Source organism: Novosphingobium sp. AAP93, from assembly GCF_001296055.1.
GTDB lineage: Bacteria > Pseudomonadota > Alphaproteobacteria > Sphingomonadales > Sphingomonadaceae > Novosphingobium.
The window spans coordinates 1-57,671 of record NZ_LJHZ01000039.1; the positions used below are offsets into that span (position 1 = coordinate 1).

The 57,671-nt window shown below is 66.3% G+C and carries 48 protein-coding genes and 1 pseudogene (1 of these 49 running past the window's edge); 35 read left to right on the top strand and 14 right to left on the bottom strand.

Annotation, left to right across the window (positions count from 1 at the left end; all coding sequences use genetic code 11):
* Nucleotides 1-358: pseudogene (locus IP83_RS20605) on the top strand (kinase); the annotation flags it as partial.
* On the opposite strand, the gene IP83_RS07980 reads toward IP83_RS20605, so the two are convergent.
* Entirely contained in the window at nt 343-2,520 is a 2,178-nt protein-coding gene (locus IP83_RS07980; RefSeq protein WP_054121687.1) for a primosomal protein N', read from the bottom strand. The pseudogene IP83_RS20605 and the gene IP83_RS07980 sit on opposite strands and share 16 nt — an antisense overlap.
* A gap of 127 nt (nt 2,521-2,647) precedes the next feature.
* On the opposite strand from IP83_RS07980, the gene fsa reads away from it, so the two are divergent.
* From fsa to cysS, 9 genes are all read left to right on the top strand, one after another.
* Nucleotides 2,648-3,301 carry a fructose-6-phosphate aldolase gene (gene fsa, locus IP83_RS07985; RefSeq protein WP_054121688.1) on the top strand — a complete coding sequence of 218 codons (654 nt, stop codon included), beginning with the start codon at nt 2,648-2,650 and terminating at the stop codon, nt 3,299-3,301.
* 27 nt (nt 3,302-3,328) lie between these two features.
* Complete coding sequence (gene cobT / locus IP83_RS07990; RefSeq protein WP_054121689.1) at nt 3,329-5,146, top strand: cobaltochelatase subunit CobT; 1,818 nt, start codon at nt 3,329-3,331, stop codon at nt 5,144-5,146.
* Nucleotides 5,147-5,245: 99 nt separating this feature from the next.
* A complete protein-coding gene (locus tag IP83_RS07995; protein WP_054121690.1) occupies nt 5,246-6,055 on the top strand; it encodes a hypothetical protein in 810 nt (269 codons plus the stop codon).
* Nucleotides 6,052-7,257 carry a M48 family metallopeptidase gene (locus IP83_RS08000; protein ID WP_054121691.1) on the top strand — a complete coding sequence of 402 codons (1,206 nt, stop codon included), beginning with the start codon at nt 6,052-6,054 and terminating at the stop codon, nt 7,255-7,257. Before IP83_RS07995 ends, IP83_RS08000 begins: the two co-directional genes overlap by 4 nt.
* A gap of 10 nt (nt 7,258-7,267) precedes the next feature.
* Nucleotides 7,268-7,858 (top strand): hypothetical protein, encoded by a 591-nt coding sequence (locus IP83_RS08005; RefSeq protein ID WP_231624962.1) that lies wholly within the window; start codon nt 7,268-7,270, stop codon nt 7,856-7,858.
* Nucleotides 7,859-7,912: 54 nt separating this feature from the next.
* Nucleotides 7,913-8,584 (top strand): nitroreductase, encoded by a 672-nt coding sequence (locus IP83_RS08010; RefSeq protein WP_369817008.1) that lies wholly within the window; start codon nt 7,913-7,915, stop codon nt 8,582-8,584.
* Between the two features lie 75 nt (nt 8,585-8,659).
* Nucleotides 8,660-10,693: an adenylate/guanylate cyclase domain-containing protein gene (locus IP83_RS08015; protein ID WP_054121692.1), complete on the top strand. Its 2,034-nt coding sequence runs from the start codon at nt 8,660-8,662 to the stop codon at nt 10,691-10,693.
* A complete protein-coding gene (locus IP83_RS08020) occupies nt 10,680-11,423 on the top strand; it encodes a hypothetical protein (RefSeq protein WP_054121693.1) in 744 nt (247 codons plus the stop codon). Before IP83_RS08015 ends, IP83_RS08020 begins: the two co-directional genes overlap by 14 nt.
* A gap of 74 nt (nt 11,424-11,497) precedes the next feature.
* The gene (cysS, locus tag IP83_RS08025; protein WP_054121694.1) at nt 11,498-13,009 is read left to right on the top strand and encodes a cysteine--tRNA ligase; all 1,512 of its coding nucleotides are present in this window, start codon (nt 11,498-11,500) and stop codon (nt 13,007-13,009) included.
* Nucleotide 13,010: 1 nt separating this feature from the next.
* On the opposite strand, the gene IP83_RS08030 is transcribed toward cysS, so the two are convergent.
* Nucleotides 13,011-13,721, bottom strand: coding sequence for a hypothetical protein (locus tag IP83_RS08030; protein WP_054121695.1), 711 nt, complete (start codon nt 13,719-13,721; stop codon nt 13,011-13,013).
* A 57-nt stretch (nt 13,722-13,778) separates the two neighbouring features.
* On the opposite strand from IP83_RS08030, the gene IP83_RS08035 reads away from it, so the two are divergent.
* The 7 genes from IP83_RS08035 to IP83_RS08065 all read left to right on the top strand — a co-directional run bounded on the left by IP83_RS08035 (nt 13,779) and on the right by IP83_RS08065 (nt 28,238).
* Nucleotides 13,779-14,717: a D-2-hydroxyacid dehydrogenase gene (locus IP83_RS08035; protein WP_054121696.1), complete on the top strand. Its 939-nt coding sequence runs from the start codon at nt 13,779-13,781 to the stop codon at nt 14,715-14,717.
* Nucleotides 14,718-14,865: 148 nt separating this feature from the next.
* Entirely contained in the window at nt 14,866-16,527 is a 1,662-nt protein-coding gene (locus IP83_RS08040; protein WP_054121697.1) for an acetolactate synthase large subunit, read from the top strand.
* A 281-nt stretch (nt 16,528-16,808) separates the two neighbouring features.
* On the top strand, nt 16,809-18,245 hold the full coding sequence (locus IP83_RS08045; protein ID WP_054121698.1) for an aldehyde dehydrogenase family protein: 1,437 nt from the start codon (nt 16,809-16,811) through the stop codon (nt 18,243-18,245).
* Nucleotides 18,246-18,527: 282 nt separating this feature from the next.
* On the top strand, nt 18,528-19,874 hold the full coding sequence (locus IP83_RS08050; protein WP_054121699.1) for a multiheme c-type cytochrome: 1,347 nt from the start codon (nt 18,528-18,530) through the stop codon (nt 19,872-19,874).
* Between the two features lie 53 nt (nt 19,875-19,927).
* Nucleotides 19,928-21,754 (top strand): heme-binding protein, encoded by a 1,827-nt coding sequence (locus IP83_RS08055; RefSeq protein ID WP_231624967.1) that lies wholly within the window; start codon nt 19,928-19,930, stop codon nt 21,752-21,754.
* Between the two features lie 26 nt (nt 21,755-21,780).
* Nucleotides 21,781-23,691: a hypothetical protein gene (locus tag IP83_RS08060; protein ID WP_054121740.1), complete on the top strand. Its 1,911-nt coding sequence runs from the start codon at nt 21,781-21,783 to the stop codon at nt 23,689-23,691.
* Nucleotides 23,691-28,238 (top strand): hypothetical protein, encoded by a 4,548-nt coding sequence (locus tag IP83_RS08065; protein WP_082364588.1) that lies wholly within the window; start codon nt 23,691-23,693, stop codon nt 28,236-28,238. The genes IP83_RS08060 and IP83_RS08065 overlap by 1 nt, the downstream gene beginning before the upstream one ends.
* Nucleotides 28,239-28,372: 134 nt before the next feature.
* Here IP83_RS08065 and IP83_RS08070 read toward each other — a convergent pair whose 3' ends face one another.
* Nucleotides 28,373-28,765: a hypothetical protein gene (locus IP83_RS08070; protein WP_054121700.1), complete on the bottom strand. Its 393-nt coding sequence runs from the start codon at nt 28,763-28,765 to the stop codon at nt 28,373-28,375.
* Here IP83_RS08070 and IP83_RS21125 point away from each other — a divergent pair.
* From IP83_RS21125 to IP83_RS08085, 3 genes are all read left to right on the top strand, one after another.
* Nucleotides 28,764-29,093 (top strand): hypothetical protein, encoded by a 330-nt coding sequence (locus IP83_RS21125; protein ID WP_156309626.1) that lies wholly within the window; start codon nt 28,764-28,766, stop codon nt 29,091-29,093. The two genes, IP83_RS08070 and IP83_RS21125, sit on opposite strands and share 2 nt — an antisense overlap.
* A 22-nt stretch (nt 29,094-29,115) precedes the next feature.
* On the top strand, nt 29,116-29,781 hold the full coding sequence (locus IP83_RS08080; RefSeq protein WP_082364589.1) for a S24 family peptidase: 666 nt from the start codon (nt 29,116-29,118) through the stop codon (nt 29,779-29,781).
* A gap of 191 nt (nt 29,782-29,972) precedes the next feature.
* The gene (locus IP83_RS08085; RefSeq protein WP_054121703.1) at nt 29,973-30,644 is read left to right on the top strand and encodes an MBL fold metallo-hydrolase; all 672 of its coding nucleotides are present in this window, start codon (nt 29,973-29,975) and stop codon (nt 30,642-30,644) included.
* Between the two features lie 6 nt (nt 30,645-30,650).
* Here IP83_RS08085 and IP83_RS08090 read toward each other — a convergent pair whose 3' ends face one another.
* Nucleotides 30,651-31,049: an MAPEG family protein gene (locus IP83_RS08090; RefSeq protein WP_197274317.1), complete on the bottom strand. Its 399-nt coding sequence runs from the start codon at nt 31,047-31,049 to the stop codon at nt 30,651-30,653.
* Between the two features lie 242 nt (nt 31,050-31,291).
* Between IP83_RS08090 and rpmF the strand changes: the two genes are divergently transcribed.
* The 5 genes from rpmF (at nt 31,292) to IP83_RS08115 (ending at nt 34,436) form a co-directional block, all read left to right on the top strand.
* On the top strand, nt 31,292-31,471 hold the full coding sequence (gene rpmF, locus IP83_RS08095) for a 50S ribosomal protein L32 (RefSeq protein WP_054121704.1): 180 nt from the start codon (nt 31,292-31,294) through the stop codon (nt 31,469-31,471).
* 29 nt (nt 31,472-31,500) lie between these two features.
* Nucleotides 31,501-32,577 carry a phosphate acyltransferase PlsX gene (gene plsX, locus IP83_RS08100; protein ID WP_054121705.1) on the top strand — a complete coding sequence of 359 codons (1,077 nt, stop codon included), beginning with the start codon at nt 31,501-31,503 and terminating at the stop codon, nt 32,575-32,577.
* Complete coding sequence (locus tag IP83_RS08105; RefSeq protein WP_054121706.1) at nt 32,574-33,551, top strand: beta-ketoacyl-ACP synthase III; 978 nt, start codon at nt 32,574-32,576, stop codon at nt 33,549-33,551. Before plsX ends, IP83_RS08105 begins: the two co-directional genes overlap by 4 nt.
* 149 nt (nt 33,552-33,700) lie before the next feature.
* Complete coding sequence (locus IP83_RS08110; RefSeq protein WP_054121707.1) at nt 33,701-34,000, top strand: integration host factor subunit alpha; 300 nt, start codon at nt 33,701-33,703, stop codon at nt 33,998-34,000.
* Nucleotides 33,987-34,436 (top strand): MerR family transcriptional regulator, encoded by a 450-nt coding sequence (locus IP83_RS08115; protein ID WP_231624968.1) that lies wholly within the window; start codon nt 33,987-33,989, stop codon nt 34,434-34,436. Before IP83_RS08110 ends, IP83_RS08115 begins: the two co-directional genes overlap by 14 nt.
* Before the next feature lie 380 nt (nt 34,437-34,816).
* Here the strand turns inward: IP83_RS08115 and IP83_RS08120 are convergent, their stop codons facing one another.
* On the bottom strand, nt 34,817-35,362 hold the full coding sequence (locus IP83_RS08120; protein ID WP_054121708.1) for a histidine phosphatase family protein: 546 nt from the start codon (nt 35,360-35,362) through the stop codon (nt 34,817-34,819).
* Nucleotides 35,359-38,136 carry an ATP-dependent DNA helicase gene (locus IP83_RS08125; protein ID WP_054121709.1) on the bottom strand — a complete coding sequence of 926 codons (2,778 nt, stop codon included), beginning with the start codon at nt 38,134-38,136 and terminating at the stop codon, nt 35,359-35,361. The genes IP83_RS08120 and IP83_RS08125 overlap by 4 nt, the downstream gene beginning before the upstream one ends.
* Before the next feature lie 180 nt (nt 38,137-38,316).
* Here IP83_RS08125 and IP83_RS08130 point away from each other — a divergent pair, with 180 nt between their 5' ends.
* Nucleotides 38,317-39,198, top strand: a complete 882-nt coding sequence (locus IP83_RS08130; protein WP_054121744.1) for a flagellin — start codon at nt 38,317-38,319, stop codon at nt 39,196-39,198.
* 62 nt (nt 39,199-39,260) lie between these two features.
* Here IP83_RS08130 and IP83_RS08135 read toward each other — a convergent pair whose 3' ends face one another.
* Together IP83_RS08135 and IP83_RS08145 are read right to left on the bottom strand one after the other, a co-directional pair.
* Nucleotides 39,261-39,851 (bottom strand): hypothetical protein, encoded by a 591-nt coding sequence (locus tag IP83_RS08135; RefSeq protein WP_054121710.1) that lies wholly within the window; start codon nt 39,849-39,851, stop codon nt 39,261-39,263.
* A gap of 430 nt (nt 39,852-40,281) precedes the next feature.
* On the bottom strand, nt 40,282-40,974 hold the full coding sequence (locus IP83_RS08145; RefSeq protein ID WP_054121712.1) for a nitroreductase: 693 nt from the start codon (nt 40,972-40,974) through the stop codon (nt 40,282-40,284).
* A 101-nt stretch (nt 40,975-41,075) separates the two neighbouring features.
* Here IP83_RS08145 and IP83_RS08150 point away from each other — a divergent pair, with 101 nt between their 5' ends.
* Nucleotides 41,076-42,734 (top strand): lysine--tRNA ligase, encoded by a 1,659-nt coding sequence (locus IP83_RS08150; protein ID WP_054121713.1) that lies wholly within the window; start codon nt 41,076-41,078, stop codon nt 42,732-42,734.
* A 36-nt stretch (nt 42,735-42,770) separates the two neighbouring features.
* Here IP83_RS08150 and IP83_RS20150 read toward each other — a convergent pair whose 3' ends face one another.
* Together IP83_RS20150 and IP83_RS08155 are read right to left on the bottom strand one after the other, a co-directional pair.
* Entirely contained in the window at nt 42,771-42,962 is a 192-nt protein-coding gene (locus tag IP83_RS20150; protein ID WP_156309627.1) for a hypothetical protein, read from the bottom strand.
* A 104-nt stretch (nt 42,963-43,066) separates the two neighbouring features.
* Complete coding sequence (locus IP83_RS08155) at nt 43,067-43,744, bottom strand: 2OG-Fe(II) oxygenase (protein ID WP_054121745.1); 678 nt, start codon at nt 43,742-43,744, stop codon at nt 43,067-43,069.
* 294 nt (nt 43,745-44,038) lie between these two features.
* On the opposite strand from IP83_RS08155, the gene IP83_RS08160 reads away from it, so the two are divergent.
* Nucleotides 44,039-44,440: a winged helix DNA-binding protein gene (locus IP83_RS08160; RefSeq protein ID WP_231624963.1), complete on the top strand. Its 402-nt coding sequence runs from the start codon at nt 44,039-44,041 to the stop codon at nt 44,438-44,440.
* A gap of 24 nt (nt 44,441-44,464) precedes the next feature.
* Here IP83_RS08160 and IP83_RS08165 read toward each other — a convergent pair whose 3' ends face one another.
* Entirely contained in the window at nt 44,465-45,895 is a 1,431-nt protein-coding gene (locus IP83_RS08165; RefSeq protein WP_054121746.1) for a Mur ligase family protein, read from the bottom strand.
* 52 nt (nt 45,896-45,947) lie between these two features.
* On the opposite strand from IP83_RS08165, the gene IP83_RS08170 reads away from it, so the two are divergent.
* From IP83_RS08170 to IP83_RS08195, 6 genes are all read left to right on the top strand, one after another.
* Complete coding sequence (locus IP83_RS08170) at nt 45,948-46,772, top strand: LD-carboxypeptidase (protein WP_054121715.1); 825 nt, start codon at nt 45,948-45,950, stop codon at nt 46,770-46,772.
* Nucleotides 46,773-46,801: 29 nt separating this feature from the next.
* Nucleotides 46,802-47,737 (top strand): ACP S-malonyltransferase, encoded by a 936-nt coding sequence (gene fabD / locus IP83_RS08175; protein WP_054121716.1) that lies wholly within the window; start codon nt 46,802-46,804, stop codon nt 47,735-47,737.
* A 3-nt stretch (nt 47,738-47,740) separates the two neighbouring features.
* The gene (gene fabG, locus IP83_RS08180) at nt 47,741-48,505 is read left to right on the top strand and encodes a 3-oxoacyl-[acyl-carrier-protein] reductase (protein WP_054121717.1); all 765 of its coding nucleotides are present in this window, start codon (nt 47,741-47,743) and stop codon (nt 48,503-48,505) included.
* 20 nt (nt 48,506-48,525) lie between these two features.
* The gene (locus tag IP83_RS08185; protein ID WP_156309628.1) at nt 48,526-49,056 is read left to right on the top strand and encodes a hypothetical protein; all 531 of its coding nucleotides are present in this window, start codon (nt 48,526-48,528) and stop codon (nt 49,054-49,056) included.
* 214 nt (nt 49,057-49,270) lie between these two features.
* The gene (gene dnaN, locus IP83_RS08190) at nt 49,271-50,398 is read left to right on the top strand and encodes a DNA polymerase III subunit beta (protein WP_054121718.1); all 1,128 of its coding nucleotides are present in this window, start codon (nt 49,271-49,273) and stop codon (nt 50,396-50,398) included.
* A 237-nt stretch (nt 50,399-50,635) separates the two neighbouring features.
* Entirely contained in the window at nt 50,636-52,069 is a 1,434-nt protein-coding gene (locus IP83_RS08195) for a methyl-accepting chemotaxis protein (RefSeq protein ID WP_054121719.1), read from the top strand.
* A gap of 3 nt (nt 52,070-52,072) precedes the next feature.
* Here the strand turns inward: IP83_RS08195 and IP83_RS08200 are convergent, their stop codons facing one another.
* The 3 genes from IP83_RS08200 to IP83_RS08210 form a co-directional block, all read right to left on the bottom strand.
* Nucleotides 52,073-53,098 (bottom strand): NAD(P)-dependent alcohol dehydrogenase, encoded by a 1,026-nt coding sequence (locus IP83_RS08200; protein WP_369817009.1) that lies wholly within the window; start codon nt 53,096-53,098, stop codon nt 52,073-52,075.
* A complete protein-coding gene (locus IP83_RS08205; protein WP_054121720.1) occupies nt 53,095-54,843 on the bottom strand; it encodes an amidohydrolase family protein in 1,749 nt (582 codons plus the stop codon). Before IP83_RS08205 ends, IP83_RS08200 begins: the two co-directional genes overlap by 4 nt.
* 106 nt (nt 54,844-54,949) lie before the next feature.
* Nucleotides 54,950-55,762: an alpha/beta fold hydrolase gene (locus IP83_RS08210; RefSeq protein ID WP_231624964.1), complete on the bottom strand. Its 813-nt coding sequence runs from the start codon at nt 55,760-55,762 to the stop codon at nt 54,950-54,952.
* A 158-nt stretch (nt 55,763-55,920) separates the two neighbouring features.
* Between IP83_RS08210 and IP83_RS08215 the strand changes: the two genes are divergently transcribed.
* Nucleotides 55,921-57,671, top strand: partial view of an EAL domain-containing protein gene (locus tag IP83_RS08215; protein ID WP_054121721.1) — the 5' portion only. It continues 955 nt past the right edge of the window; the window shows 1,751 of its 2,706 coding nt (coding positions 1-1,751); its start codon is at nt 55,921-55,923; its stop codon lies off the right edge, out of view.

The window sequence follows — 57,671 nt, forward strand, 5'->3', positions numbered from 1 at the left end:
CCCGCCGATCAACTGGCTCGAAGCCGAGGAGGATACGGCGGGCATCTGGCGCCGCCATGTCAACACGGCGCTTGGCGGTCCATACCGGCCATTGCTGGATGGGACGGATCTGGTCATCATGCTGCAGGCGCCTGACTTCGGCGCCGTGCTCGGCTGGCGGCAAATGCAGGAGGCCAAGCTGCGCGCGCGCACCGGCAGCGGGATGTCGGATGCCGAAGTCGCCCGCTTTGTGCGGCATTATGAACGCCTGACGCGGCATCTGCTGGCAGACTTGCCATCGTGGGCCGATGTGGTGATCCCGCTTGACGCGGACCACGGCGTCGGCGCGGTCCGCTATGCGGTTCAGACGAACGAATAGGGGTCGATATCGACCGCCACCCGCACCCCCGGCGGGAAGCGCAGCGGGGCGAGCCAGCCCTTGATCAGCTTCTGCACTTCGGCCGAGCGGCGCGCCGCGATCAGCAGGCGGTAGCGGTGCCGGCCGCGCAGCAGAGAGAGGGGGGCCGGGGCCGGGCCGAGGATGAGGACGCCCGGCTCCCTGGGCTGGGCGCCGCCGATGGCGCGGGCGGCCTCGCGCGCTTCCGCCTCGTCCTCGCTCGAGACGATGATCGCCGCCCATCGGCCAAATGGCGGCGCGCCGGCCTCGCGCCGCGCTTCGGTCTCGGCGGCGTAGAACGCGTCGCGGTCGCCGCTCGCCAGCGCGGCGATCACGGCGGCCTTGGGGTGGCGCGTCTGGATCAGCACGTCGCCCGGCTTGGCCCCGCGACCGGCGCGGCCCGCGACCTGCGCGATCTGCTGGTAGGTCCGCTCGGCGGCCCGGAGGTCCCCGCCATCGAGCCCCATGTCCGCATCGACCACGCCGACCAAGGTCAGCTCGGGAAAGTGGAAGCCCTTGGTGACGAGCTGGGTGCCGACAATCACGTCGATCGCTTTCGCCTCGGCCTGCGCGACGAACTCCGCCGCCGCCGCTGGGCTGGCAAGCGTATCGGAGGTCACCACCGCCACGCGGGCACCGGGCATCAATTCGCCCACTTCGTCGGCAATGCGCTCCACCCCCGGCCCGCAGGCGACCAGGCAATCGGGCTCGCCGCATTCCGGGCAGACCGGCGGCGGCGGCACTTCGTGCCCGCAGTGATGGCAGGCAAGCCGCTGCGAGAGCCGGTGCTCGACCAGCCATGCCGAGCAGTTGGGGCACTTGAAGCGGAAGCCGCAGTGCCGGCACAGCGTCAGCGGTGCATAGCCTCGGCGGTTGAGGAACAGCAGGCTCTGCTCGCCCTTGTCCAGCCGGTCCGCCAGCGCCTCGACCAGCGGCGGCGCCAGCCAGCGCCCGCGCGGCGGCTGCATTTCGGTGAGGTTCACCACCGCGATCTTCGGCATCAGCGCTCCGCCGAAGCGGCTCGGCAGCACCAGCCGCTTGTAACGTCCCGCCTCGGCCATCTGCAGGCTTTCAAGCGCGGGGGTGGCGCTTGCCAGCACCACCGGCACCGCTTCGAAGTGCCCGCGCATCACCGCGACATCGCGGGCATTGTAGCGCACCCCGTCGTCCTGCTTGAACGCGATCTCATGCGCTTCGTCGACCACGATCAGCCCGAGATCGGCAAACGGCAGGAACAGCGCCGAGCGCGCGCCGACCACCACTTTCGCGCCCCCGAACGCCACCTGCCGCCACGCCCGCCGCCGCTCTGAGGCCTTGAGCGAGGAATGCCAGGTGACCGGCTGGGTCCCGAACCGCTTTTCAAACCGGCTGAGAAAGGCTGCCGTCAGCGCGATTTCGGGCAGCAGCACCAGCACTTGCCGCCCCGCCTCCAAGGCTGCCGCCACCGCTTCGAAATAGGTCTCGGTCTTGCCCGAACCGGTCACCCCGTCGAGCAGGAACGGCTGGAACCGGTGCGCCTTGACAGCCGCCACCATATCCGCCGCCGCAGCGGCCTGCTGCTCGGCGAGATCAGGCGCGGCGAACTGCGGATCGGGTGCGGGGTAGGGCCGGTCGCTGTCGACCAGTACCGGCTCCAGCAGGCCTTGTCCCAGCATCCCGCGCAGCACGGCTTCGGAGACCCCGGCGATTTCCGCCAGTTCGCGCATGGTCGCCTGCTCGCCCTGCAGCAGATCGAGCGCCTGCAGGCGCTGCGGCGTCATCCGCGCCGGTTCCTCGCCCGTCAGGCGGTATTCGGTGACGGTCCCGCTGCCCTTCAGCGCCGCGCTGCTCGAAAGCGCCATGCGCGCGACGGCAGACAGCGGCGCGAGGTAATAGTCCGCGCACCAGTTGATAAGCCGCCGCAGCGGTTGGGAGAGGGGCGGCACCGGCAGCACTTCCAGAACCGCGCGCAGCTTGTGTTCAGGCCAAGGCGCATTCGCTTCGTCTCCCGGCAACTCGCCTTCATCCCACACAAGCCCAAGGATCTGGCGCGGCCCCAGCGGCAGCACGACCACGCTTCCCGGCGGCGCGTCCATCCCGGTCGGCACCCGGTAGTCGAGCGCGCCGAGGGCGGCGTTGAAGACGATGCAGCGGACGCGGGTCATTGGCACCATCTAGGCATTCGCGCCCTTGGGGGCAAAGTCTCACCGACACCCGCTTGGGGAAGAATGACAGGTACAAAGCGCCGCCACCCGCGCTATAGGGTGCGGGAATCAGCCGAGGGACAAGCCGATGAAATTCTTTGTCGATACCGCCGATACCGCCGAGATTGCCGATCTTGCCTCGACGGGCCTGCTCGACGGCGTGACCACCAATCCCTCGCTGATCGCCAAGGCGGGGCGCGACTTCATCGAAGTCACCCGCGAGATCTGCGGTCTGACGTCGGGCCCGGTCTCGGCCGAAGTCGTCGCGCTCGATCATGCCGGCATGATGCGCGAGGCGGAAATCCTGCGGAAGATCGCCGACAACGTCTGCATCAAGGTGCCGCTCACCATCGATGGCCTCAAGACCTGCAAGGCGCTCACCGGCGACGGCACGATGGTCAATGTCACGCTGTGCTTCTCGGCCAACCAAGCGCTGCTCGCCGCCAAGGCCGGCGCGACGTTCATCTCGCCCTTCGTCGGCCGGCATGACGACAACGGCTTCGATGGCATGGACCTCATTCGCGACATCCGCCTGATCTATGACAACTATGCTTTCGGCACGGAAATCCTCGTCGCCTCGATTCGCCACGGGGTCCACGTGCTTGAGAGCGCCAAAATCGGTGCCGACGTGATCACCGCGCCGCCGGCGGTCATCAAGGGTCTGTTCAAGCATGTCCTAACCGACAAGGGCATCGAAGGCTTCCTTGCGGACTGGGCCAAGACGGGGCAGAGCATCGGCTGATCGATTTTCGACGGATGAAGACAGACCTTGGCTGACGAAAGCCCCCTCGACCAGTTCCGCTCCGTTCTCGCCGGCACCGCGCGCGCCGTGGCGGATGTGCCCGAGCTCGAAGTCGCCTGGACCGCCGATGCGCCGAGCCAGACGGGGACGAACCTGCGCCTGCCGATGCCGGGCCGTGCGCTACCTGCCGCGCAGGTGGCTGAAGCGCGCGGGTTTGCCGATGGCATGGCGCTCAAGCTGCGCCTGCACGACGAGGGCCTGCACGGCCGCGGCGCACCGGTCGAGCCGCTCGCCCGCGCGTGCTACGACGCGGTCGAGCAGGTCCGCTACGAAGCACTTGGGTCGGATGGATATGCGGGTATTCGCGGCAACCTCGATGCGGCGACGACCATGCGCCTCGCCTCCGATCCGATCACCCGCGCGATCCGCCCGGAAGATGTGCCGCTGCCCACCGCGCTCGCCATGCTGGTGCGCGAGAAGCTGACCGGCCAGCCGGTGCCGCAGGCCGCCGAAGTCGGCACCGCGATGGTGCGCAGCTGGATCGAAGCGCGCGCCGGGGCCGATATCGAGGGCCTTGCCGATCTGCTCGGCGACCAGAAGGCGTTCCAGAACCTCGCGCTCGAAATGCTCGGCCATCTCGATCTCACCAAGGCGACCGACGAGGCCGATGACGGCGGCGACGAGGACGAGGGCGAGCAGGCCGACGATCAGGCCGAGGACCAGCCCGACGCTTCGGACGACGGCGCCGAGCAGCAGCCCAGCGAAGTCGCGGGTGACACGACCGAAGGCGACGAGCAGGGCGAGGAGCAGGAGCAGACCGAGACTTCGGAAGACACCGCCGACGCCGACATGGCCGACGAAGGCGACGAGGGCATGCTGCCCACGCGTCCCAACCGGCCGTGGACCGACCTGCCGGAAAGCTGGGAATACAAGGCCTACACCACCCAGTTCGACGAGGTCGTCTCCGCCACCGAGCTGTGCGACGAGGAGGAACTCACCCGCCTGCGCGCCTATCTCGATGCGCAGCTCAAGGGCCTGCAGGGCATTGTCACCCGCCTTGCCAACCGCCTCCAGCGCCGCCTCATGGCGCAGCAGAACCGCTCGTGGGATTTCGATCAGGAGGAAGGGCTGCTTGACGCCGCGCGGCTGGCCCGCGTCGTCATCTCGCCCGGCCATTCGCTGTCCTACAAGATCGAGCGCGACGTCGAGTTCAAGGATACTGTCGTCACGCTGCTGATCGACAATTCGGGCTCGATGCGCGGGCGCCCCATCTCGATCGCGGCGATCAGCGCGGACATCATGGCGCGCACGCTCGAGCGCTGCGGGGTCAAGACCGAAGTGCTCGGCTTCACCACCCGCGCGTGGAAGGGCGGCCAATCGCGCGAGGCATGGCTTTCGGGCGGCAAGCCGGCGCATCCGGGGCGCCTGAATGACCTGCGCCACATCGTCTACAAGAAGGCCGACGAGCCGTGGCGCCGCGCGCGGAAAAACCTCGGCCTCATGATGCGCGAGGGTCTGCTCAAGGAAAACATCGACGGCGAGGCGCTGCTCTGGGCGCACACGCGCCTGCTCGCGCGGCCCGAGGATCGCCGCATCCTCATGGTCATTTCGGACGGCGCGCCGGTCGACGATTCGACGCTTTCGGTGAACTCGGCAGGCTATCTCGAACAGCACCTGCGCCGCGTGATCGACTGGATCGAGAAGCAGTCGCCGGTCCAGCTTGTCGCCATCGGCATCGGGCACGACGTGACGCGGTATTACCGCCGCGCGGTGACGATCATGGATGTCGAACAACTCGGCGGCACGATGGTCGAGCAGCTGGCGGGCCTGTTCGAAGACGATTGATTTCATTCTGGCTGCAAAAACCGTTGCAGCATGTGCGGTGCGCGGCTTGCAACCCGCTCTGGTCTAGGTTCTATCAACCGGACTTTGGAGGGGGATTTCATGAAGCTGGTTAGAAACCTGCTTTGGCTGGTGGCTTGTGTCATGCTTCTGGTCAGTGCGCCTGCAGCATTTGCGCAGGAGAAGACCGGCAGCAAGGCCGGGTTCACGCTGAAGCCGGGCACGGTGCGGATCGTGCTGATGCGGCCCACCATCCGAGTCGGATCGCAATCGGCGGGCGGGGTGATCACGCCCAACGCGGAATGGTCCGCGAATGCGCGCGAATACATCGCCAAGGCGCTCAAGGCGCAGCAGGACAAGCTGGGCAATGTCGTCGTCGATTACGACGAAGGCGTGACCAAGGACGGCGCCGTCGTCACCCAGTATTCCAACCTGTTCGGCGCGCTGGCCGATTCGGTGATCGAATACCAGTTCTTCCCGGGCAACCGTCTGCCGACCAAGAAGCGCAAGGGCTCGTTCGAATGGAGCCTCGGCAATGGCCTTGCCAACCTCGATTCGCTCAAAGGTGCCGACTACGCCTTGTTCATCAACACCTACGACGGGTACGGGTCCGCCGGTCGCAAGATGCTGCAGCTGTTTGCGGCGATGGGCGGGATTTCGGTGATTTCCGGGGTGCACTGGGGGCATGCCGGCCTTATTGATCTCAAGACCGGCGAGCTGGTGTGGCTGAATGCCGACCGTCAGATGGGCGGCGACTTGCGCACCGAGGATGGCGCGGTGAAGCGGGTCGAGCAGCTGCTCAAGGGTTTCCCGGGCCAGGCGGCGCCCGCCGCTCCTGCTGCGGCAAGCGTTCCTGCCGCTGCGCCCTCAGCTTCTGCTGCCGCACCAAGCGCTTCTGCAGCAAGCCAATGAGCTTCCACCGCCGCTTCACAGCCGTGCTCTCGGGCTGTGCGGCGCTGGCCGGGGCTGCGCATGCGGTTGAACCCGCTGCGCCGGTCTTGCCGACCTATACTGCCGCCTATCAGCCGCAGACCAAAGACGAACGCGGCATCTGGATGGAGGCGGACGAGGACGAGCGGGTCCTGCGCGATTCGGTCCTGCTCATGCGCGATGAGGGGCTCAACGCCTATGTCCGGCAGGTGCTGTGCCGCGAAGTCGGCGAGGATCGTTGCCGCAGCGTGCGGCTCTATATCGTCGAGGTTCCGCAGTTCAATGCAAGCATGGCGCCCAACGGCACGATGCGGGTGTGGACCGGACTGCTGCTGCGCGTGCAGAACGAGGCCGAACTCGCCTCCGTGCTCGGGCACGAATTTGCCCACTTCGAGCTTCGCCACTCGCTGGCGGGCATCAAGGCCCGGCGCGATGCGGCCAGCCTTGCTGCGTGGATCGGCGTGCTAAGCGCAGGCGCGGCCAATATCGGCACCGGCGGCGCAGGCAATGGCAGCACGCTGCAGCTTGCGGTGCTGGGCAACTATTTCAAGTTCAGCCGCGAACAGGAAACCGCGGCTGATCTTCTCGGCCTGCAATACATGGCGAAGTCGCCTTACGATCCGGCGGCGGCCTCGCAGATCTGGCAGTCGATCATGGCAGAAGCTGATGCCCGGTCGGTGGCGCGCGGATTGAAGCCGGGGCGGGAATACAAGGCCGCGTTTTTCGGCACGCACCCGCCTTCGCCGGAGCGCGCCGCCTACCTCAAGGCCGAAGCCGACAAGCTGGGCAAGCGCGGCGAACTGCGCGCGCAGCAATATCGCGAGGCGATCCGGCCCTTCCTGCCGCGCCTGCTCGCCGCACAGGTCCGCTCGAACGACTTCGGCGGAAGCGAGTACTTGCTGCAGACGCTTTCGGCGACCGAAGGCTGGACCGGCGATCTGCTGTTCGCGCGCGGCGAGCTTTTCCGCCAGCGCGGCAATCCGCGCGATCTCGTGACCGCCGCCGATCTGTTCCGCGATGCGATTGCCAAAGGCTATGCCAATCCCGAGGCGCATCGGGAACTGGGCCTTTCGCTGATGCGGGGCGGCCAGGAAGCGGACGGCAAGGCCGCGCTGCGCGAATACCTCAAGCTCAAGCCCGATGCGAATGATGGCAACGTCATCAAGATGCTGGTCGGCAGTTAGGGACATGGTGATGATGAAGAACGCTTTTGCTGCGGTGTGCGCGGTGTCGTTGCTCTCTGCCGGCGCTGCCAGTGCCAACTCGCTGGTGGCCCCGGGCGCGCATAGCGGGGTGGCCAAGTCCAGCATCGCAACAACGTCGACCGGCGAGTGGAACAAGCTCAGCCGCACCGAGGGGCCCGGCGTCGAAGTGTGGACCCGCGATGGCGACAGCCTCAACAAGGTCTCGTTCTTCGGCGGCATCGGCGGCGGTCTGCCGATCTACCGCGAGCGCAACAAGAAGGAAGCGCCGCTGCCCAAGGTGACCGCGAACATGCTGCTGCCGGACATTCCGGTCCTGCTCGAATCGACGTATCGCAGCCAGTATCAGGTCAACAAGTTCAGCCTCGAGAGCCAGGATATCGTCACCATCGAAGGCAAGCAGGCGATCCGGTTCACCTACAGCTTCGTGCGCAGCGACGACGAGGTCGAGCGCAAGGGCGAGGCGATCGGTTCGATCGTCAAGGGCAAGCTTTTCATGGTCACCTATGAAGCCCCGGCGATCTATTTCTTCGACAAGGACCTGCAGGATTTCCGCAAGATGGCGGAGACGCTGAAGTTCTGATGTCGCCGACCGATCCGGGTTGACGGTTCAGGTTTAACCGGGCAGTTAAATACCATGACCAACATGACCGTGGCAGATGCCGTCCTCACCCGCCGTTCCATTCGCGCCTTCCAGGACAAGCCCGTCCCGCTCGATGTGCTGCGCCGGGTGATGGACACCGCGCGCTGGGCGCCTTCAGGGTGCAATTTCCAGCCGTGGGAAGCGACCATCGTCACCGGCGCGCCGCTGAAGGAACTGCAGGCCAAGATGGCGGTGACACCGCCGCAGGACCCGCGCGAATACAGCTGGGACGATCCCGAAGTGATCCCCGAATGCAAGGCGCGGCTCCACGGTGTGGGCAAGGCCATGTATGCCGCGATGGGGATCGGCCGCGAAGACGTCGAAGCCCGCACCAAGTTCATGGGCGCCAATCTCGTCTCGTTCGGCGCGCCGGCCGTGCTGCTGTGCTATTTCGACCGCCGCATGGGGCCGCCGCAGTGGTCGGATGTCGGCATGTGGTTGCAGACGATCATGCTGCTGCTGCGCGGCGAGGGGCTGGACAGCTGCCCGCAGGAATTCCTCTCGGTCTATGCCAAGCTGATCAAGGACTTCCTCGGCGTTTCGGACGAGACGCACATCTTCTTCTGCGGCATCGCCATCGGCTACCGCGTCGAAGAGAACCCGGTGAACAATTTTCCGCGCGAGCGTGAGCCGATTGACGGCAACGTGAAGTTCCTCGGTTTTTGATGGGGTTCAGTGCGCTGCGGCATAGGCAGCAGCGCACCGGGCGGCTAATCCCATTCCCAGAGCAGGGGGTGGGCAATGCCTGATTCCAGAGGCAGATCGGTACAAGCGCTGCGGCAGGGACTGCGGCAGCTCGGCTGGCAGCGGCTGGCCGTGGCGGGTTTGCTCCTAGCACTGGCGCTTTTCACCGCGCTGCGCAGCTGGAACCTGCCGCTGCTCAGTGCGGCGGAGAACACGCTCTACGATGTCCGTGCCGCCGGTTTCGCGCCGCGCAGCGATACCGACAAGCGCATCGTCCTTGTCGTCTACACCGACGATACCAACCGCAAGACCGGGCAGATTTCCCCGGTCGACCGCACGGTCCTCGCGCAGGCGCTGGCGCAGATCGAGGCGATGGGCGCCAAGGGCATCGGCATCGACGTGCTGATGGACAGCGCGCAGGATGATGATCCCCTGCTGCAGGCCGTGCTGCGCGGAATGCGCACGCCGGTATTCCTCGCCTTCGCCAACAACCGCACCAATCCGGAGGCGATCACCTGGGAGCAGGAGCAGGACCTGAGGCGCTATCTGGCGGCTGTCACCACGGATACGACGAAGCCCGCCAGCATCCTTCTTGTGACCGACAGCGACGGCGCCGCGCGCCGCTGGCCGCGCCATTATCCGGGATTGCCGCCACTGCTTTCAGAGGCGCTGACGCAAGGCACAAGCGATGCCGCGCCGCAGTTCTCCGGCTTCACCGGCCCGATCCGCTACCGCCTGCCGACCGCGAAAGACCGCCCGGTCTTCGAGAAGATCCCCATCGATCTCCTCGCCGATCCCGCCACCGCGCCGCTCGTCGCCGATACGATCCGCGGCCGCTATGTGCTGATCGGCGGCGATTTTGCGGATTTCGACCAGTTCGACACCCCGTTCACCCGCACCGGCCTTTCGCCCGATCCGCGCGGGGGGCAGTCACGGATGATCGGGGTGGAAATCCACGCCTCGATGCTGGCGCAATTGCTCGACAAGGCGCTGCCGCGCAGCGTGCCGGGCTGGGCGCAGATATTGGGCGCGGTCGTGGCGGTCTTGCTCGGCATGGCGACGGCAGCAGCGCGCGCGCGGCCCTGGCAGCTGGCGCTGGGGGTTGCGGTGCAGTTGGCGGCGTTCGCGGTGTTTCCGTTCCTCGTGGCGCGGGCGGGGTTCGATACGCTGGGCTTCCCCGCAGTCGGCTGGCCCGCGGGCTGGCTGATCGCATACGTCGCGGTCAGCGCGGCGCTGCGGGCGATCAACGCGGCGCAGCGCGAGTTTGCGCAAGGGGCGCTGGGCAAATACCTGCCGCGCTCGGTCGCAGCCGAAATCCTGCGCAATCCGGAACGGCTGCGGCTGCACGGCGAAAAGCGGGAGATTTTCTGCCTGTTCAGTGATCTCGAGGGTTTCACCAAGCTGACTCATGCGGTCGAGCCGGAGATGATTGCGCGGCTGCTCAACGACTATCTCGACAAGCTTTCGGCGGTGGTGCTCGAACATGGCGGCACGCTCGACAAGTTCGTCGGCGATGCGGTCGTCGCGTTCTGGGGCGCGCCGATTGCCTATCCGGATGACGGCGAGCGCGCGGTGAAGGCGGCCATCGCGATGTACCATGCGGGTGAGGCGTTCCGCCGCAATGCGCCGCCGGGTGTCCCGCCAATCGGGCGGACGCGTGTCGGTGTCCATTTCGGCGAGGCGATTGTCGGCAACTTCGGCGGTGACGGACGAATCCAGTACACCGCGCTCGGCGATGCGATGAACACCGCGGCGCGGCTGGAGGCGGCCAACAAGCCGCTCGACACGACCATACTGGTCAGCCGCGAGGTGCTGGAGCGCTGCGGATTGGACGGTTTCCGGCCGATGGGCAAAGTGGGCCTGCGCGGACGGGCGACCCCGGTCGAAGTGTTCGAGCCGGTGCCGGAGGGCGCACCCGAGGCCCGGACGCTTGCGGAGGACCTCCTTGCCGCGCATGCTGCAGGAAACCGCTCCGGTGTGCAGGCGCTCACAGCGCGAATCGCGGCGGAGGGCCACAAGGATCCCGCGCTGGCCAATCTGGCGCGCCGCCTTGCGGAACTGGATGATGGAGAGAGCTATGTCCTTGGCTAGTCGCACTCTTGCTGCTGTTGCCCTTGTTGGCGCCAGCTTCGGCTGGAGCGTCGCCGCGCACGCGCAGGCGGTGGTGATCCGCTCGACCGGCCCTTCCGCCGCCGCTTATCCCGCAGGCCGCAAGCTGCCGGCGGGCGCTGCGGTGACGCTCAAGGCGGGCGATCAGGTGACCGTGATCGACCAGGCCGGCTCGCGCGTGCTTTCGGGGCCCGGCGCGTTCCGCATCGATAATGCTGTCAACCGCGATGCAGCGGGCGGCGCGAACACCGCGCTGGCAGCCCTCATCGCCCGGGGCGGCGCGCGCACCCGCACCGGGGCGGTGCGCGGCGATACCGAAGTTCCGACCGAAGCGGTGCGGCCCGACAACGTGTGGTACGTCGATGTCAGCCGCGGCGGCACTGTCTGCATCGCCGATCCGGCACAAGTCGTGCTGTGGCGCCCCAACCGCGCGGAGACCGGCAACGGCACGCTCTACGGCGCGGACAACACCCCCGCCGAAGTCACCTTCCGCGCCGGCAGCGCGATCAAGCTCTGGCCGGTGGCCAGCCTGCCGGTGGTCGATGGGCAGACCTACCGCTTCACCAGCCCGCTCGGCCAGACCGTGAAGATCACCACGCGGCTGCTGGTCGATGTGCCGGAAGACCCGGTGGCGGTCGCGGCGCTGCTTGCAGAAAAGGGCTGCTCGGCGCAGATCGACGTCCTCGCGAGCGCGCCGGCAGCCGCCGAATAAATAGGGACAGTCCCCTTTTTTCCTGACGCGCTCGCGCTTGACCGGCAGGCGCGCGGGCTGGCAGAGCGCGGGGCATGGAACTGACCCTGTTCAACAGCCTGACCCGCCGCGCCGAGCCCTTCCAGCCCGTCCATGAAGGCGAGGCGCGCGTCTATACTTGCGGGCCGACGGTCTACAACTACCCCCACATCGGCAACATGCGCGCCTATGTCTTTGCCGACGTGCTGGGCCGGACGTTGAGCTTCAAGGGCTACAAGCTCACCCACGTCATCAACATCACCGATGTCGGCCACCTCACCGACGACGCGGATGAGGGCGAGGACAAGATGGAGCGGATGGCGGCTGCGCAAAAGCAGTCCATCTGGGACATCGCCGAGCACTACAAGCAGGCCTATTGGGCCGATGTCCGCGCGCTCAACATCCGCCAGCCGGCGCAGTGGACGGTGGCGACCGACTACGTCGAGCAGATGATCGATTTCGCGAAGGGCATCGCGGAAAAGCACTGCTACGAACTCGACAGCGGCCTCTACTTCGACGTCTCGACCGTGGCCGACTATGGCCGCCTCGCCCGCGCGCAGACCGAGGACGGCGAGGGCCGGATCGAGGCGGTGGAAGGCAAGCGCAATGCCGCCGATTTCGCGATCTGGCGCAAGACCCCGCCGGGCGAGACACGCCAGATGGAATGGGATTCGCCCTGGGGCAAGGGCGCGCCGGGCTGGCACCTCGAATGCTCGGTGATGTCGGGCGCGGTGCTGGGCTTTCCCTTCGACATCCACACCGGCGGGATCGACCACCGCGAAATCCACCACCCCAACGAGATCGCCCAGAACCAGGCGCATTGCTGCACGAATGGCCTCGACGACGCGGCCAATTCGGGCGCCAAGGTGTGGATGCACAACAACTTCCTCGTCGAGCGCAGCGGCAAGATGTCGAAGTCGTCGGGCGAGTTCCTGCGGCTCCAACTCCTGATCGACAAGGGCTATCACCCGCTCGCCTACCGGCTGCTGTGCCTGCAGGCGCATTACCGCAGCGAGCTGGAGTTCAGCTGGGAAGGGCTGGGGGCGGCGCTCACGCGGCTGAAGCGGCTGGTGATGGCCATCACCAACCTCAAGCACCGTCATGCTGAACTTGTTTCAGCATCCATCTCTCCGCCCGAGCCGTGGGTTCGTGACGAGGGATGGACCCTGAAACAAGTTCAGGGTGACGGATTTGAGTCGTGGCGGGATTTCTTCGTAAACTTCGATGCCGCGATTTCGGAGGACCTCAACACCGCGATAGCGCTCACCGTATTGGAAGGCGTTCTCGCGCGGAAGAAGGTGCCGCCTGCGGAGACCTTGCAGATCGTCGCCGCCATGGACGCCGTCGTCGGCCTCGACCTGCTCAACCTCACCCGCGCCGACCTCCGCCTCCGCCCCAAGTCCGCCGAGATCACCGAAGCCGAAATCGAAGCCACCCTCGCCGCCCGCAAGGAAGCCCGCGCCGCCAAGGACTTCGCCCGCTCCGATGCGCTGCGCGATGAACTCGCCGCCAAGGGCGTCGAAGTGATGGACGGCGATCCGCTCGGCTGGGAGTGGAAGCTGGGGTGACCTAACGCTTGGGCACCACCACCAGCTTGTAGGGAATGTAGAGTAGCACCTCGGAGAGGCTCGCACGGGTCCATTCGACCGGACGGTTGAGGCCTTCGATTTCTACCCCGTAGTCCGGGCCGAGTTTGGCCGCCATTGTGCGCGCATCGGCGGCAATCGCATCCGCCACGGCGCCGCGGTACTGGTCCGGCGCCACGACCGAGAGCGTCAGGTCATCGGCGTTGCCGAATTCCGCGCGCCCCACCGGCTCCACTGCCTTGATGAATTCGGCAATTTTCTTCTCGGCGACCACTCCGGACATCGTCCCGCCCAGCGGCACCTTGATCAGGAACACGGCTCGTGAGGTATCGGGACGGCCCGCTCCTGACAACGCGAGGGTCTTGTAGTTCTGCAAGGTCAAGGGCTCGACCGTGCGCTGCCCATAGGCCAGCTGGACGCCATGCTTCGGCGCGAGGCGGATCGCATTTTCGATCATCTGATAGACCTCGGCGATACGCTTGCCCGCATCGCGCGTATCGCCGGTGATCGAGACTTCCTGCACTGCGAAATCAGCAATGCGCTTGAGCCCGACAGCTGGCACCCGTTCGTCGAAGCCATCGGAATCGCGGCGCGTCGCCGTCACGATGACTTCCGCCATGCCATCGTCCTCAGCCATCGCAGCTGCCGGCCACACCGCGCAGGCGAGGCAGACTGTCAAGAAAATCCGTTTCATTGGCATGCCTCTCTCCGCTATCCCGCTTGAACGAAACAGTGCGGGAGAGCCTTGTCAATGACGGTCCTTGTGATGAACGCGCTCGCCGCGCCGCTGGTGCAGCCGCACTTGCCGGACTGGGTGAGCCCGCGCTTCTTCCGCCACACCGCCGAATTGATGGAGATGGCGCCCGAGGCCGAGATCGGCTGGTTCGACCTCGAAGATACCGCGCCGATGGCCGAGGCGGTCAAGCTGGCCACCAAGCTCAAGTGGCTCACCAGCATCTATGCCGGGGTCGACGGCCTGCCGCTCTCGCTGATGGCCGAGCGCGGCGTCGTCATGACCAACGGGGCGGGGATCAATGCGATCACCATCGCCGAATATGTTGTGATGGGCATGCTCACCGTCGCCAAGGGCTACCGCGAGGTGGTGCGCGCGCAGGATCGGCACGAGTGGCTGACCGATTCGCCCGGCAAGCTCGAACTAGCTGACAGCAAGGCGCTGATCCTCGGCTATGGCGAAATCGGCCAGCGCGTCGACCGGGCGCTCACGGGCTTCGGCGTCGAGGTGACCAAAGTGCGCCGCTCGGCAGGGGAGGGCACGCTGCTCCCCGATCAGTGGCGCGCGCGGCTCGCTGAGTTCGACTGGGTGATCCTCGCGGTGCCGGGAACGGCAGAGACCGAAGGCATGATCGGCGAGAGCGAACTCGCGGCGATGAAACCTTCCGCCGTGCTGGTCAACGTCGCGCGCGGCAGCGTGGTCGATCAGGATGCGCTGGTCGCGGCGCTCACCGCGCAGAAGCTGGGCGGCGCGTTCCTTGACGTCACCACGCCCGAGCCGCTTCCCGCCGACCACCCGCTCTGGGCCATGCCCAATGTCCACATCACCATGCACCTCTCGGGCCGCGCGCAGGGCAAGATGTTCAAGCGCGCGGTGGAGCGCTTCCTCGGCAATCTCGAGCGCTTCCGGCGCGGCGAGCCGCTGACCCATCAAGTCGATCTCGCGCTCGGCTACTGACCCTTCGCGCGGGGCGTGACTCCCGCGCACGGCTTTGTTACCCCTAGGGGCAGGGCGGCAGCGCACAGGCTGTAACCGCCAGTTGGTCGCGACCGTATTGGGATGAGGGAGCAGCGAGGCGCGCGCTCCCCGTGGGGAGCGAACACACATGACCGAAGGTTCCGGTAAGAAAGCCTCTGACCTGTTCATCGAATGCCTTGAGGAGGAAGGCTGCGAATACATCTTCGGCGTGCCCGGGGAAGAGAATCTCGATTTCCTCGATTCGCTCTCGCGCTCGAAGAAGATCAAGCTGGTGCTCACCCGGCACGAGCAGGGCGCGGGCTTCATGGCCGCGACTTATGGCCGCCACACCGGCAAGACTGGTGTCTGCATCGCCACACTGGGGCCGGGCGCGACCAACTTCGTGACGGCAGCGGCCTATGCCACGCTTGGCGGCATGCCGATGCTGATGATCACCGGCCAGAAGCCGATCAAGAAATCGAAGCAGGGCCGCTTCCAGATTCTCGATGTCGTCTCGATGATGGGCCCGATCACCAAGTTCACCCACCAGATGGCCTCATCGGACAACATCCCGAGCCGCGTGCGCGAGGCCTATCGCCTTGCCGAGGAAGAGAAGCCGGGCGCGACCCACATCGAGCTGCCCGAAGACATCGCCGACGAGCACACCGATTCGCGCCCCCTCAAGCGCAGCCAGGTCCGCCGCCCCAGCGCCGATCCCAAGTCGGTGCGCCAGGCGGTCAACGCGCTTGAAAAGGCCAAGGCACCCGTTCTGGTGATCGGTGCCGGCGCCAACCGCACGATGACCGGGCGCATGCTGCTTCAGTTCGTCGAGAAGACGGGCATTCCCTTCCTCACCACCCAGCTCGGCAAGGGCGTGATCGACGAGCGGCACCCCAAGTTCCTCGGCTGCGCGGCGCTTTCGGCCGGAGACTTCGTCCACCGCGCGATCGAGGACTCCGACTGCATTGTCAACATCGGCCACGATGTGATTGAAAAACCGCCGTTCTTCATGCGCGATGGCGGGCCGACGGTGATCCACGTCTCGTCCAAGACCGCCGAAGTCGATCCGGTCTATTTCCCGCATATCGAAGTGATCGGCGATATCGCCAATGCGATCTGGCAGATGAAGGAGGACATCGTCCCCAACGGCAGCTGGACTTGCGGCAAGATGCTCGAATACCGCGCCGCCGAAGTCGCCCACACCGCGCCGCTCGCGGCCGACGCGCGCTTCCCGATCTTCCCGCCGCACCTCGTGCAGCAAATCCGCGATGCGATGCCGGACGACGGGATCATCTGCCTCGACAACGGCGTCTACAAGATCTGGTTCGCACGCGGCTACACCGCCTATCGGCCCAACACCGTGCTGCTTGACAATGCGCTCGCGACGATGGGAGCGGGGCTGCCTTCCGCGATGATGAGCGCGATGCTCTATCCCGAGCGGAAGGTCATGGCGATCTGCGGCGACGGCGGGTTCATGATGAACAGTCAGGAGATGGAAACCGCGGTGCGCCTCGGCCTCAATCTCACCGTGCTGATCCTCAACGACAGCAGCTACGGCATGATTCGCTGGAAGCAGGCCAACATGGGCTTTGCCGATTTCGGGCTGACCTATGGCAACCCGGACTTCGTGAAATACGCCGAAAGCTACGGCGCGCATGGCCACCGCGTCGAAAGTTCGGCGCACCTCAGGGAACTCCTCGCGCATTGCCGCGATACGCCGGGGGTGCACCTGATCGATTGCCCGGTCGATTATTCGGAGAACGACCAGATCCTGAACAAGGATATCAAGGACCTCTCGAAGGCGCTTTGAGGAGGGCTCATGCCAACCGTCGCGGACTTCCTTACCGAGCTGGATGCACAGCTGGGGCGTGCTTCGCGGTTAGGTGAGACCCACTTGAAGGTTAACGCAGGCGAACTTCATCGAGTTGTCGGTGGATATCCTCCTAAACGCGGTGAAAGTCATGCCATGCCTAACTGTTGTCAGGCGATGTGGAAGCGATTTGAATTTGGTTGGGACCGAGAGATTTCTGTTCCGCCAAGCAGGAAGGGGGCAACATTGACCCTGAGCTACAAATTACCCCGGAGCGCAGAATGACCAAACTCAAAGACGTCTACCCGCTCTATCTCAACAACAAGGCGGTGCAACCCAACACCGATCTCGTCGTGACCGACAAGTTCACCGGCGAAGTCGCGTTCCGCACCGCGCTGGCGACGCCGGACGTGATCGACGAAGCGATTGCCGGTGCCGTGCGCGCGGCCGAGCCGATGGCGCGGCTGGCGAGCTACGAGAAGCGCGATGTGCTCGCCCACTGCGTGCGCCGCTTCATCGAACGCTTCGACGAACTCGCCTATGCGCTCTGCGTCGAGGCGGGCAAGCCGATCGCCGACGCGGAGGGTGAAGTCACCCGCCTGATCGACACCTTCCGCATCGCCAGCGAAGAGGCGACGCGCAACTACGGTGAAGTCCAGCCGCTCGATATCTCGGCGCGGGCAAAGGGTTACATGGGGATGTGGAAGCGCGTTCCTATCGGGCCGTGCAGCTTCATCTCGCCGTTCAACTTCCCGCTCAATCTTGCCGCGCACAAGATCGCCCCGGCCATCGCGGTCGGCTGCCCGTTCGTGATGAAGCCCGCGAGCCTGACGCCATTGGGCGCGATCATCATGGGCGAAGTGCTGGCGGAATGCGATGTCCTCCCCGAGGGCGCCTTCTCGATCCTGCCAGCCAGCCGCGCCGGGGCCGATCTGTTCACCACCGACGAGCGGCTGAAGCTGCTGTCGTTCACCGGCTCGCCGGGCGTGGGCTGGGATCTCAAGGCCAAGGCGGGCAAGAAGAAGGTCGTGCTGGAGCTCGGCGGCAACGCGGCGGTGATCGTCGACGCCGATGCCGATCTCGACCACGCGCTCGCGCGCATCGTATTTGGCGGGTATTACCAGTCGGGCCAGTCGTGCATCCATGTGCAGCGCGTGATCATCCACGAAAGCATCTACGATACCTTCCGCAACATGCTGGCAGCCAAGGTGAAAACGCTGATCTCCGGCGATCCCAAGGCACGCGATACCTTCATCGGCCCGATGATCTCGGCCAAGGAAGCGCAGCGCCTCAAGGGCTGGATCGACGCGGCAGTGGCCGGCGGCGCCACCCTGCTCGCCGGCGGCGGCTGCGAGGGCGCGATGCTCGAGGCGACCCTGCTCGAAGGCTGCAGCCGCGACATGGACGTCTACACCGAGGAAGCGTTCGGTCCGGTCGTCATCCTCTCGAGGTTCAGCGATTGGAACGAGGCGCTCGAAGAGGTCAATGACAGCAAATTCGGCTTGCAGGCCGGTATCTTCACGCGTGATATTCACAAGGTGCTTGAAGCCTGGGATCACCTCGAGGTCGGCGGCGTGGTCGTCAACGACGTCTCCAGCTACCGGGTCGACAACATGCCCTATGGCGGGGTCAAGGACTCCGGCCTTGGCCGTGAAGGCGTGCGCTTCGCGATGGAGGACATGAGCGAGATCCGCAATCTCGTCATCCGGCGGGTTTGACGCACCGATCTGGATGGAACTCCGGGCTGCGGTGAAACGAGGAGCTTGATACGATTACGCGCTTGAACGGGGTGCGTCGTCTGGCGTAACCAATGCTTTAAGGGTCGCCCGGTTAGGTCTCGTCCTGCGCGCGGTGAGGGCCGCAATGGTTCCTCCGCAGTCTGCGCCGGACGTAGGGAACGAGGGGCAATGCGGGGCATATCGACACTGGCGCGGCCGCTCGTGGCTGCCCTTCGCAGTGGAGCAAGGACTCCGCGTCTGGCAGGCCTCGCGTGTCTGGCCATGGCGCTGCTCGCACTTGGCACAGCGCTGGCGCTGCACCCGGCGCCGCTTTCTGCCCAATCCGCCGATGCCAGCGAGGTTCGCCGCGCGCACATGGGGGTCGCCAGTTGCGCCGGTTCGACCTGCCACGGCCGCAGCGTCGCCAGCGGAACACCGATCCGGCAGGACGAACTGCTGCGCTGGCAGGAGGAAAGCTCCCCCACCGGCGCGCACAGCCGCGCCTGGCGCGTGATCGGCGAGCCGCGCGGCCAGGCCATTGCCCGCCGCCTCGGGCTCGATAGTGCGGGTGTCGTCCGCGAATGCGCCGGATGCCACGCCTCCAAGGGCGCCGAGAAGCTGGCGGACGGGGTCGATTGCGAGGCCTGCCACGGCAATTCGGGCGCCGGCCCGAGCGGCGGCTGGCTCGCCACCCACTACACTGTTGGCACCAGCCACGCCCGCAATGTGGCGCAGGGGATGACCGACCTCACGATTCCGCGCGTCCGTGCCGGGGTCTGCCTCGATTGCCACCTCTCGGGCGACGGGCAGGGCCAGTTCATCGCGCACCGGATCATGGCGGCGGGCCATCCGCGCATTGCGTTCGAGATGGACCTCTTCAGTACCTTGCAGCAGCACCACGACGAGGACGCCGATTACGTCGCGCGCAAGGGCCACAAGACCAATTCGATGCAGATGTGGGCGATCGGGCAGGCCGAGGCGGTCTCGCGGGGCCTGTCGCTCTACATGCAGCCCGCCAAGGCGAACGACGGGGTGTTCCCCGAGTTCACGTTCTACGATTGCCATTCGTGCCACCGCCGGATCTACGACAGCGACGAGGCGAATGTCAGCGCGGTGCCCAATCCGGGCCGCCCGATCCATGCGGGCATGCCGCCCTGGAACGACGAGAACATGATCCTGCTGCTGGCGGCCGCGCGCGTCGTCGCGCCCGCAGAAGCGGCCACGTTTGATGCGCGCAGCAAGGCGTTCCACCGCGCGATGGGCGTGGGCCGCAGCGAAACCGTGGCCGCCGCGCAGGCGCTGCGCCAATCCGCCGAGGCGCTGTCCGCGCGCTTTGCGGGCACCGCGTTCAGTCGCGAGCAGGCGTTCACCGTGATCGATACCATCGCCAGCGACGCGATTTCCGAGCGCTTCACCGATTACGAAGGCTCGGTCCAGTCGGTCATGGCGCTCGACACCTTGCTCAATGGCATGGTCAACGCCGGGATGGTGACATCGGGCAGCGCGGGCAACCTGCGCATCCAGATCAACCAGGCCTATGCCGCGGTGCGCGATCCCAACGCCTTCCAGCCCATCGCCTTCCGCCGCGCGCTGGGCGGTGCCGTCCGTTCTATCCGGAGTCTTCGCTGATGGCCCTTCGCAAGCTGTGCGGGCAATTTGCTGCCTCGCTCGCCCTTGTCGGCATGGTGCTGTCGGGCTTTGCACCCCTGGCCGCGACCACTGCCAGTGCAGCCGTCTACCGGGCGCCCGCGCTCGAGGCGCTGACGGTCGCGGATGTTCAGCGCATCATCGCGCAGGCCGCGGGTGAGGCGAAGGCGCGCGGCGCCAAGGCGACCATCGCCGTGGTCGACCGCGTGGGCAACGTGCTCGCCGTCTACCGCATGACCGGCGCGGGCACGACGATGCGCATCAACGCGCCGACCCAGCTCCCCGCCAACGTGTTCCCCTCCGAGCTGGGCGCGATCGCCAAGGCCATTACCGGGGCCTACCTCTCCTCCGGCGGCAATGCTTTCTCCACCCGCACTGCCAGCATGATCGTCCAGCAGCATTTCCCGCCCGCGCCGAGCACGCCGGGGCTGGAAAGCGGGCCGCTGTTCGGGGTGCAGTTCAGCCAGCTGCCGTGCTCCGATCTCAACACGCGCTTTCCCGGTTCCGCGGTGCCGGTCGATGCGATGATCGGGCCAAAGCGCTCGCCGCTGGGGCTGGCCGCAGACCCGGGCGGCTTCCCGCTCTACAAGAACGGCGTGGTGGTCGGCGGGGTCGGTGTGCTGGCGGACGGGGTCTACGGTTTCGATCCCAATGTGCTCGATTTCGACAACGACCTTGACGAGCTCATCGCCTTCGCCGCGCTGCAGGGCTTCTCTCCGCTGCCCACGATCCGCGCCGACCGCATTCCGGTCGACGGGACGACACTGCGCTTCTCCGACGCGACCGCCAGCAAGCTTCACCCGCTCCAGTCCAGCTTTGCCGCGCTGGGCTCCGCTGCAGGCGCGCTGATCCCGGTTGCGGGGTACTATGCCGGCAGCGCGATCCTTCCCGGTGCCGCCTATGGCACCGAGCGCAGCGGGGTGCGCTTTGCGACGGCGGCCGATTTCAGCAACCCCGAAGCCTTCGTGCTCAGCGACGGCAAGGGCGCCAACCGCTTCCCGATCCGGGGCGGCGCCGATGCTGCCGAAGTGGGCACGGCGCTGACGCCTGCGGAAGTCCGTGCTGTCCTCGAGGAAGCCTTCAAGATCATGAGCCGCGCGCGCGCGCAGATCCGCCGCCCGCTCGATTCGCCGGCACAGGTCACGATCTCGGTCGTCGACAGCTGGGGCACCGCGCTAGGCGTGGTGCGCAGCCCCGATGCGCCGATGTTCGGCACCGATGTCTCGCTGCAGAAGGCGCGGACGGTGGCGTTCTTCTCCAACCGCCGCGCGGGCGAGCTGCTGCTGGCCGATCCCGATCCGGGCGTCGCGCCCACGGTCGCCGCGTTCCGGACCTTCCTGTCCGACAACACCGCGCTCACCGGCAAGACCGCCTTCTCAAACCGCGCGATCGGCAATCTCGCGCGGCCCTACTTTCCCGATGGCGAAGTGGGGCGCCCCAATGGTCCGCTCTCGGTGCCGATCACGAAGTTCAGCCCTTTCGCCACCGGCCTGCAGACCACGCTGATCGCGCGCACGCTCGGCTCGAACCGCTGCACCAACGTGCCGCTGGCGCCGAGCGGGCAGCAGCGCCTTGCCAATGGCATCCAGATCTTTTCGGGCTCGGTGCCGATCTACCGCGGCAACGTGCTGGTGGGCGCCATCGGCGTTTCGGGTGACGGCATCGATCAGGACAACATGATCGGCTTCCTCGGCGTCAACAACGGCGGCCTCAAGGTCGGCGGGATCAGCAATGCGCCCAAGACCATGCGCTCCGACCGGATCGTCGTGAACGTCGGTGTCGGCGTGCGGCTGCGCTACATCAGCTGCCCTTTCGCGCCGTTCCTCGATACCTCGATCCAGAATGTCTGCGAGGGCCTGTGAGCTTTTTCGCGTCGCTCCTCGCGCCAATGCTGGCACTCGCCGCCCCGGCAGCGGGGGAGGCTGCGCCGCCTGCACCCACCACAGCGGCACCGGAACCTGCGCCGACGGTTGATCCGACAACGGCAGACGGCGCGCTGATCGATGGCCGCCGCCGCCCCGGCTACCAGAAGACGCTGCCGGACAAAGTCGAGCAGGACAATCCCGGCGCGGTGAACGCCCCGCCGCCCGAAGCCTTCTACGACAAGTGGGACGGGGAAGGCTCGCCGTCCGATCTCGTGCTCGATACCGGCCTGCCCGATCGCTGGCGCATCGTGTCGTCGCTTTGCCCGGCGGCCAAGGGCGGTGATACCTTCGGCAGGCTGCTGGCCTCGCGCTTCCGTTCGGCCTGCCACTCGCAGCGCGATCCGTTCCACCACAACACCTTGAAGGGCGACCGCCCGCTCGCCGCCGGCAAGAAGCCGGGCTTCCTGAAGGGCGACGACTGGTACTTCATCGCCAATGCCGTGTCGGATACGGTGGTCGAGCCGCGCAGCTTCCCGATCCCGGTCGGCAACCAGACGACGACCGATCCCGATTCCAACGACACCTTCGGCCGCAGCAACAGCCTCGTCCTCTCGCAGACCTTCATTGCCGGTTTCTCGCTGCTCAAGGGTGAGACCGCGTTCAAGCCGCCGGTCGTCGAATACCGCGTCGCCATCGCGGGCAATATCAACCACGTCGAAGTGCCTGAACGCCGCGTGCTCTTTGTCGAGCCGTCCAAGGGCACCAAGCGCACCGACGGCTTCATCGGCCTGCAGGAAGCCTTCATCGACTACCACCTCGGCGCGTTCGATACCAAGCGGTTCGATTTCGTCTCGCTGCGCGTGGGCATCCAGCCGTTCCAGGCGGACTTCCGCGGCTTCCTGTTCAACGACAACCAGCTCGGCGTGCGCCTGTTCGGCAACCGTGACAACAACCGGCTGCAGTTCAATCTCGCCTATTTCTGGCGGATCGAGAAAGAGACCAATTCCGGGCTCAACAACATCGCGGCGCCGCTGCGCAAGGACTGGGTCTTCGCCGCCAATGTCTATCGGCAGGATTTCCCCGTCGTTGGCCTCACCAGCCAGCTCTCGCTGACCTACAACGTCAACCGCGAGACGCGCATCACCACCGATGCCAACGGCTTCCCGGTCCGCCCGGCGCTGATCGGCGACCTGCGCCCGCGCACGTACCGCGTGTTCTATGTCGGCTATGGCGTCGATGGGCACATCGGCCGCCTCAACCTCACTGGCCAGTTCTACGGCGCGTTCGGCAAGGACCGGAACAATTTCCTCACCAGCGAGCCCGCCCGCATCCAGTCCTTCTTCGGCGCGGCAGAGCTGAGCTATGATCGCAACTGGGCGCGCCTGCGCGCCTCCGCGCTCTACGCCACCGGCGACAGCGATCCTTACGACAACACCGAAACCGGCTTCGACGCGATCTTCGAAAACCCGCAGTTCGCCGGGGCGGACACGTCCTACTGGATCCGCCAGTCGATCCCGTTTGCCGGCGGCGGGCGCGTGATCGGCGTCAACGGGCGCAACGGCATCCTCAATTCGCTGCGCTCGTCGAAGGAACAGGGGCAGTCGAACTTCCTCAACCCCGGCACCGCGCTGGCCGGATTTGGCGCCGATTTCGATCTCACCCCCAACTTCCGCCTCACTGCCAATGCCAACCACTTGTGGTTCGCCAACACCGCCGTGCTGCAGGAACTGCGCAACGAAGGCTCGATCCCCAAGTCGATCGGCTGGGACCTCTCGATGGCCACGACATGGCGGCCCAAGGCGGCGCAGAACGTGGTGTTCCGCCTGTCCGGCGCCGTACTCGAAGCGGGCAAGGGCTTCCGTGACCTGTTCGACCAGCGCGGCCACGGCAAGCAGTTCTACTCCGTCCTCGCCAACCTGACGCTGGCTTTCTGATGGGCAAGATGATGCACGCCGCGCCGCGCAAGACCCTCCTGATCTGGCTCGCACTGTTGATGGGTGCGCTGGGGGTGCCGACCGCGCTCTGGGCCTCGGGCGAGGAAGTGGCGCAGAAGATCACCTACACGCGCGCTCCGCCCGCGCCGCGCGGCCAGCCGGGCGATACGGCAGCCGAGCAATGGGCCTACGTCGACAAGCAGAATGCGGGCTGCGTCAGCTGCCACACCAGGAGCGACCACCGCACGATGCACGCCAGCCCGGCGGTCGTGCTCTCCTGCGCCGATTGCCACGGCGGCAACACCCGCATCATGGCAGACCGCCGCTGGGCGCGCGGTTCGATGGACTATGTCGCGGCGATGAAGGACGCGCATGTCCTGCCGCGCTTCCCGGTCGCGTGGAACTGGCCCAGCTCGGCGAACCCCAAGCGATCCTATGCGCTGCTCGCCAAGGAAAGCCCCGAATTCATCCGCTTCGTGAACCCGTCGGACTACCGCGTCGCGCGCGATTCCTGCGGCGCCTGCCACATGTCGATCATCGAAGCCTCGGAGCGCTCGCTGATGGCGACGGGCGCCATGCTGTGGGGCGGGGCGGCCTACAACAACGGCATCGTGCCCTTCAAGAACTACATGTTCGGCGAGAGCTTTACCCGTCAGGGCGAACCCGCGCTCCTGAAGTCCGCCTCGAAGCAGATCGGCGCCGATGGCAAGCCGATGTGGGGCACGGTCACCCCGGCGGAGAAGGCGCGCGGCGCGCTCCCCATCCTCTATCCGCTGCCCAAGTGGCACACGATCCCGCCGGGCGATATCTTCCGCGTGTTCGAGGATGGCGGCCGCACGATCAATCCGCAGTTCCCCGAGATCGGCCTGCCCAACTCGACCGGCTCGATCCAGCGGCTGGAGGAGCCGGGCCGTCCGGACCTGAAACAGTCCAACCGCGGCCCCGCCACCGGGCTGCGCGTCGCGATCCCGGTGCTGAACATCCACAAGACGCGCCTCAACGATCCGTTCCTGTTCCAGATGGGCACCAACGACCAGCCGGGCGACTACCGCTCCTCGGGCTGCGCTTCGTGCCACGTGATCTACGCCAACGACCGCGAGCCGCGCCACAGCCTGAACTACGCCAAATGCGGGCGCGACGGGCAGACGATCACGGCGGACCCGACGATCAACTCCCTGCGCGAAGGCGAACACCGCAGCGGCGGCTATGGCAGCTACAACGCCGCCAAGGCCGAGCATCACGACCGCGTGAGCGGCACCGTGCTGGGCGGCCACGGCAAGTACCTTGGCGGCGATGCGACCGACCCCGAGGAATCGTCCGACCGCGAGGGCGACTGCGCCCGCGCGATCCAGTCCGCCGAGCAACTGGTCTATTCGCCCGCCGAGGGCCGCGCGCCCCACGGCACGATGGACGAGCACCGCATGAGCCAGGCGGAGGCCCATGCCGTTGCCGGCCTTGACCATAGCGGCCACGCCGCCGGTCCGGTCGCCATGGAGGACCGCGAGCGCGGCCACCCGCTGGTCCACGCCTTCACCCGCGCGATCCCGACCGCGCAGTGCATGAACTGCCACATGCACCAGCCCAATATCTTCCTGAACTCGTTCCTCGGCTACACGATGTGGGACTACGAATCTGATGCGCCGCGCATGTGGCCCGGGCCGGAGAATACCGCGCCCAAGCCCCCCGGCGTGACCGATGCGGACTGGGAAAAGGCGTTCAAGAAACAGTTCCACCCCAACATGGCCGAGCAGCGCGAAGTGCTCGATCGCAACCCCGAAGGCGCGTCCCCGCGCGGCCTCTGGCGCGACGTGGAATTCCTGCGCAACGTCTACGACTTGAACAAGGACAACAAGGACACCCAGTTCGCCGACTACCACGGCCACGGCTGGAACTTCCGCGCGATCCTCAAGCGCGACCGGCGCGGCAACCTGCTTGATGATGATGGCGACATGTCGAGCTACGGCACCGACAAGGCGCACATCGTCTCGCCCGATGATCCCGGGAAGTGGCGCAAGGGCGGCGAAGGCAAGTTCGTCGATGTCGGGCCGGACAATCCCGGCAAGGCGGTCCATATGATGGATATCCACGCGCAGCTCGGCATGCAGTGCGCCGATTGCCACTTCGCGCAGGACAGCCACGGCAACGGGCTGATCTACGGCGAAGTCGCCAATGCCGTCTCGATCGGCTGCAAGGATTGCCACGGCACGCCCGATGCCTTCCCGACGCTGATGACCTCCAACCTCGCCGCGCCGGAGAAGGGCGAGAACCTCGCGCTGCTGCGCAATGCCGATGGCCAGCGCCGTTTCGAGTGGAGCACCGAGAACGGCCGCCGCGTCCTCATCCAGCGCTCGATCATCGATCCCAAGCTGTGGTGGCGCGTCAGCCTGGTGAAGGAATCGGTCGATCCGCAGTACCAGGGCGTGACCGAGCCCTCTGGCAAGCCGGTGTTCAATCCCAAGGCCGCGCGCGCCAAGCTCATGGGCAAGTCGGGCGCCGAGGACGGCCTGTTCCGCTTCGGCCTCGGCGTCCCCAAGTCTGAGCGCGCGCATGGCGATGACGACATGGCCTGCTTCACCTGCCACCTCTCGTGGACCACGTCGTGCGCGGGCTGCCACCTCCCCATCGAGGCCAACTGGAAGTCCGCCACGCACAAGTACGAGGAAGACTACACCCGCAACTACGCGACCTATAACCCGCAGGTCGCGCGCGACGACATGTTCCAGCTCGGCAAGCACCAGCGCAACAAGTCCTCGGGCTCCGATCCGGTGCAGTTCGATGCATCAGGCAATCCGATATCCGGCAAGGCGATCACTGCGCCGATCCGCTCGACTTCGGCGCTGATCCTCTCCTCGACCAACATCAACCGCGAGCGGATCTACGTGCAGCAGCCGCCGATCTCCTCGGCAGGCTATTCGTCGCAGGCGTTCGCACCGCACTTCCCGCACACCGTGCGGACGAAGGAAACCAAGCAGTGCACCGATTGCCACCTCAGCCAGGATGACGACAACAACGCGATCATGGCGCAGTTGCTGCTGCTCGGCACCAATTACGTCAACTTCGTCGGCATGAACGCGTGGTTCGGGCTCGATGGCGGGTTCGAGGCCGTGCGCGTCACCGAGTGGGACGAGCCGCAGGCGGTCATCGGCAGCTATCTCCACCGCTATGCCTATCCCGATTTCTACAGGCAGCACGTCGAGAAGAACGGCCGCGAGCTCAAGAACTGGACCCGCGGCGCGATCTTCGACAAGAAGCTGGCGGGCGAGACCACCGGCCGCGAGGAATTCACCAACATCACGAAGGGCACCTCGGACGCGGTGCGCTGCTTGCAGATGCGCGGCGAATACATGTATGTCGCCGAAGGGAAGGGCGGCTTCCGCGCCTATGATATCGCCGCCATCGGCGACAAGGGCTTCTCCGAACGCATCGTGACCGCGCCGTTCTCGCCGCTTGGCCACAACACGCACATCGATACGACCAACGCGACCTGCATGGCGCTGCCGACCAACCAGTCGATCGCGCCCACCCGCAACACGCCCGACATGCGCGCGGCCAATCAGGAGCAGCCGTTCTCGCCGATCTATCACTACGCCTTCATCACCGATGCGGTGGAGGGGCTGATCGCGGTCAACGTCGACACGCTGGCCGATGGCGAGTTCCGCAACAACTTCTTCCACCGCGCGCTCACCTTCAATCCGGACGGCGTGCTGAAGGGCGCGCGGCACATCACGCTGACGGGCGACTACGCCTATATCGTCACCGACAAGGCGCTCGTCACGGTGCACCTGACCAAGCCATGGTCGCCAGCGGCGCCATGCGAGGTATCGGACAAGAAGGGCGGCGAGACCTGTCTCGATCCGAAGATTACCTCGGTCGTTCCCTTGCGCGATCCGCGCGCGACGGCGGTGCAGTTCCGCTACCTCTGGGTGACGACCGCGAATGGCCTCGAACTGATGGACGTGACCAGCCTCGCCAAGCCGGTGCCGGTGCCCTCCGCCACCGTGCCGCTGGACGACGCGCGCCGCGTCTATCTCGCGCGCACCTACGCCTATGTCGCGGCCAAGAAGCAGGGTCTCGTGATCGTCGACATCACCGCGCCGACGCGCCCGTCGATCTATCAGGCCTTCACCGCGGGCGGCCAGCTGACCGATGCGGAGGACGTCATCGTCGCCTCCACCAACGCCTCGCTATTCGCCTACGTGGCGGACGGCATAAACGGGGTGAAAGTGCTCCAGCTGACCTCGCCCGCCAGCCAGCCCAATTTCTATGGCTTCTCGCCCGAACCCAAGCCCGAACTCATCGCCTGGGCGCACACGCCAAGCCCGGCACTTGCGCTCTCCAAGGGCCTCGACCGTGATCGCGGGGTGGACGAGACCGGCGGCCAGATCGCGATCTTCGGCCGCCTCGGCTCGCGCCCGTTCAACCGGCAGGAAATGGAGGAACTGTTCCTCAACAAGGCGGGCCAGCCGTTCAAGGTGAGCAACGCGGTGGACATGTCGCTATGGGTGGGCGCCAGGACCGCGCCGCAACTGATGGCGGCGCGGCCCTGAGGGGGCGGAAGGCGAATCCCCTTCAATTCCCCAAACCCGCTCGTGCTGAGCTTGTCGAAGCACCAACCACAACTTCGCGCCAGCACCCTTCGACAGGCTCAGGGTGAGCGGGTATGTGGAAGGATTGACGGCCATCACGCATCATCCAGCAGCAACAGCGCCAGTTCCATCGTCATCTCGGGCTCCGGCAGCAGGCTCTGCTCCAGCCGGACCACCGCCGCATCGGCCACCAGCGTGCGGGGAATCGTGAACTCGTGCTCGGGCAGCGCCGCCATCAGCTCCTCGGCGGCATCGCAGGCTTCCCAGCCCTGAAAATGCAGCACGATGGTGTGGCGCGTCCCGGCAAAAGTCACGCTCGCCCAGGGGGCCTCGCTGTGCTGCATCAGCTCTGCGTGCGGGCCGGCCAGCGCCACCACCGCGCGCAGCAGCCGCTCTCCGGGGCTGATCCGCACGCGCGGATGAGGCGTGCCAGCGGCTTCCGATTTGCGCTCGATGGGGGTGGCGGGGAGAAAAAGATCAAGCCACATGGCTCGCGCTCCGGTATGTGTTCATGAAATGTTCCACGCGTGCTTGCGTTGCGGGACGGGGTTCGCGGCCATTGCGCAGATCGTCGACGAGGCGCGGATCATGCGCGGCAAGGCGGCCGAACTTCGTGCGCGGCATGGCGTGTTGCGAAAGGAACCGCTCGATCTTGCGTATCAGCATGGCCGGACCTCCGAAGGTAAAGATTATGGCGGGGTGAGTCGTTATAAGATTTTTCTTATGTTGACGGATTATTCCTACACGTCTAGGAAAAATCCTTCGAATATGGAGCAAGGCGATGAATTCCCGATTCGAGACGCAACAATCTGGTGAATCCTTGGCCAGTGAACCCCTCATGGACCCCACCCGCGCGCGCCTCGTCGCGCTGGCGGCCGAGCGGGGGGTCAGCCTTTCCGCGCTGTCAGGCCTGCTCGGGCGCAATGCCGCCTATCTCCAGCAATTCGTGCGCAAGGGATCCCCGCGCAAGCTGGAGGAGAACGACCGCCGCACGCTCGCCGAATTCTTTGGGGTGGACGAAGCCGAACTCGGCGCCCCCCCGCGCGATACCGTTCTGACGGTCGGCGGCCTTGGCGGGGCAGGGGCGCCCATCCGCACCGCCGATTGGGCCGATATTCCGCGCCTTCCGCTCGGCGCCTCCGCTGGTCCCGGCACCATCGCGCAGGACGCCGCCCCGACCGACCGCCTGCGCTTCTCTGGCCGCTGGCTGCGCCAGCAGGGGCTCGAACCCGCCATGCTTAGCGTGATCGAGGTCGAGGGCGATTCGATGGAACCCACCTTGCGCGATGGCGACGAGATCCTTGTCGACCGCTCCCCGCGGCCCTTGCGCAGCGGCCTCCACGTGATCCGGCTAGACGATGTGCTGCTGGTCAAGCGGCTCGAACCGGGTTCCGCCGGCATGCTTCATGTCATCAGCGACAACCCCGCCTACCCGCGCATGGAGCGAGCCCGCGCCGAAGTCGCCATTATCGGCCGTGTCGTCTGGAAGGGCGGTCGCGTCTAGGATTTTTACCCCTCCGACCTGCCTGCGGCAGGTCGCCTCCCCATTTGCACTTCGTGAAAATGGAGAGGATCAAAATGGTCCTCCCCATTTTTGCCCTGAGCTTGTCGAAGGGCACACATGGGGAGGTGGCGCGCGCGAAGCGCGTGACGGAGGGGTTGCCTTGCTCGCCTCCACGCGCCACCTAGAGCACCATGACCGAAACCGCGCCCCAACAGCCGCTGAAGGCCGCCATCATCCCCGTCACTCCGCTGCAGCAGAACTGCACGCTGATCTGGTGCACCAGGACCATGCGCGGCGCCTTCATCGACGCCGGCGGCGATATCGAGCGCCTGCGCGCGGCGATCGAGAAGTCGGGCGTCACCATCGAGAAGCTGCTCGTCACCCACGGCCATATCGACCACTGCGGGATCACCGGCGTGCTCGCCAAGGAACTCGGCGTGCCGATCGAAGGCCCGCACGAGGCGGACCGCTTCTGGATTTCGCGCCTCGATGAAGACGGCAAGCGCTGGGGCATCCGGGGGGAAGTCTTCGAACCCGACCGCTGGCTCACCGATGGCGACACGGTGACAGTCGGCGAAGTCGAACTCGACGTGATCCACTGCCCCGGCCACACCCCCGGCCACGTCGTCTTCGTCCACCAGCCCTCGCGCTTTGCCGTGGTCGGCGACGTGATCTTCCAGGGCTCTATCGGGCGCACCGATTTCCCGATGGGCAACCACGCCGAACTGATTGCATCCATTACCGAGAAACTTTGGCCGCTCGGCAACGACATCATGTTCGTTCCCGGCCATGGGCCGAACAGCACCTTCGGCCGGGAACGTCAGACCAACAGCTTCGTCAGCGATTACAATCTGATGCAGTGAGGCTCGTTACGCCATCGCGCTCATGATCGCCCAGATGGCGAGGCCAAGCTGGGTGATAAGCGTGATCAGCGTGCCGATCATGCGGACGATGCCGAAGCTGCCGCCGTCCATGCCAATCCCGTGCGCCACGCGGCCCGCCATGAACACGCCGGCCACTGCCGCCAGCGCGGTGCTGCCGGGATGCGCAAATTCCAGCGCGGCGATCAGGACCAGCACGATCGGAGCGTTTTCATTGAAGTTGGCATGCGCCCGCATCCTGCGGATCACCTTGTCGTTGCCGCCGTCGCCGACCGAGACCTTTTCGGATGTGCGAGCCTGACCGCAGCGGATCGAGAGCCAGATGTTGATCAGGGCCGCCGCGGCAACGGCGCCCAAAGTGATCGGCAGAGTAATAGGCAGTGTCATATTCAGGTTATCCCCATTGGTTTTGTTGTCACACCCTGCAGCCCTCGTAGCGCCCCCGCGCTTGCAAAGCATCCAGAAATCCGTATAGGCGCGCCTTCGCCCGCGATTGGCGACTCCAGCTTGGCTGCCGTATTCCCGTCGGGGCGCTCATATCGGGCTTCCGCACGGGGGTTGTGCATCCGGCGGGTTTTGCCTATCGCGCTAGCCCGTAGACGACTTCAAGATCAGGAACAGGTGCCGAGATGGCCGTCCCCAAAAGAAAGACCTCGCCCTCCCGCCGGGGCATGCGTCGCAGCCACGACGCGCTGAAGGCCGAAGCCTTCCACGAGTGCTCCAACTGTGGTGAGCTCAAGCGCCCGCACATGCTGTGCGGTGCCTGCGGGCACTACAACGGCCGCGAGATCATCGCCGTCGGCCTCTGATTTCGGCTGAGGGGGGAGACAGCCGGGTTATGGCTTTGCCGCGTATCGCCGTAGATGCGATGGGCGGCGATGTGGGCGTGCGCGTCATGGTCGAAGGCGCGGCACTCGCGCGTCGCCAGCACGATCAGTTCAAGTTCCTGCTTGTCGGTGATGAAACCGCGATCAAGCAGGCGCTCGATGCTCACCCGAACCTGCGCGCTGCCTCCGAAATCCTGCATGCACCGGATGTCGTCGCGGGGGATGAAAAGCCCACGCAGGCGCTCCGCCGTGCCCGCACGACCTCGATGGGTCTTGCCATCGACGCGGTGAAGAGCGGCGCTGCCGGTGCTGCGGTCAGCGCGGGCAATACCGGCGCGCTCATGGCCATGTCGAAAGTAGCGCTGCGCACGATGCCCGGCATCGACCGTCCCGCGCTCGCCGCGCTGGTGCCCACGCTGGGCGACCACGATCTCGTCATGCTCGATCTCGGTGCCAACACCGAATGCGATGCGCGCAATCTCGTGCAGTTCGCGATCATGGGCGCGGCTTATGCCCGCATCGTCCATGGCCAGTCCGAACCGCGTGTGCGCCTGCTCAACATCGGCACCGAGGAAATCAAGGGCACCGATGAACTGCGCGACGCCGCCGCCATGCTCAAGCAGGCGCAGGAAGCGCTCGCCTTCCGGTTCGATGGTTTCACCGAAGCGGACAAGCTCTCGCGCGGCGATTTCGACGTCGTCGTCACCGATGGCTTCACCGGCAATATCGCGCTCAAGGCCATGGAAGGCGCCGCGCGCTTCGTCGCCGATCTTCTGCGCCGCAGCTTTTCCAGCTCGCTGCGCTCGAAGTTCGGCTTCCTCATTTCCAAACCGGCGACCGAGCTCTTGAAGCATCATCTCGATCCCAACAATCACAACGGTGCGGTGTTCCTTGGCCTCAATGGTGTTGTCGTGAAAAGCCACGGGAGTGCATCCGCGCTCGGTGTCGCCCATGCGGTCGCGGTCACCGCGCGCCTCCTGTCCGAGCGGCTGACCGAACGCATCGCCGCCGACCTTGCGCAGGCCGGCCAGGACGTCATGCGCAGCGCCGCCACCCGCGTGCGTCCGGCGCCGGAGACCCCGGCATGACCTTGCGCTCCGTCATTCGCGGCAGCGGTTCCGCCCTGCCAGCCCGCGCCGTCTCCAATGCCGAGATGTCGACCATGGTCGATACGACCGACGAGTGGATTGTCGAGCGCACCGGCATCCGCAACCGCTACATCGCGGGCGAGGGGGAAACGACCGCCACGCTGGCGAGTGAAGCCGCGCGCAAGGCGCTCGAAGCCGCCGGGATCGAGGCCGCGTCGATCGATCTCATCGTGCTCGGCACTTGCAGCCCGGACCAGACCTTCCCGGCGACCGCCACCATCGTCCAGAACGCGCTCGGCTGCCGCGGCGGCATCGCGTTCGATGTCGCGGCGGTCTGTTCGGGCTTCCTCTATGCTTTCGCCACTGCCGATGCGCTGCTGCGCACGGGCGCGGCCAAGCGCGCGCTGGTGATCGGCGCCGAGACAATGAGCCGCCTGCTTGACTGGGAGGACCGCACGACGTGCGTGCTCTTCGGCGACGGCGCGGGTGCTGTCGTGCTCGAAGCGGTCGATGTCGACGAGAGCGATCCGGCCGCCCCCGGCGTGCTCGCCACCCGGCTCCACGCCGACGGCGCTCACAACGACCTGCTCCATGTCGATGGCGGGCCTTCCACCACCGGCACAGTCGGCAAGCTGCGCATGAAGGGCCGCGAAGTGTTCCGCCACGCGGTGGTGAACCTGGCCGCGGTGCTTGAGGAAACGCTCGCCGCCGCCGGCCTCACCGCTGCGGATATTGACTGGGTCGTGCCGCACCAGGCCAACGCGCGCATCCTCGATGCCACCGCGCGCAAACTCGATCTGCCGGCCGAAAAGGTCGTCGTGACCGTCGACCGCCACGCCAATACCAGCGCCGCGTCGGTCCCGCTCGCCTTCGATGCGGCGGTCCGCGATGGCCGGATCAAGCCCGGTGACCTCGTGATGTTCGAGGCAATGGGCGGTGGATTCACCTGGGGCGCGAGCCTCATCCGCGTCTGATTTTGCCGAAACGGAAACTTTGTACCCACAGTTTTCGTTGCAGACCAATGCATTGGCCGATAAAATAATCCTGAAAGGCAATTGTAAAGCTTATCGGACACTGTATGGTGTCAAGCCAGCTTGTCGGTTTTTTATCGGGGGAATCGGGGATGCGTTCGGTAGGGACTCTTACTCGCGCTGATCTTGCAGAGAGCATCAATCGCCGCGTCGGGCTGTCGCGGGCAGATTCACTCACCTTGGTCGAGTCGATCCTCGATCACATGTGCGAAGCGCTGTCCGAGGGCGAAAACGTAAAGATTTCCGGTTTCGGAACCTTTCTGCTACGGGACAAGGCCGAACGCATCGGTCGCAATCCCAAGACCGGTGTGGAAGTGCCCATCACCCCGCGCCGCGTCATGACGTTCCGCGCGAGCCAGATGCTGAAGGACCGGATTGCTGCCAGCAGTTGATACCGTAGGGTCTGCGCCGAACCTGGCTCCCGTCTTCGATGACGGGAAGGCGCCTGACGCGCTGCGCACGATCGGCGAAGTCGCCAAGGCGCTCGGCGTCAAGCAGCACGTCCTGCGCTACTGGGAAGAGCAGTTCCCGATGCTGAAGCCGCTCACCCGCGCGGGCGGCCGCCGCTACTACCGGCCTGAAGACATCGCGCTCGTCACCCGCATCGACCAATTGCTCCACCGCGAAGGCTACACGATCCGCGGTGCACGGCAGGCGCTGTCGGGGAAGGGCGCTCCCAAGGCTGCTCCCGCACCAGCGGCAGCCCCACAGGCCGCCGCGCCCGCCGCGCCGATGCCCGCGGAAGACGAAATCATCGCCGCCATCCGCATTCTGCGCCGTCACCTTGAGAGCGTCCGGGGCAGGCTGGCGGGCGCGCTGGAGGATTGAGGGGCGGTATCTTCTCCGGCAGACATCTAGAATGGTTCGCGCAGAGGCGCGGAGGCGCAGAGGGTTTGGCGCCCTAGGATAGCCCGGTGATATTCGAACATCTGGTTGCGAGGCGAACCTCGCTGTGCCGCCAATTGGACGGATTTCCAGCGACTTCCAACTCCTCAAGCTCGATCAATCGCAGCAGTTCGCCTTCAACCAGGGCGTAGCCGGCTTCGTCATCTGGAAGACCGAGTTCATTGTGTGCGGACGCGATCACACGGGCCACTTTCAGCCATGTGGGACGACAATTGCGCAGGACTGCGTCCGATGGTTCCATCACAGCCTGCTGACCTCCAGAAAAGTCTCCGCTCCTCTGCGCCTCTGCGCGAACGCAATCCTCAGTCGTTCAGCGTCGGCCCCAGCGCCGGGTCCAGATCCCTCGGCCGCTTCAGCGCCACCAGCTTCGCGCAGCGCTCGTCGATATCCGCCCAGCGGTCGATGGCGAGTTCCATGACCGCGAACGTCGCGGTCGGGAATTTCACTTCGACTTCCTCGCGCAGCGGGCTGGTGCCGTCGTCGGGCACCAGGTCGAAGATCAGGTCCTCCAACCCCGGATTGTGCCCGATCATCAGCACGCTGGCGGGCTCGCCCGATAGCTCGCGCAGCAGGTCGATCAGCGTCGCTGAACTGGCAAGGTAGATGCGCCGGTCCCACTCGACCGGAAAGCTGTGCCCCCAGGCCTTGCTCGCTTCCTCGATCGTCTCGGCCACGCGCACCGCGGGAGAGGCAAGGATGCGTTCGAATGTCAGGCAGGTGCTCTTGATATATTCGCCCATCGCCCGCGCGCCGCGCACGCCGCGGTCGTTCAAGGGCCGGTCGAAATCGCGCGCCCGTGCGTCGGACCAGTCGGACTTCGCGTGGCGCAGCAGAGCGAGCTTTTTCAAGGGCGAGTCTCGAACGGCAGGGGCGTGACGGAGCCCTCTGAAACACTGCCGCCCACGCTTTGTAAAGCCGCATCGAGCGTCACGCGGCGCACCGGCGTCCCCGGCGGGAAAGCGCTCAGCAGGCGCGAGGGGAAGGCGGAGGACAGCACCACGAAATGCCCCTTGTCGGTCCCCGTGCGGATCAACCGCCCGAACGCCTGCGCGAGGCGCGCACGGATGATGCGGTCGTCATGCGCTTGGCCCCCGCCGCCGAACTTCTCCGCATGCGCCAGCCGCCGCGCGCGGTGGAGGATCGAAGGCTTGGGCCAGGGCACCTGCTCCATCACTACCAGCCGCAGCGAGTGGCCGGGCACGTCCACCCCGTCGCGCAGGGCATCGGTGCCGAGAAGCGAGGCGCGCGGATCGTCGCGGAAGATATCGACCAGCGTGCCCGTATCGATCGGATCGACATGCTGGGCAAACAGGGGAAGGCCGCCGCGCGCCAGCCGGTCGGCAATCCGGCCATAGACCGCGCGCAGCCGCCGGATCGCGGTGAACAGCCCCAGCGCCCCGCCGCCCGATGCCTCGATCAGGCGGCCATAAGCGTTCGCCAGCGCGGGGATATCGCCCTTGGGCACGTCGGTCACGATCAGCACTTCGGCATTCTTCGCATAGTCGAACGGGCTCGCCGCCTCGAACACCTCAGGCCGCACGCCCAGTTGCGGCGCCCCGCTGCGCTCGACCGCGCCAGACCAGTCGCCGGCCTTCGTCTCAGCCCCGTCGGTCAGCGTGGCGGAGGTCATCATCACCCCATGCGCGCCTGCCAGCACCGCCTCGGCAAAGGGCTTCATCGGATCGAGATAGCGCCGGTGCAGGCCGATATCCCACTCGCGCCCCTCGGAACGTTCCAGCGCGAGCCAGTCGACGAATTCCGGATCGCCTGGCCCCCCTAGCCGCGCCAGCAAGGCGACCCATCCGGAAAGCAGATCGGTCCGCCAGCCAATCGCGCCGCGCGCACCCTCGATCCGCGCCCGCGCCGGCCCGTCGAGCCAGTCCGGCCCGTCCTCGATCAGCGCTTCCAACCGCAGCGCCAGCCGCATCAGAGGCTGGCGCAGCGCCTCCAGCGCCTCCTGCGCACGGCCCGCGACCTCGATGAACGCGCCGCCCAGCTGCGCCGCCTCGGTCTCCAGCCCATAGCCCGCTTCCTGCCCGCCACTCTCGTCGCGTGCGAGCACCAGTTCGCGGGTTTCCGCCAGCAAGTCCTCGATGGGGCCGAACGGCGCACCTTCCACGATCCGCGCCAGCCAGCCGTCGCCGGGCAGCGCACTCGCCGCCTCGCGCGCATCGGCAATCGCGCGTGCACCATCCGCGTCATAGCTCGCCACATCCGCCAGCCGCGCCGCAAGACCACGCCGCCGCCCGCGCTGGCTGCCTTCCGGCCCGATCACCCAGCGCCGCAGTTCCACCGTTTCCGCGCCGGTCAGCGCGGCGGCAAAAGTGCTGTCCGCCGCCTCGAACACGTGGTGCCCTTCGTCGAACACGATCCGCGTCGGCCGCTGCGCCACTTCGCGCGCCCGCGCCGCGTTGATCATCACCAGCGCATGGTTGGCGATCACCAGCTCCGCCCCCGCCGAAGCCCGCGCCGCCCGCTCGATAAAGCACTTCCGGAAATGCGGGCACCCGGCATAGACGCATTCGCCGCGCTGGTCGGTCAGCGCGGTGATCCCGCGCTTTCTGAACAACGTGCCGAGCCAGCCGGGCAGATCGCCGCCGATCATGTCGCCGTCCTGCGAATAGGCCGCCCAGCGCGCCACCAGTTGCGCCATGATCGCGGGCCGCCCGGTAAACCCGCCCTGCAGCGCATCCTCGAGGTTCAGCAGGCAGAGGTAATTCTCGCGGCCCTTGCGCACCACCACCGGCGGCCCCGTCCGTCCCCCCTGACCATTGGCCCGCTCAGGCGGAAACGCAGCCTGGCTTTCCCGCCGCAGTTGGCGTTGCAGCGCCTTGGTATAGGTCGAAACCCACACCGTCCCGCCCGACTGCTCGGCCCAGAGCGAGGCGGGCGCGAGATAGCCGAAGGTCTTGCCGGTGCCCGTCCCCGCCTGCGCCAGCACCATATGCGGCTGGCGCTGCCCGCTGCGCGGCGCAAACATCGCCCCCGCCGCCCGCGCATAAGCCTGCTGCGCCGGACGTTGCTCGGCCCTGCTGCCGGTCAGTTCGGCAAGCCGCGCGGTGATCGCATCGTCGTCCAGCACGATCTGCGCAGGCTGAGGCCGCTCGGGCGCCTCCTCCCACTCCGGCAGGCGGGCAAACAGCCAGCGCTCGGCGCGCTGCGGCTGGGCAATCTTCGGCGCGAGCAGCCCCGCCCAGGGCCAGCGCAGCCGAACCAGCGATTGCAGCGCGCTCCATGCGCCTTCGCGCTCGGGCCAGGCCGGGTCTTCGCAGGTCGCCAGCAAGGCCTCTGCCGCCGCCTGCAGCAGCACCGGCACCCCATCATCGCTGCGCGGTTCGGCGAGGCCCAGCGCCTGCGCCAGCCCCTTGGGCGTCGGCACCATGAACCGCGCCGGATGCACGAACGCGAACAGTTCCAGCAGATCGAGCCCCGAAAGGTCCGGATAGCCCAGCCGGCTCGCGATCAGCGGCGCGTTGAGCAGCAGCAGCGGCGTATCGGCGGCCGCCATGATCGCCTCGCCCTTGCCGACCGGCCGCGTACCCAGATGGTCCCGCAGCCAGCACCCGCTGTGGCTGGCGTGAACAGCCGGGATCGGGATCGCGGGGAGGGAACTTGCGGCCATCGCATTCCACTAGAGAGCAAAGCCCGGAGCGGGGCAAGCCGGGGCCTTACGTGCTTTCCCCCATGGGCTTCACACCGCATGGCAGGGCGCTTGCCTTAAACCCGGCAAGGTTCGGCCGTTCTGGCCTTGCGGGACATGAACGGGGCCTCACGCCCCATCCCATAGTGGAGAATGGGCATCATGGCAGTCATCAATACCAATATCAGCGCGATCCGTGCCTCGAATGCGTCCAACAGCGCCTCGAAGATGGCCGGCGTCGCGATGGAACGCCTTTCGACCGGCAGGCGCATCAACGGCGCCAAGGACGACGCCGCCGGTCTTGCGATCACCACCACCATGACCTCGCAGATCAAGGGCATGGGCCAGGGGATCCGCAACGCCAACGACGGCATCAGCTTCGCGCAGACCGCCGACGGCGCGCTCAACGAAGTCACCGCCATGCTGCAGCGCATCCGCGAACTGGCGATCCAGGCGAAGTCGGCGACATATACCGATACCGACCGCACTTCGATGCAGTCCGAAGTCGCCAACCTCACGGCGCAGGTCAGCGAAGTGCTGGAGAAGACCACCTTCAACGGCACCAAGCTGTTCACCGTGGTCGGCGCCGCGCCTGCTGCGGACGGCTCCGACGACGCGACCTTCTCGATCCAGACCGGCAGCAACACCACCGATACGGTGGACCTGCGCAGCAAGGCGATCGACGGCACCAAGCTCTTCGGCGGCACCAACACCACCTACGATCCGGCGACCACCCCGCAGGCGATCGACGTCAGCACGGCAACGCTCGCCGGCACGACGATGGACAATGTCGACGCCGCGCTCACCGCGATCAACGTCGCGCGTGCCGAATTCGGCTCGGGCCAGAACCGCCTCGAATCGGTGATCAACAACCTCACCGACAACGTGACCAACCTCTCGGACGCGCGCAGCCGCATTCTCGATACCGACTATTCGGCCGAGACGACCGCGATGGCCAAGGCACAGATCCTGAGCCAGGCCTCGACCGCGATGATCGCGCAGGCCAACCAGGCCCAGCAGAACGTTCTCTCGCTGCTCAAGTAACCTGCTCCCCTCCCGCCCATCCTGAGCTTGTCGAAGGGGGGAGGGGTCGGGGGAGGGCGTGTTCAGAGCTGAACTGCCGCCCGCCGCTCCAGCAGCAAGCTTTCCAGCCGCGCCACATCAGGCACGGCGAGGACCTCGAAACGCTCGGTCACCCGGTCGCCGTCGCTGTCGCGGCCGGTGCCGGTCTGGACGCGCAAGGTGCCGCAGCCGTCGGCATCCGCGCTGACATCGATGGGGCCCATCTGACCGAGCATCACGCTGGCGCTCTCGCGCTTCCTGCCGGCGGAAATGCGGATCAGGCGGCGGTCGGTGAGGCCATAGATTGTCTGCGCGGCCTTGCGGCGGGCACCGAAGGGCATCCACAGCATGCCAAGGCCCACGCCGATGAACGGCAGGCCGAACAGCGGGAAAATGATCCCGAAGCTCCACTGGATGCCGGATGGCGTGTGCGTACTCGCCACCCACGGCAGAAACGCCATCGCTTCCCAGAACAGCGCGAAGGCGGTCCATGGTATCGCGAAAAACCAGATCGCAAACGCCGCGTTCAGTTTGCCGGGTTGAGGCCTGCCGCTCCACAGCAGGTGCTCGCCCGGCAGCAACTCGCGCCGCAGGATCGAATCGAGGTCTTGCGATGGAAGGCCAGGTGTCTGCATGGGCCGGATTTTCGCAGGCGCGGGTTAGAACAGTGTTACGTCCATCACCGGATCAGGGTTTGCCATCAGACGCTGGATTCTCTTTGCATCATACCGGATGCCCCCCGGCCCATCCGTCCTGAGCTTGTCGAAGGACTGTCCTGCCGCTGCGGGCCTGCGGCTGGCCATGATTTTCCTACAGGACCCGGTTGTGCGATAGGCAGCGAAGGTGACCTGCGGTCGCTCGCGCTCTTTGATCCTGTCCATCCACCTTGCCCGCGGCCTGCGCTCCGCCCAAATGCGTCAACCTGTCGCTTTTCGCAAATAAAAGTGAAATTTATCAGGTGTTTGCGGCGGAAAACGAAAAGCGACACAGTGTCGCTTTTGTTGCTTTTGCAACGTTTGAATCGTGCGGCACCCGTCGCACTTGCGCGCGGTCCGCAGCGGCGAATCAGCCGGCATCGGCGTCCGGTGCAAAGCCGACGAATGTCGCAGCCTCGGCCACCGACTTGCGCTCCGAGACGACGGCGTTCGCCGGAAAGCTGTGATCCGGCCAGCCCAGCGCGATGCTTTTCATGATCACCTGATCGTCGGCGATCCCGGCATGTTCGCGCACCACCGGGCTCTGCATGATGCCCTGGCTGTTGATCACCGTGCCGAGCCCGCGCGACCATGCCGCGTTGACCAGCGCATTGATCACGCCGCCGCAATCGAACGGGGTGTCGTCGCTGCCTTCCAGCACCTTGTCATAGGTCACGATCACGCAGACCGGCGCGTCGAACTGGCGGAAACCGCGCAGCACCCAGTCCTGCCGCATGTCCGCATCGTCGCGGGCGATGCCCATGGCGGCAAACAGCTGCTTGGCCACCCCGATCTGCCGCTCGCGGTGCACCCCGGCGAACGGCTGGCCCTTGCGGAACTCGCGGCTGTCCGGAAAGCCCGCGAGAATGCGCTCGGTATTGCCCTGCCGGATGCGCTGCAGCGGCTCGCCCGTGATGACGTAGAAGTTCCACGGCTGCGTGTTCATCGAAGTCGGCGCGCGCATCGCGATATGGAGGATCTCCTCGATCAGCTTCTTCGGCACCGGATCGGGCTTGTAGCCCCGGATGCTGCGCCGCCCGAGCATGACCTCATCGTATTGCATAGTGTCTCCCAAACCCTGTTTGCCTGCTGGGTAGCGATTGCGGCGGGCAGCACACAAGCTTTTCCTTGCGCTGAAGGGGGCCATCCGCAAAAGGGGCGCAGATGGAAAACGCCGAAAACTCCGCCCCGCTTGATGTCTTCACTGCCAGCCAGACTTCCAAGGCCTGGCCGTTCGAAGAAGCGCGCAAGCTGGTCAAACGCTTCCCCGGCGGCAAGCGCGATGCGGCGGGCAATCTTGTCCCCGTGCTGTTCGAGACGGGCTACGGCCCCTCGGGCCTCCCGCATATCGGCACCTTCCAGGAAGTGCTGCGCACCACGCTCGTGCGCCGCGCCTACGAAACGCTCACCGCCAAAGAAACTGGGACCGCCCACCCCACGCGCCTCGTCGCCTTCTCGGACGACATGGACGGCCTGCGCAAAGTGCCCGACAACGTGCCGAACAAGCAGGTGCTCGCCGAAAAGCTCGGCCACCCGCTCACGCGCATTCCCGACCCGTTCGGCAAGTTCGAGAGCTTCGCGCATCACAACAACGCCATGCTGTGCGACTTCCTGAACCGCTTCGGCTTCGAGTACGAATTCGTCTCGGCGAGCGATCGCTACAATTCGGGCGCCTTCGACGATGCGCTGAAGAACGTCCTCGCCAAGTACGACGCGATCATGGACATCATGCTCCCGACCTTGCGCGAGGAACGCCGCCGCACCTATTCGCCGGTCCTGCCGATCAGCGAGAAGAACGGCGAAGTGCTGCAGGTGCCGGTCGAAGTCGTCGATGCCGAAGCGGGCCTCGTGCGCTTCGAGGATCAGGGCGAAATGGTCGTCCAGTCGATCCTCGGCGGCAAGTCCAAGCTGCAATGGAAGGTCGATTGGGCGATGCGCTGGTGCGCGCTCGGCGTCGATTACGAGATGTGCGGCAAGGACCTCACCGACAGCGTCACCCAGTCGGGCCGCATCACGCAGGTGCTCGGCGGCAAGCGCCCCGAAGGCCTGATCTACGAGCTGTTCCTCGACGAGAACGGCGAGAAGATCTCCAAGTCCAAGGGCAACGGCCTCACCATCGAGCAGTGGCTCGAATACGGCAGCGAGGAAAGCCTCGGCTTTTACCTGTTCCGTGAACCCAAGAGCGCCAAGTCGCTCCACGCCGGCGTCATCCCCCGCGCGGTCGATGAATATTGGCAGTTCCGCGAGAAGCTGCCGAGCCAGCCGGTCGAACAGCAGCTCGGCAACCCCGTCTGGCACCTGCTGCGCGCCAACGGCTACCACGGCGGGGACGGCGATACCTTGCCGGTCACCTTTGGCCTCCTGCTCAACCTCGTCGGCGTGCTCGGCGCGCAGGCGACGCGGGCGCAGGTCTGGTCCTACCTCGGCAACTATGTCGACAACGCCGATCCCGCCGCGCATCCCGCACTCGATACGCTGGTCACCTCGGCGCTCGCCTACAATCGCGATTTCGTCGCCCCGACCTTGAAGCGCCGCAAGCCCGAACCGAACGAGGCCGCCGCGCTCGCTGCGCTGGATGCAGAACTCGCCGCCACCGACGACAGCGCCAGCGCCGAAGACCTCCAGACCATGGTCTACGAAATCGGCAAGGACCCGCACTACGGCATCGGCGCGCTGCGCGATTGGTTCAAGGCGCTTTACGAAACCCTGCTCGGCTCCAGCCAAGGCCCCCGCATGGGCAGCTTCATCGCGCTCTACGGCATCGCGGGGACGCGGCGACTGATCGCCGAGGCGCTGGAAGGGGTGGACCTGCCGGCGGAATGAGCACGGGCCGCAGCGGGCTGCGGCGCCGGGGCATCGTCAGCCAAACATCGTTTCCAGGCTCTTTGCCCGATGCCGCACGGCATGTGCCAGCTTGTGAACTTCCATGGTCACAAGGTGTCGGTCATGCGTGGGTATTTCATGCAGCGCGACGAAGCCAATGCCGCACCAGAGCAGCAGCGACAGTGGAGCTCCGATCATCAGACCCTTGAGAAAGCTCTGGTTATGCACGGCGTGCCCTCAAATGTTATCGCAAGGTTATAGCGGCGCGGCCTTTCAGCGAGATGAACGCACTGCTGCCGCCGCTGAAAACGGCCATTCCCGCGCTGTCCTTCCTAATACCACGGCCGCGCGCGGTACCACTTGGTCACGATATACTTGACGCCGCGCTCCACCGGCCGACCGGCGTGCATCGTCAGCGGGTTGGGCTTCCCGTCGCGCCCCATGTTGTTCCACACCAAGAGCGCGCCCTTCTGCGGGGGGACCGAGACCGGCGCCTTGGGAAACTCGGTTTCGCCGCCGGCCTCCACATCCGAGAGGTAGCCCATGGCGGTCCACGTCCGCTGCCCGCCGCGGCCTTCCTCGGTCGGCCAGTAACTCGCTGATGTATCGAAGTAATCGAAGTGCGCGCGGAATTGCTGGCCCGGTTCGTAGCGCTGGCCCTGGATCACTTCGCCATGCGCGTGCTCGATGCCGAGCAGATCGTCGATCCGCCGCTCCAGCATCTTGATGAACGGATCGTCTGGATCGACATCGCCGCTGTAGCTCGTCCGTCCGCTGTCGGCGTTGTTGTGGTAGGTGGGCGAGGGCCGCGCCACCGCGTCGACCATTCCGATCAGCCGCGCGCATTCCTCGGCGGTGAAGAAATCGGCGACGCCGTAGATCTCGATCGTATCGAGCGGCAGGCGATAGGCGCTGGGATCAGCATCGAGCCGCGCGCGCACCCGTTCGCCCACTTTGGCCAAGGCAGAGGCATCTTTGGCGGCGGGTGCATTACGGCGAAATCCGATCATCGCGCGCTCATGCCGCAGCACCGCGGCTCTGCCAAGTGGCAGGTAGCAAGCCACCGTCGTTCTAATGTGTCTTCATGCTCACGTCATTGAGTTATTAATGAAAACTAAAGTTTAATCCGATCCGGACTAGATTTCTCCCCGCCGGGCCTACCTAAATTGCGTCTTATGGTTACATATATAGCCGGATCGAAGGTTTATTGATCGTAAGAAATTCAAGGTCGCGTAACGATATAACTGGCCGTTTAACCAGTCAGGCCCACAGCACCGAATGCCCAGCGGCGGAGGCGGAAGTGCTTGGAAGCGAACGCGTCCTTGCGATACGAGGAGTTGGCTTTGGACGGTCATGTCGACTTGGATGCGGAAACCCTTCGCATCGCCAAGATGTTGTATGAAGCGCGTCGCCGCCGCGACGCCGCGAGCCCGATCAAGGGCCTGTTCGGCGAACCGGGCTGGGATATCCTGCTGGACCTGTTCATCGCGCGCAGAACGCGTACGGCCTTGCAGGTTTCCAGCGTCTGCGCGGGCGCGGGCCTGCCGTCCACCACTGTTCTGCGCTGGATCGCGCGGCTGGAGCGTGAAGGGCTAATCGTGCGCGTGGCCGATCAGGAAGATGCCCGGCGGCGCTATGTGAACCTCACGGCGCGGGGCCTCAGGCTCACCACGTCCTTGCTTGATGCCATCGGTTCAATCGGTTGAACCTTCCGGCTGGCCTGCCTGAACTCAAGCCAGGCGGGCCAGCAGATCACGGGCGAAGGCGGACAAGGTGTCGTCGCGCGCGCCCATGATCACGATGCGGTCCCCAGACCGGGCAAGCTCCACGATCCGCGCGGCGCAATCGGCGCGGGCCGGGATATGCTCGGCGATCCCGCCATGCGCGCGGATCAGGCTCACTATGCGCTCGCTGCCCACCGAGCGGTCGACCGTTCCGCCGAAGTAAACCGGATCGCACAGGATCGTTTGGTCCTCGGCGCCAAGCCGCGTTGCCAGCACTTCGGCCAGTTCCGCACCCATCTGCCGCAGTGGGCCATAGCCGTGCGGCTGGAAGAACGCGATCACGCGGCCCGGGTGCGCCTTCAGCGTTGCCAATGTCGCGGCGACCTTTTCCGGATTGTGCCCGAAATCGTCGATCACCGTCACGCCGCCCGGGCTCGTCCCCACCACATCGAATCGCCGCGCGAGGCCGGCGTAGTCGCCCAGCGCCTGCACCGCGTCGGGCAGCGGCACCCCGGCAGCATGGGCCGCTGCCAGCGCCGCCAGCGCATTGGACAGATTGTGCCGTCCCGGTACTTTCAGCGAGAGGGCATGCCGCTCGCCGGTGCGGCCCAGTTCGATCGTGGCGCCGATGCCCAGCGGCGATTCGGCCACGCTGCCCTCAATTATCCTTATATCGGCCCTGCTCGACTCTATGCCGAAAGTGAGCGGACCGCCTAACGCCCGGCTGGCGAGCGCGGCGCTTTCCGGATCGTCGAGATTGACCACGGCTGTTCCCGCCCGGGCCAGAAAATCACCAAACAGGCCGCGCAGTTCCTCCATGCTCTTGTGGTCGAGACTGACGTTGTTGAGCACGGCAATCGTGGGGCGATAGGCGGCGATGGAACCATCGCTCTCGTCCACTTCCGAAACGAACGGCGCATCACCCCCGCCGACCCGCGCGCTGGCGAAGGGCGCATCCGGCCCTGCGAAGTTCTTCATCACCGCGCCGTTCATGATCGTCGGATCGCGCCCGCAGGCGGTCAGGATCCAGCCGAGCATGCCCGTCACGGTCGATTTGCCGCTGGTGCCGCCCACCGCGATGCTCACCGGCGCGGCGTTGAACAGCGTGGAGAGCAATTCCGCACGGCGCATCTTGCGGCACCCCAGCTGCGCGGCGCGCACCATTTCCGGCACGGTGTCCTCGACCGCAGCCGAGGCGACAAGGATCTGCTCGGCCGAGGTGATCCCGCTGCCGTCCTGCGGGTGAAGGTCGAAACCAAGGCTTTCCAGCCAAGCGAACTTTTCCGGCGTGCGCCCCTGATCGCGGCTGCGGTCCGACCCGGCAATGCGCGCACCCTTGCCCTTGAGGATCAGCGCCAGCGGCAACATGCCCGAGCCGCCGATGCCGCAGAAGAACCAGGGCCGGTCGATCAGGCTTGCGGTGAGGTCCATACTCATGCCCGTGCGGTATGCGCCCTTGCGGTGATGCGCAACCGGGTTAGGAAGGCGCATGCCAAGGATCGCCATCTGCGCGCCCGCCCGTCCTATCACGCCCGACGACGCCGCGGCGGTCACCGCGCTTGCGGCGAACGTTCCGGGCATCGAACTCCTATTCCACCCCCAGTGTTTCCTGCAGGCGGGCCATTTCGCCGGCAGCGATGTGCAGCGGCTGGCAGCCTTCCTCGAATGCGCGGGCGATCCCGCTTTCGACGCCATCTGGTTCGCGCGCGGCGGCTACGGCTCCAATCGCATTGCCGAAGCTGCCATCGCGAAGTTGGGGGAGGCCGCCCGCGGCAAGATTTACCTGGGCTATTCCGACACAGGCTACCTCCTCGGCGCGCTTTACCGGGCGGGCATCGGTATACCCGTCCACGCCCCCATGCCCGGCGATATCCGCCGCGAGGGCGGGGCCGAAGCCGTCCGGCGGACGCTGGGCTGGCTCGCCGGAGACCACATCGGCGCGGAATCGACGCAGGACGGCCACCCCCGCGCCGCCTTCAACCTTACCACCCTCGCCATGCTCTGCGGTACGCCGCTGATGCCCGATCTCAGCGGCCACGTCGTGCTGGTCGAGGAAGTCTCCGAGCACCTCTACGCGGTCGACCGGCTGTTCTTCCACGTGACCGCGCACCTTCATGGGATTGCCGGACTGCGTCTCGGCCGCATCGGCGACGTGCCGGAAAACGACGTCGATTTCGGCGCCGACGAGGAGGCCATCGCCCGCGACTGGTGCGCGCGGACGGGCATCCCCTACCTCGGTCGTGCCGATATCGGGCACGACATTGATAACAAGATTGTCGCATTCGGGCTTGAGGGACCCCCGCCGAATCACTAGGCGCGCGGCTTCACAGCAGGAGTGTGTTGATGCGGGCATTCGTTTTTCCGGGGCAGGGCAGCCAGAAGCTGGGCATGGGCGCAGAGCTCGCCGCCGCCAGTGCTGCCGCGCGCGAGGTCTTCGAGGAAGTCGATGATGCGCTCGGCCAGAAGCTCTTCGCGCTGATGACCGAAGGGCCCGAGGACGAACTGACGCTCACCGCCAATGCCCAGCCCGCGATCATGGCCAATGCCATCGCCGTGCTGCGCGTGCTGGAAAGGGAATGCGGCCTCGTGCTGGCGGACAAGGCCCAGTTCGTCGCTGGTCACAGCCTCGGCGAATATACCGCGCTTTGCGCCGCCGGGGCCTTCAGCCTTGCCGATACAGCGCGCCTCTTGCGTCTGCGCGGGTCCGCGATGCAGGCCGCCGTGCCGGTGGGCGAGGGCGCGATGTGCGCGCTGCTCGGTGCCGAGATCGATCAGGCCGCCGCGCTCGCCGAAGCTTCGGCGGCGGGCGAAGTCTGCACCGTCGCCAACGACAACGCCCCCGGGCAGGTCGTCCTTTCCGGCCACACCGCTGCCATCGAACGCGCCATCGCCGGCGTGAAGGAGCATGGCATCAAGCGCGGGATGCTGCTCCCGGTGTCCGCGCCGTTCCACTGCCCGCTCATGCAGCCCGCTGCCGATGCCATGGCGCAGGCGCTGGAGCAGACCCCACCGGGCGCCCTGCGCGTGACCCTGATGGCCAACGTCACCGCGGCCCCCGTCACCGACCCTGCCGAAGTCCGCCGCCTTCTCGTCGAACAAGTCACCGGCCGCGTCCGCTGGCGCGAAAGCATGATCGCACTGGGCGCTGCCGGGGTCACGCATTTCGTCGAACTCGGCGGCAAGGTCGTCGGCCCGATGATCACCCGCACTGTGGCCGATGTGGCAGTTGCCAGCGTGGTCGGCATGGCCGATATCGAAGCCTTCGCGAAGGAGCTCTAAGCCATGGAACACCGCCTCTTCGATTTGACCGGGATGACCGCCCTCGTCACCGGCGCTGCCGGCGGCATCGGCTCGGCGATCAGTCACGCGCTGGCCCGTCAGGGTGCCCGCCTCGCACTCTCGGGCACCAATCCGTCGAAATTGCGGTCTTTCCGGGAAGAGCTCAACGACACCTACGGGCACGACCATGTCGAGATCACCTGTGATCTTTCGAACACCGAGCAGGTCGAGCATCTCGTCCCTGCCGCGATCGATACGCTCGGCAAGGTCGATATCCTCGTCAACAACGCCGGCATCACGCGCGACAACCTCGCGATGCGGATGAAGGACGAGGAGTGGGATGCGGTCATCAAGGTCAATCTCGAAGCCGCCTTCCGCCTGATGCGCGCGGCCTCGAAGCCGATGATGAAGGCGCGCTTCGGCCGCATCATCACCGTGACCAGCGTCGTCGGCGCGACCGGCAATCCGGGGCAGGTCAACTACGCCGCCGCGAAGGCCGGCCTCGTCGGCATGTCGAAAAGCCTCGCGCAGGAACTCGCCAGCCGCGGCATCACGGTGAACTGTGTCGCCCCGGGCTTCATCCGCACCGCGATGACCGACGTGCTGCCCGATGCGCAGAAGGACGCGCTCAACGCGCGCATCCCGATGGGCCGGATGGGCGAGGGCGGGGACATCGGCGCGGCGGTCGCCTACCTCGCCAGCCGCGATGCGGGCTATGTCACCGGGCAGACCTTGCATGTGAACGGCGGCATGGCGATGCTCTCCTGAGCCAGCCCCTGCACCTCAAGATGCGCCGCGCGGCTCTTCTTCTGGCGCTGGCCCTGCTCCAGACAGTGCCCCAGGCAGTGCAGGCGCGCCCGCCGCAGGCGCTCGCCTGTGCTGTCATCGCGGCCCCGGACGGCCTCGACGCGCAGCTTGCGGACTCGATGCTCACGCTCGACGAGACGCGCAGCAAGTCCGCGATGGATACGCTGCACACTCTCGTCGATCGCTGTGCGGCGGACCAGTTCCTGAATGACAAGGAGCGTGAGGCCTATTTCGGCTATGTGCTCGGCCGCATGGCGCGCGATGGGCTCGATCCGCGCCTCAAGGCAGAAGGCATTCCCGCCGATCTCATCGACAAGGCGCTCGATATCGGCCCCGGCAATGCCAACAATCCGGCGACGCAGGTCACGCAGGGTGACTTGCGCCGGGTCTCCACCGCGCTCACCGAAGCGGGCAAGGATCCGGCCAAGGTAACGCCCGTCGGCTGGGGCCTCATCACTGCGTGGATCGCCGCCACCGCGCAGATGTTCGACGCGCTGCGCGTGCTCGATTGACCCTGCAGGGCAAGCCCGCCGTTTTCGCTGCATTTATGCACAGCTTCGCCGCCGCGGATGCGGCTTGCGCTTGCCCGCGGCGGGGCGCGCGTTAAGGAAGGTAGTCCAGCAACAACCCATCTCTCCGGGCGATTCCGCTCGCGAGGAGATGCCAGCTAGACGGCCTTGACGGTCCTTCACGCGGACCGGCCCGGGCAGGGGACACGAGACGAGAATGAAGGCCACGATCGAACGCGCGACCTTGCTGCGCTGCCTGTCCCACGTGCAATCGGTGGTGGAGCGGCGCAATACCATTCCGATCCTTTCCAACGTGCTGATCGAGGCTGCGGCCGGCGGTGCGGTGCGCGTGATGGCAACCGACCTCGATCTCCAGATCGTCGAGACGATGCCCGCCCGCGAAGTGGAACGCCCCGGCTCGATCACCGTTTCCGCGCACCTCCTGTTCGACATCGCGCGCAAGCTGCCCGATGGCAGCCAGGTCAGCCTCGATGCCTCCGAAGGCCGCATGGTCGTCAAGGCCGGGCGCAGCCGCTTCCAGTTGCCGACGCTTCCGCGCGACGATTTCCCGGTGATCGTAGAAGGCGATCTGCCGACCAGCTTCGAAGTGCCCGCCCGCGTCCTCGCCGAACTGATCGACCGCACCCGCTTCGCGATCTCGACCGAGGAAACCCGCTACTACCTCAACGGCATCTTCCTGCACGTGGCGGACGAAGCCCAGCCGGTGCTCAAGGCCGCCGCGACCGACGGCCACCGCCTCGCGCGCTACACCATCGCGCGGCCTGACGGGGCCGAGGGCATGCCGGATGTGATCGTGCCGCGCAAATGCGTGGGCGAGCTGCGCAAGCTGCTCGAAGACGTGCTCGATACCGCCGTTCTTGTCGATCTTTCCGCCAGCAAGGTGCGCTTCACGCTTGGCGGCGAGCACGGCGTGGTGCTCACCAGCAAGCTGATCGACGGCACCTTCCCGGACTACAGCCGCGTGATCCCCACCGGTAATGACAAGCTGCTCCGCCTCGATCCGCGCAGCTTCTTCGAAGGCGTCGATCGCGTCGCCACGATCGCCACCGAAAAGACCCGCGCGGTCAAGATGGCGCTCGAGAACGACAAGGTCACGCTCTCGGTCACCAGCCCGGAAAACGGCACGGCGGCAGAAGAAATCGCTGCCGAATACCGCGCGGCGGGCTTCGAGATCGGCTTCAACGCCAATTACCTCAAGGACATCCTCAGCCAGATCGATGGCGATCTGGTCGAGCTGCACCTTGCCGATGCCGGCGCGCCGACGCTGATCCGCAAGGACGACAAGTCGGCAGCGCTCTATGTGCTGATGCCGATGCGGGTTTGATTTTGCGGAGTGCAGGTGGCCTCTACGGAGCCTCCTGCGTCCGCGCGATGGCCCCAATAGACAAGGCTGCCGCATCCGGCTGTAAACGACCGAATGGGCCGATGTAACCTTCATCCGTACTGATTCCGGGCTGATCGGTCCACGATCGGATACGCATTCAACCATATCGGGCCTTCTTCTGTTGCGAATTGTTTCTGGAGTATCCGATCCGGACACAAAACGGACGGACCAAGACACATGGACAACCGTGACATCGCAGGAAAACTGGCTTTCTTCTCGATCGGCGCCGACGACAGGGCCCGCGTCCCGGGCGTCGGCAAAGTGATCGCCAGCGCCGGCCCCGCAGCGCTCGACAAGCTTTACGATCAGATCGCGGCCACGCCCCAGACCGCCGGATTCTTTGCCTCGCGCAATGCCATGGCCTCGGCCAAGTCCAAGCAGATCGCACATTGGCAGGCTCTTTTCGCGGGCGGCGCCACGCCTGACTATTTCCAGCGCGCGGAAAAAGTCGGCAAAGTCCACGCCCGCATCGGCCTTGCCCCGCAGTGGTATATCGGCGCTTATGCCAGCGTGCTGGAGCCCGTCATCACCGCCATGGTCGGCCCTCTCTCCAAGGGACAGGCCAAACGGATCGCCACGCTGGTCAAGATGGCGCTGCTCGATATGGAAATCGCGGTCGAGACGTACTTTGCAGTGGAGGAGGAACGCCGCAGTGCCGTGATCGACGCGCTCGGCGCCGCACTGCAGCGCATGACCGACGGCGATTTCGGCACCGCGCTCGAACAGCTCCCAGCCGAGTTCGCCGCGATCCACAACAGCTTCGAGACAATGCGGGCGCAAGTCGGCAGCGCGCTCGGCGATGTCGCCCAGACCTCGCATGCAGTCGATCTCGGCGCACAGGAAATCCGCCAGGCCTCAGACGATCTCGCCCGTCGCACCGAGCAGCAGGCCGCCAGCCTCGAGGAAGCCTCCGCCGCCATGTCCTCGCTCGCCGCCAGTGTCAGCAGCACGGCGGGCGACGCGGCGCATCTCCATGATTCCGTCCAGACCGCGCATGGCGATGCCCAGGCAGGCGGCGGCGTGGTCGAGGAAGCGGTCCAGGCCATGACCGACATCCACGAGTCCGCGCAGGAGATCGGCAAGATCATCGCGACGATCGACGGTATCGCCTTCCAGACCAACCTGCTGGCGCTCAACGCCGGTGTCGAGGCGGCGCGGGCCGGGGATGCCGGGCGCGGGTTTGCCGTCGTCGCCAACGAAGTGCGCGCGCTGGCACAGCGCTCCGCCGAAGCCGCGCTCGATATCAAGACCCTGATCGGGCAGAGCTCGGTGCAGGTCGAGCGCGGTGTTGCGCTCGTCGGCCAGACCGGCGACGCCTTTGCCCGGATCGTCGGCAAGGTCGGCGAAATCGCGGGGCTGGCGAGCAATATCGCGACCGCCGCCAGCGCGCAGGCCACCAACATCGGCCAGGTGCGCGAGACGGTGCGCGAGCTTGACGTCATGACGCAGCAGAACGCCGCGATGGTGGAAGAAGCGACAGCTGCCTCGCGCAACCTCGCGGGCGAAGCGGACCGCATGGCCGCGCTGGTCGGACGCTTTGCGCTTTCCGGCGCGGCTTCGGGTCAGGGCGGTGTCCAAGGCGGCATGGCGCTTATGCGCCACGCCGCCTGACGCTCAGATATCGACGACGATCTTGCCGAAGTGGGTATTGCTCGCCTGATGGCGGAAGGCACCCGCGAGATCGGCCAGCGGAAAGTGGCTGTCGATCACCGGCTTGATGCCGTTCGCCTCGATGCCGGCGATCATGTCCAGCTGCATCGCGCGGCTTCCGACGGTCAGGCCCTGCACGCGCAGGTTCTTGAACATCAGCGCCGCGGTCTGCACCGGCCCGGCAAACCCTGCCAGCACGCCGATCAGCGCGACATGGCCGCCGACGCGGGTGGCCACCATCGACTGGTCCAGCGTGCCCGCGCCGCCGATTTCGACCACGCAGTCGACACCCACGCCGCCGGTCAGCTCAAGCGCCTTGACGCCCCAGTCCGGCACGGCCTTGTAGTTGATCAGCTCGTCCGCCCCCAGTGCGCGCATGCGCTCCAGCTTGGCGTCCGACGAACTCGTCGCGATCACCCGCGCGCCTGCCGCCTTGGCGAACTGCAGCGCGAAGACCGAGACGCCGCCGGTCCCTTGCACCAGCACGGTCGAGCCCGGCTTCACGTTGCCGTCCGCGAACAGTGCGCGCCACGCGGTGAGGCCAGCGCAGGTCAGCGTCGCGGCCTCGGCAGCCGAATAGCCGTTGGGCACGCGGGTGAACCAGCCCGCCGGGGCGACGATCTCCTCGCGGGCATAGCCGTCGATCCCGTCGCCCGGCACCGTGGTGAAGGCCGTCGCGGGCGGCGCGCCATCGTCCCAGTTGGTGAAGAAGGTCGAGACGACGAGGTCGCCCGGCGCATAAGCGGTGACGCCTTCACCCACCGCCACGACTTCGCCTGCGCCGTCAGACATCGGAATGCGACCGGGGGCAGCGGGGAGCATGCCCGTCACCACCGCGAAGTCGTGGTAGTTGAGCGAGGAGGCGCGCAGCCGCACCCGGATCTCGCCGGGGCCAGGATCGCCGCAGTCGGGGAGCTGGTCGAGATGCAGGGTGTCGAGCGACGCCGGGGCACCGATACGGATCGCGGCGATGGAACCATTGGGGCTCATTCTGCGGCCTCCAGCATCTCGGCCTGCTGCGGGCCGCGCACCAGCACACCGGGCGTTGCGCCGGTCCAGGTGCCGTTCTCGAAGGTCACTTCGCCCGACTTGATCGTGTAGACGTACCCTTCCGCTCTCTGCAGCAGCCGCTTGCCGCCTGCGGGCAGGTCGAACGCCAGCCACGGCTTGCCCAGCTTGAGCGCCTCCATGTCGATCACGTTGAGGTCGGCCAGCGCGCCCGGCGCGATCACGCCGCGGTCGTTCATGCCGTAGAGCCGCGCGGTGTCGTGGCACTGCCGCTTCACGGCCTGCTCGAGGCTCAGCCGCCCGCCGCGCTTGCGATCGCGCACCCAGTGCTGGAGCATGAAGGTGGGCGAGGCCGCATCGCAGATCGTGCCGCAATGCGCGCCGCCATCGGAGAGCGAGTTCACGCAGTCGTCGCGCGATTGCAGTTCCTCGAGGAAGTCGAGGTTGCCGTCGGCATAGTTGAGGATCGGCAGGTAGATGAAGCCGGTGCCGCCGTCCGCCAGCATCAGGTCATAGGCATAGCTTTCCGGCGTCACGCCCGCCGCCGCCGCGCGCGCGGCGATGCTCGCATCGGCCTGCGGTTCGTAATCGAAGCTCGCGTCCATTTCATACTGGTTGGCCCAGCCTTCGCCGATCACGCGGTAGAGGTGGACGATGTCGGTATCGGGATAGACGTTCTGCTCCGACAGCAGGATGTTCTTGATCACCGGATCGGCGAGGTGGGCGAGCTGGTCTTCCCACGGCATCGCCGCGATGGTCGCCCATGTCGGGCGGAACAGGAACGGATGCACTGTCCCGCGCCAGTTCATCACGATGCCGTTCCCGCGCAAGGCAATCTGGGCGACGATGTTCGCGCCAGCCGCGTTCTGGCGGGTCATTTCCGCGATCTGCTCGGAAAGCGGCAGTTCCTTGGCGATCGACTGCAGCGCGGCGAAGGTGACGGGCAGGCCCGTCTCGCGGCTCAGCGCGCCCATCCAGCCGAACTCGTCCCACTCGCGCTTCATGTCGCTGGCGATCTCGAACACGCCGTGGCCGACGCGGCCCATCGCGCGGCCGATGCGGATGAGTTCGTCGGCGGTGGCGGTGGTGCCGGGGACGACTTCGCCGTCGACGCTCTTGTGAATGATGGTGCGGCTGCTGGAGAAGCCCAGCGCTCCTGCACGGACCCCGTCCTCGACGATTTGCGCCATCTTTTCAATATCTTCGTCGGTCGGAACGGCGCCCGGACGCTCGCGGTCGCCCAGCACGTAGGCGCGCACCGCGCCGTGGGGCACGTGGGTCGCCACGTCGACCGAGCGCGGCAGGCGCTCCAGCGCGTCAAGGTATTCGGGGAAGCTTTCCCAGTCCCACTTGAGCCCTTCGGCGAGCGCCGTGCCGGGGATGTCCTCGACACCTTCCATCAGCCCGATCAGCCACTCATGCCGGTTCGGCGCGGCGGGCGCGAAGCCCACGCCGCAGTTGCCCATGACCACCGTGGTCACGCCGTGCCACGAACTCGGCGCCATTTCCTGATCCCAGGTCGCCTGGCCATCATAATGCGTGTGGATATCGACCCAGCCCGGCGCGACGACCTTGCCGGCGGCATCGATCTCGCGCTTCGCCGTGCCGCTCACCTTGCCGACAGCGGTGATCAGGCCATCTCGCACGGCCACGTCGCCGGTGAAGCGGGGGCGGCCGGTGCCATCGACGATGGTCCCCCCGCGCACGATGAGATCATAAGTCGGCATCACTCGGCTCCTCTATCCCCGCGCGGCCGACTCGTTGACGGCGGCCTACGCGTTTAACTGGGCGATTAAGTCAGAGGATGGCCAGCGGGTCAATGTCCGCTTGGGCCTAGGCGTCAAGGAACCCGGTCAGCTTGCCGATAAAGGCGTCCGGCTGGGCGAGCATGAACAAGTGCCCGCCGCCCGCGGTCATCTCCAGCTTGCTGCCGGGAATCGCGTTGTGGAGGAAATGCGCGTTGGCGGGCGGCACCAGCTGGTCGTCGGCATCGCCCATCACCATGACCGGCATGCCCAGCAGCGGCAGGAACGCGGCGCTGCTCCAGCCTGCGAAGGCCGCCAGCTGGCAGCTCCAGCCGAGCGGGGAGGGGGCGGTTGCGGCGTTCAGCGATACGCGGTCCGCCCCGCCGCCGTTGTAGAACATCGCAAGGTTCCGGCGCAGCGTCTTCTCGACAGAATATTCCATCGGATCAAACATCTGGCTGATCATCGAGGCATTGCCGGGGATCATCGTCCCGCCCGCCGAGGTTGCCGCCAAGACCAGCTTGCCGGTGCGCGCGCGGTGCTGGAAGGCGAACTGCTGCGCCACCGCGCCGCCCCAGCTGATCCCGAGCAGATCGACACAATCGATCCGCAGCCGGTCGAGCAGCGCCGCCAATGTCAGCGCCATATGCGGGATCGTGTAGGGGAAGATCGGATCGGGTGACTGGCCGATGCCCGGCATGTCGAAACTGATGATCCGGCGGTCCGGCAGGCGCCGCGCGATCGGCTCGAGCATTTCCATGTTCATGCCGATCCCGCTCAGGATCACCAGCGGGTGCGGTGCAGGCGCCTTGGCACCCGGCGCCGGCTGGACATGCCATTGGCCCACCCGCAGGCGCCGTCCGGCAACGCCGATCATCGTGAAACTGGCGGTCGTGGCCACGCGAAATCCTCGAGGTTCTGGTAAAACAACAGCTTGCCGCTGCCCCTAGCACCGCGTCGTGGCAAGCAAAAGCAAACCCAAGGAAATCTGCGGAAAAAAGTCCGGAATGGGGGCACGCTTAACGGTTTCTCAAAGCAGTTAAGCGCAATTGACGGGTGATGAGCCAACCGACCGGGGACCCCGCTGCTTTGCAGGCCGAGCCGACGCGCGCGGTGCGCGATTTCGCGCGCACGCAGCGGCGCAGGGACCGCGTGCCGACCGCGCCGATCAGCCGCGCCGATGTCGCTGGCGGCACGTTCCTGTTCGGCACCGGGCCGGGCAGAGGCCTGATCGCTCGCGAATGGCCGCATATGGCCTTGCCGATGGTGCTGGGCGTGCTCGGCCTTGCGCTTGCCAATTTCTCCGTCCGCCCGATCATCGCGCCGCTGCTTGCACTGCTGGCTTCCGCCCTGCTGTTCGTCGCGCGCTTCACTTCGGCCTACGAGGAGAGCCGCGACCATCCCACCATCGTCCGCATGGCGCTGATGGCGGCCTCGATCGGCATTCCGCTGTTCATCTATGGTTACGCGATCGGCATGTGGGCCAGCAGCGGCGTGGTGCCGTGGGTTCAGGCGCTGGCGCTTCTCGTCACCATCTCGCTGCTCGCCACGGTCACCGAATCGGGCCGCCTTGCCGGCATGCTCACCGCCGAAGTCGCGATGTGGTCGGGCGTCACCTGGGTCACGCATTTCGCTGGCGGCATTCTCTCGCTGGTGATCGGCGGGGTGATCGCGGTCGCGGCCTATCTCCGCCAGCGCGAGATCGATCTCAAGGTGCGCATCGCGGTCGAAGAGGGCGTGCGTATCCAGACCCGCGCCGAGGAAATCCTCGCCGATTACGAGGAGACCGGGCAGGGCTGGTTCTGGGAAACCGACCGCCGCGGCCTCATCACCTATATCTCGCGGCCCGTCGCGCATGTCCTCGGCCGCAAGGTGGACGAGATCATCGGCCGACCCTTTGCCGAACTGTTCAACCTTTCCGAGCAATCGGGCGAGGGCGAGCGCACGCTCGCCTTCCACCTCTCCGCCCGCTCCAGCTTCAGCGAACTGGCGGTGCGCGCCGCCGTCTACGATGAGGAGCGCTGGTGGTCGGTGACGGGCCGCCCGACTTACGACGCGTTCAACAACTTCCAGGGCTTCCGCGGCTCGGGCACCGATCTCACCGAAAAGCGCCGCTCGCAGGAGCACGCCTCGCGCCTCGCGCATTTCGATTCGCTCACCGGCCTCTCGAACCGCTTCCAGATGTCGCAGACGCTGGAGAAGATTCTCACCGCGCCCAACGAGCAGAACCGCGCCTGCGCCGTGTTCCTGCTCGATCTCGACCGCTTCAAGCAGGTCAACGATACGCTCGGCCACCCGGCCGGCGATGCCCTCCTCAAGCAGGTCGCGCAGCGGCTCGAACGCGTGATCGGCACCGTCGGCCGCGTCGGGCGGCTTGGCGGCGACGAATTCCAGGTCATCCTTGCCGGCAAGATCGCCCGCGAGCAGCTGGCTCACCTCGCCGAGCGCATCATCGAGACGCTCAGCCAGTCCTATTCCATCGAGAACAGCCGCGTGATGATCGGCGCCTCGGTCGGCATCGCGCTGGCGCCCGACGACGGCGTCACCAGCGAAGCGCTCATCCGCAATGCCGACCTCGCGCTCTACGCCGCCAAGGACGCCGGGCGTGGGCGCTATCACTTCTATGCCGCCGATCTCCACAGCGATGCCGAGGAGCGCCGCCAGCTCGAGGAAGACCTGCGCGACGCGATCACACACGGCAATCTCGAGCTTTACTACCAGCCCGTCGTCCAGACCGCGACCGAGCGGATCACCGGCTTCGAGGCTCTGCTGCGCTGGAACCACCCGGTCCACGGCTTCATCTCGCCCGC

Bases quoted from the DNA above. Each gene is read 5' to 3' on its own strand.
- IP83_RS08150 (WP_054121713.1), top strand. From the start codon at position 41,076: ATGGAAAACGCCGAAAACTCCGCCCCGCTTGATGTCTTCACTGCCAGC.
- IP83_RS08010 (WP_369817008.1), top strand. From the start codon at position 7,913: ATGACCAACATGACCGTGGCAGATGCCGTCCTCACCCGCCGTTCCATT.
- cysS (WP_054121694.1), top strand. From the start codon at position 11,498: ATGGAACTGACCCTGTTCAACAGCCTGACCCGCCGCGCCGAGCCCTTC.
- IP83_RS08070 (WP_054121700.1), bottom strand. From the start codon at position 28,765: ATGTGGCTTGATCTTTTTCTCCCCGCCACCCCCATCGAGCGCAAATCG.
- IP83_RS08110 (WP_054121707.1), top strand. From the start codon at position 33,701: ATGCGTTCGGTAGGGACTCTTACTCGCGCTGATCTTGCAGAGAGCATC.
- dnaN (WP_054121718.1), top strand. From the start codon at position 49,271: ATGAAGGCCACGATCGAACGCGCGACCTTGCTGCGCTGCCTGTCCCAC.
- IP83_RS08155 (WP_054121745.1), bottom strand. From the start codon at position 43,744: ATGATCGGATTTCGCCGTAATGCACCCGCCGCCAAAGATGCCTCTGCC.
- plsX (WP_054121705.1), top strand. From the start codon at position 31,501: ATGGCTTTGCCGCGTATCGCCGTAGATGCGATGGGCGGCGATGTGGGC.
- IP83_RS08035 (WP_054121696.1), top strand. From the start codon at position 13,779: ATGACGGTCCTTGTGATGAACGCGCTCGCCGCGCCGCTGGTGCAGCCG.
- IP83_RS08185 (WP_156309628.1), top strand. From the start codon at position 48,526: ATGCGCCGCGCGGCTCTTCTTCTGGCGCTGGCCCTGCTCCAGACAGTG.
- IP83_RS08065 (WP_082364588.1), top strand. From the start codon at position 23,691: ATGGGCAAGATGATGCACGCCGCGCCGCGCAAGACCCTCCTGATCTGG.
- IP83_RS08130 (WP_054121744.1), top strand. From the start codon at position 38,317: ATGGCAGTCATCAATACCAATATCAGCGCGATCCGTGCCTCGAATGCG.
- IP83_RS08050 (WP_054121699.1), top strand. From the start codon at position 18,528: ATGGCGCTGCTCGCACTTGGCACAGCGCTGGCGCTGCACCCGGCGCCG.
- IP83_RS21125 (WP_156309626.1), top strand. From the start codon at position 28,764: ATGGCTCGCGCTCCGGTATGTGTTCATGAAATGTTCCACGCGTGCTTG.
- IP83_RS08200 (WP_369817009.1), bottom strand. From the start codon at position 53,098: ATGAGCCCCAATGGTTCCATCGCCGCGATCCGTATCGGTGCCCCGGCG.
- IP83_RS08015 (WP_054121692.1), top strand. From the start codon at position 8,660: ATGCCTGATTCCAGAGGCAGATCGGTACAAGCGCTGCGGCAGGGACTG.
- IP83_RS08020 (WP_054121693.1), top strand. From the start codon at position 10,680: ATGTCCTTGGCTAGTCGCACTCTTGCTGCTGTTGCCCTTGTTGGCGCC.
- IP83_RS08060 (WP_054121740.1), top strand. From the start codon at position 21,781: ATGCTGGCACTCGCCGCCCCGGCAGCGGGGGAGGCTGCGCCGCCTGCA.
- IP83_RS08055 (WP_231624967.1), top strand. From the start codon at position 19,928: ATGGTGCTGTCGGGCTTTGCACCCCTGGCCGCGACCACTGCCAGTGCA.
- IP83_RS08195 (WP_054121719.1), top strand. From the start codon at position 50,636: ATGGACAACCGTGACATCGCAGGAAAACTGGCTTTCTTCTCGATCGGC.
- IP83_RS08045 (WP_054121698.1), top strand. From the start codon at position 16,809: ATGACCAAACTCAAAGACGTCTACCCGCTCTATCTCAACAACAAGGCG.
- IP83_RS08135 (WP_054121710.1), bottom strand. From the start codon at position 39,851: ATGCAGACACCTGGCCTTCCATCGCAAGACCTCGATTCGATCCTGCGG.
- IP83_RS08040 (WP_054121697.1), top strand. From the start codon at position 14,866: ATGACCGAAGGTTCCGGTAAGAAAGCCTCTGACCTGTTCATCGAATGC.
- IP83_RS08145 (WP_054121712.1), bottom strand. From the start codon at position 40,974: ATGCAATACGATGAGGTCATGCTCGGGCGGCGCAGCATCCGGGGCTAC.
- IP83_RS08000 (WP_054121691.1), top strand. From the start codon at position 6,052: ATGAGCTTCCACCGCCGCTTCACAGCCGTGCTCTCGGGCTGTGCGGCG.
- IP83_RS08030 (WP_054121695.1), bottom strand. From the start codon at position 13,721: ATGAAACGGATTTTCTTGACAGTCTGCCTCGCCTGCGCGGTGTGGCCG.
- fabD (WP_054121716.1), top strand. From the start codon at position 46,802: ATGCGGGCATTCGTTTTTCCGGGGCAGGGCAGCCAGAAGCTGGGCATG.
- IP83_RS08170 (WP_054121715.1), top strand. From the start codon at position 45,948: ATGCCAAGGATCGCCATCTGCGCGCCCGCCCGTCCTATCACGCCCGAC.
- IP83_RS07980 (WP_054121687.1), bottom strand. From the start codon at position 2,520: ATGACCCGCGTCCGCTGCATCGTCTTCAACGCCGCCCTCGGCGCGCTC.
- IP83_RS08090 (WP_197274317.1), bottom strand. From the start codon at position 31,049: ATGACACTGCCTATTACTCTGCCGATCACTTTGGGCGCCGTTGCCGCG.
- IP83_RS08080 (WP_082364589.1), top strand. From the start codon at position 29,116: ATGGACCCCACCCGCGCGCGCCTCGTCGCGCTGGCGGCCGAGCGGGGG.
- fabG (WP_054121717.1), top strand. From the start codon at position 47,741: ATGGAACACCGCCTCTTCGATTTGACCGGGATGACCGCCCTCGTCACC.
- IP83_RS08085 (WP_054121703.1), top strand. From the start codon at position 29,973: ATGACCGAAACCGCGCCCCAACAGCCGCTGAAGGCCGCCATCATCCCC.
- IP83_RS08125 (WP_054121709.1), bottom strand. From the start codon at position 38,136: ATGGCCGCAAGTTCCCTCCCCGCGATCCCGATCCCGGCTGTTCACGCC.
- IP83_RS08165 (WP_054121746.1), bottom strand. From the start codon at position 45,895: ATGAGTATGGACCTCACCGCAAGCCTGATCGACCGGCCCTGGTTCTTC.
- IP83_RS08205 (WP_054121720.1), bottom strand. From the start codon at position 54,843: ATGCCGACTTATGATCTCATCGTGCGCGGGGGGACCATCGTCGATGGC.
- IP83_RS07995 (WP_054121690.1), top strand. From the start codon at position 5,246: ATGAAGCTGGTTAGAAACCTGCTTTGGCTGGTGGCTTGTGTCATGCTT.
- fsa (WP_054121688.1), top strand. From the start codon at position 2,648: ATGAAATTCTTTGTCGATACCGCCGATACCGCCGAGATTGCCGATCTT.
- rpmF (WP_054121704.1), top strand. From the start codon at position 31,292: ATGGCCGTCCCCAAAAGAAAGACCTCGCCCTCCCGCCGGGGCATGCGT.
- IP83_RS08105 (WP_054121706.1), top strand. From the start codon at position 32,574: ATGACCTTGCGCTCCGTCATTCGCGGCAGCGGTTCCGCCCTGCCAGCC.
- IP83_RS08005 (WP_231624962.1), top strand. From the start codon at position 7,268: ATGATGAAGAACGCTTTTGCTGCGGTGTGCGCGGTGTCGTTGCTCTCT.